Below are 56,015 nucleotides of genomic sequence, written 5' to 3'. Positions count from 1 at the left end.
GGCGTGCGGTTGGGGTCTCCCCTACCAATCCACGGCAGCTTCCGGGTGCTCTGCGCCCGCTCGGATCCGCGTGTCTCCAAAGCACACGGGCCCGCGCGTCGCATCGCCCCCTGACGCCGGCGGTCCCGCGCGGATCGCCAGACATTCGACATCGCGCCCCGCGTGAGGGCGCCTGCGAACCTGTGGTGGGGACGTCCATGACCGATCGCATCCGCGACTTCCTGCGCGCACGCCGCGACCTCGGCCGCGACGAGGGCCCCGTGATGGTCCTCGACCTCGACGTGGTGCGCGAGAACTACACCGCCTTCGCCCGGGCGCTGCCCGACACCCGCGTCTTCTACGCCGTCAAGGCGAACCCGGCGCCGGAGGTGCTGCGCGCGCTCGCCGAGATGGGCTCCTGCTTCGACACGGCCTCGGTGGCCGAGATCGAGATGGCGCTCGCCGCCGGCGCCACCGCCGACCGGATCTCCTTCGGCAACACGATCAAGAAGGAGCGCTGCATCGGCCGCGCTTTGAGGCTCGGCGTGCGCCTCTTCGCCGTCGACTGCGAGGCCGAGGTCGAGAAGATCTCTCGCGCGGCCGCGGCGTCGGACATCGAGGCCGGCGACGTGAAGGTGTTCTGCCGCATCCTCTGCGACGGGGCCGGCGCCGAGTGGCCGCTCTCGCGCAAGTTCGGCTGCGTGCCCGAGATGGCGGTCGACGTGCTGGAGCACGCCCACCGGCACGGGCTCGCCGCCTACGGCGTCTCGTTCCACGTCGGCTCGCAGCAGGCGAACACGGAAGCCTGGGACGGGGCGCTCGCCTCCGCCTCCATGATCTTCCGCGCGTGCGCCCTGCGCGGCATCGGCCTCTCGATGGTCAACCTCGGCGGCGGCTTCCCGACCAAGTACCTCAAGCAGGTGCCGGGCGTGGAATCCTACGGCGACGCGATCTTCCGGGCGCTGACCAAGCACTTCGGCAACCAGATCCCGGAGACAATCATCGAGCCGGGCCGCGGCATGGTCGGCAACGCCGGCATCATCGAGGCCGAGGTCGTGCTCGTCTCGAAGAAGTCGGACGCGGAGGACGAGGTGCGCTGGGTCTACCTCGACATCGGCAAGTTCGGCGGTCTCGCCGAGACGATGGACGAGTCGATCCGCTACGCGATCCGCACCGAGCACGACGAGGACCGCATGGCCCCCTGCGTGCTCGCCGGCCCGACCTGCGACTCGGCGGACGTCCTCTACGAGAAGGTGCACTACCCGCTGCCGGTCTCGCTCTCCATCGGCGAGAAGGTCCTCATCGAGGGCGCGGGCGCCTACACCACGACCTACGCGGCGGTGGCCTTCAACGGCTTCCCCCCGCTCGAGCAGATCGTGATCTGATCCTCGCCCGGGCGGGACCCCCGCCCGGCTCCGGCGCCCCACCGGCGCCCCTTCCGAACCTCACCGTCCCGGACGGCCGGCCTCGGGCACGAGGCGGGTGCGAGGGCTGTCGCTTCTCCCCAACCTGTCCGGGAGGCCACGGCCGTGATCGAGATCCGCGAAGAGCACCCCTCCGACGTCGCCGGCCGCGAGCGCCTGCTCGACGCCTGCTTCGGCCCGTCGCGATCCGCCAAGACCTCTGAGCGCCTGCGCGAGGGGCGGCTGCCCGCGCGCGGGCTCGCCCTCACGGCGACTCGCCGCGGCCGCCTCGTCGGCACCGTGCGGCTCTGGCACGTCGAGGCGGGCCCCGCCCGCCCGGCCCTGCTGCTCGGGCCGCTCGCGGTCGAGCCGGCGATCCACGGCCAGGGCCTCGGCAAGGTGATGATGCACGCCGCGCTCGGCCGGGCCGAGGCGCTCGGCCACGGCGCGGTGCTGCTCGTCGGCGACGCGCCCTACTACGCCCGCTTCGGCTTCGACCCGGACCTCGCCGCCGACCTCTGGCTGCCCGGCCCGTTCGAGCGCGAGCGCTTCCTCGGCCTCGAGCTGCGCGAGGGCGCTCTCGCGGGGGCCGAGGGCCTCGTGCGCCCGACCGGCATCCCCGCCCCGGCGGAGGCTGTCCCGGTCGTCGCGGCCGAGGCGCGACGACGCGCGGCCTGACGGCCTCCCGGGCTGAATGCCGACAGACCCCCGTCCCGCCCGGGACGGGGGCGCGCGCATGCCGATCGCGCCGGGACGCGATTTCAGCGGGCCGGCTCGATCGCCGGCAGCTCGTTCGGCGGCAGGGCCGGCCCTGCGCTCGCCTGGGCCTGCGGGCCCGCGATGCCGCGGGCGCGGTTGGCCAGCGCCACGGTGAGCTTCTCGGCGGCGTCCGGCTGCATCACGGCCAGCACCTCGGCCATCTTGCGCGGGTTCATGGCGAGCACGATCGGCACCAGCACGTCGTGGTTGAGCCGGTCGAAGACGCGGGCGGCGTCCTTCGGCTTCATCGTCTCGTACATGGTGACGATGTTCCTCAGGCCAGCCTTCTCCGCTTCGGCGCGCCTGGCGCCGCCGGCGTCGGCCTTCTCCTCCGCCTGCTTGAGGTCGCCGAGCCCGCTCTCGAGCTTGCGCTCGGCCTCGCCGAGCATCTGCTCGCGCAGGTCGAGGTCCTGGCTGCGCTGCTTCAGGGCGTCGCGGCGGGCGCCGAGCTTCTCCAGGAGGGCGCGCTCGGCCGGCGACATCGGCTCCTGCATCGGCGGCTGCGCCTGCGGCGGCGGCTCGGGCGGCTTCTCCTTCTCGGGCTCCTTGGCGCCGACAGAGCCCGTCGTCGTCGGGTCCGGCGGCTCGTAGCCGCTCCGCGCTTCCGCCAGCACCCGGGCGAAGCTCGGAAGCTCGGTGCCCGGCCGGTCGGCGTCGGTGGCGATGGAGGCGAGCTTGAGAACGAGGAGGCCGGCGGCTGCCAGCGTCACGGCGTCGATCAGGCGCAGGCGAAGCGGGCGCTGCGGGCGGCGGCGTGCCCGGCCGAGGGGCGTGCGGGCCTTGGCGGCCTTGGCGACCGGGCCCGGCTCCGGCAGGGCGACCGGGACTGGCACCTTCGCGACCGGCGCCGCTGGGCTCGGCGCGGGCGCCGGCATCTTGGCGGGCTTGCGGCTCACGCGGCGCGGCTCCGGACGCGGCTCAGCGCGCGCTCGGACATGGCGAGCGCGGCAGCCGCGGCGGCGCCGAGGCGCTCGCCGTTGGGGCTCTCCGGCAGGACGGGCGCGGCGGCCGGGACGGCCACGGCCGGCGGCGATAGCGGCTCGGGCCGGCCCCGAACAGGGGACTGGGCTTGGGACTGGGCTTCGGGCCGGGCCTGCGCACCGGGCCGGAACTCGGCCACGATCGCGCCGATGCGGGCGATCACGCCCTGGCCCGCCTCGACCTGCGCGGCGATGTCGGCGGCGTAGCGCTCGGCGGTGCCGAGGCGCTCGGCCAGCGTCCGGTCGCACTCGGCGAGCGCGCCGCGCAGGCCGACGATCGCCCGCTCGGCGTTGCTCGTGGCCACCATCAGGTCGCCGATGGTCTGGCGCAAAGCCGTCTCGTCGCCCTTGAGCTGCGCGATCCGGCGCGAGAGCCGGATCGAGGTCGCGATCGTCGCGACGAGCAGGACGGCGACGAGGACATCGGCGAGGAGCGTGACGAAGATACTCATGACGCTACCCGTCGTTTCGGTTGTTCATGGAGGCCTCGAAGGCCTGCAGCGTGGTGCGCGAGCGGCGCAGGGGCCGCGTCACCTGCACGGCGATGTTGTCGTCGACGCGCCCGATCCGGCCCTGCGTAAGGGCCCAGTCGCCGCAGCGCACCGTGATCAGGTCCGTGGGCTTGGCGTCGAACATCAGCGTGTCGCCGACCCGGAGGCCCATGACGCGCTTGAGCGGCAGCATCATCTCGTGGAGGACCGCCTCCATCGCCACGTCCGCCTGCCAGATCTCGGTGGCGAGGTGCCCCTCCCAGACGTGGTCGCGGCCGAGCTTCTCGCCCATGAAGCTCTGCATGAGCAGTTCACGGATCGGCTCGATCGTCGCGTAGGGGAACAGGATCTGCAGCAGGCCGCCGCGCCCGTCCATGTCGAGGCGCAGGCCGATCAGGATGGCGGCGTTGGCGGGCCGGGTGATCGTGGCGAAGCGCGGGTTGGTCTCGATCCGGTCGATCAGGAAGCGCACCGGCGAGAGCGGCTGGAACGAGAGTTCGAGGTCGCCCAGGATGATCTCCACGAGGCGCCGCACGAGCTGCATCTCGATCGTCGTGAAGGGCCGCCCGTCGAGCCGGCTCGACGTGCCGCCGCGCTTGCCGCCGAGCAGGAGGTCGAGGGTCGAGTAGGCGAGGTTCGACTCGACCGTGACGAGGCCGGAATTCTCCCAGGCATCCGCCCGGAACACGCCGAGCAGGGTCGGCAGCGGGATCGCGTTGAGGTAGTCGCCGAAGCGGACCGAGGTGATGTTGTCGAGGGTGACCTCGACGTTGTCCTGGAAGAAGTTGCGCAGGCTCGTCGACAGCAACCGGATCATCCGGTCGAAGACGATCTCCAGCATCGGCAGGCGTTCGTACTGGACGACGCCCGAATCCACGATGGCGCGAACGCCGCCCGCGCCCGAGGCCGACAGCTCGCGCAGCGAGAAGCCGAGGACCCCGTCAATCTCCTCCTGGTTGAGGATGCGGTCGTTGCCGGCGAGTTCGGGGAGATTGTCGGTCTCCCCGTCCTCGATCATCGTCGCCCACTCGGCGGCGACGTCGCTGGCGTTGCGGGTGGTGCCCTGCTCGGCGAGCGCCGCGCCCCATTCCTCGGCGAGCGAGGCGTCGCCGCCGCCCTCGCCATTCTGCTCCAGCAGGGCGGCGGACCAGTCGTCCTCCAGGTTCGGATCGTCGGGTTCCATCGTGCTCTCGACAACCGCTACTGGATGATCACGTCCTTGAAGAGCACCGCCTCGACCCGTGCCGGGTGGAGCGCGATGTTGACCCGCCGCAGCAATTCCTCGCGCAGGCGGTAGAGGCCGGCCGACCCGGCAAGGTCGGTGGCGCGCAGCTCGCGCATGTAGACCTGCAGCGTGTCCTCGACCCGCGGCATCAGCGGCTTCACCTCGGCCTCGACCTTGGCGTCGCGCAGTTCCAGCGCGATCCGGAGCTTGGCGAAGCGCGCCTTGTCCTGGCCGAGCTCGGGCGTGAGGTTGAGCACCATCTCGCGCACGTCGAGGAAGACGGCGGTCTTGCGGGTGTCGACGGGCTGCTGGGCCGCCTGCTCGGCTTCCGCGTGCGCGGCGGCGCGCTTCTTCATCACGAAGAACCCGCCGCCCCCGCCCGCCGCGAGGAGTGCCGCGGCCGCGATGACGACGAGCTTCTTCTTGCTTTTCGGGGCTTCGCCCTCGCCGCCCTCGCCTTCGGCGGGCGCCTTCTTCGGCTTCTTGGCCATGACCCGTCTTCCGAGCTCCGGCCCGCACACCGCGGGTTGTGCGGGATGCGGCCGGCTTCAGGTATTCGCCCGTACGGTTAACGGCCGGTTAAGCCGGCAATTTCTGCCGGGCGATGTTTGCCGGCAGGCGCACCGGGGACACACCGCCCGGCGCGGCGCCGGCGCCACAAGGCGCTGATTTCGCGAGAGAAACCGGGCCGTCTCCGTCTGGCACGGGGGATGCGGGTAACGTTAACGGCGCCCCCCGCGCCAGCCCGGGTTCAAGCGATGCAGAACGCTCTCTTCGTCGGTGTGTCGAGCCAGGTCGCGCTCCAGCGCGAGCTCGACGTGATCGCCAACAACATGGCGAACGTCTCGACCACCGGTTTCAAGGCCCGCAACGCCCGCTTCCAGGAATACCTGATGCCGGTGGCGAGCGCGGATTCCTTCAAGACCTCGGACCGGCGCCTCTCCTACGTGATCGACCAGGGCACCACCCTCGATCTCGGCCAGGGGCCGATCGAGCAGACGGGCAACCCGCTCCACGTGGCGGTGCGCGGCGAGGCGTTCCTGACGGTGCAGACCGCGCAGGGGGTGCGCTACACCCGCAACGGCGCCTTCGAGTTCGACCCGCAGGGCAATCTCGTCACGAGCGACGGCTACGCCGTGCAGGGCGAGGCCGGCCCGATCGCGATCGGCCCGCAGGAGACCGGCGTCCAGATCGGCCCGGACGGCACGGTCTCGACCAATCTCGGCGTGCGCGGCCGCATCCGCCTCGTCACCTTCGCGAATCCGCAGCGCCTCCAGAACGAGGGCGCCAACCTCTATTCCTCGCCCGACCAGCCGCAGCCCGCCGGCATCGCGGGCCGCCTCGAATCCGGGGCGCTCGAGCGCTCCAACGTCAAGCCGGTCATCGAGATGACCCGGCTGATGGACGTCAACCGCAGCTACGCGATGGTCTCCAGCGTGATCTCGCGTCTCGACGACCTGCGCGGCACGGCGATCCGCCGCCTCGCCGACGTTGCCTGAGGAGATCCGGCATGCGCGCCCTCTACGCCGCCGCCACGGGCATGGCGGCCCAGGAACTCAACGTCCAGGTCATCTCGAACAACATCGCGAACCTGCGCACCACCGGCTACAAGCGGCAGGCCCCGCACTTCCAGGACCTGCTCTACCAGAACCTGCGGCGCTCCGGCTCCTCCACCTCGGACCAGAACACCCAGCTCCCCGCGGGCCTCGCCCTCGGCTCCGGCGTGAAGACGGTCTCGACCGGACGCATCATGTCGCAGGGCACGCTGACCTCGACCGAGAAGGACTACGACGTCGCGATCCGCGGCGAGGGCTACTTCCGGGTCACCCTGCCGGACGGGCGCACCGCCTACAGCCGCGACGGCTCCTTCGACCTCTCGGCGCAAGGGCAGCTCGTGACCCGCGACGGCTACCTCGTCGATCCCGGCGTCACGGTGCCGAACAACGCGACCTCGGTGCAGATCAGCGCCACGGGCGCCGTGCAGGCGACCCTGCCGGGCCAGACGGCGCCGCAGGCGCTCGGCCAGTTCCAACTCGCCCGCTTCGTCAACAAGGTCGGCCTCGAGTCGATCGGCGACAACCTGTTCATCGAGACCGCGGCCTCGGGCCCGGCCATCAACGGCCTGCCGGGCTCGGAGGGGTTCGGCAACCTGCAGCAGGCCTATCTCGAGGAGGCGAACGTGAACGCCGTCACCGAGATCTCGTCGCTGATCGCGGCCCAGCGCGCCTACGAGATGAACTCGAAGGTCGTCACCGCCGCCGACCAGATGCTCTCCACCACCTCCCAGATGTTCCGCAGCTAACCGGAAGCGTGAGCGCGATGCCCGTCCTCGCCGACCCCTTCGACCCGGACCAGACCGTCGCGATGCCCCCGCTCGCGGACCGGCCGCACCGGCGCGTGGCGCCGCTCGGCGCCGCGGTGCTCGGCCGCCTCACCGCGACCCTGATCACGCTCGCCGCCATCGGCTACCTGACCCTGCCGGCCTTCGCGGGCGAGCCGCTCCGCCTGCGCGGGGACGTGACCGCCCGCGGCGACGTGCTCACCCTCGGCGACCTCGTGGAGGGCGCGGCCGCGGAGGCCGCGGCCAGGCCGCTGTTCCGGGCGCCCGCGCTCGGGGCCACGGGCACGATCCAGAGCCGGCGCATCCTCGAAGCGGTCGCCGGGCTCGGGCTCGGCCCCGTCGAGACCGGCGGCCGGGTCCAGATCGCCGTGCAGCGCGCCGCGCGCCGGGTCGGCGCCGCGGAGATCGAGGCCGCCCTCAAGCGGGCGCTGGAGAGCGGCCAGGGCCTCGACCCGCGCGTCCTCAGCATCCGCCTCGACGGCGAGGCGCCGGTGCTGCTGGCGCCGGTCGATCTGAACGGGGCGGCCGCCGCCCTCGACGTCGTCTACGAGCCGCGCTCCCGCCGGGTGACCGGCCTGATCAGCCTCGGCGAGCGGCAGGCCTCGCTCCGGGTCTCCGGCCTCGTGGTCGAGATGCGCGAGGTCGCCGTCCTCACCCGTGCCGTGAAGAGCGGCGAGCCGATCACCGCCGCCGACGTGGCGCTGGAGCGCCGCCCCCGCGAGGGCTCGCCCCCGGACGCGCAGGCGAACCTCGCGGCGCTCGCCGGCGAGGTCGCCCAGCGCGCGCTCGGCGCCGGGGCCGTGCTGCGCACGGGCGACACCGCCCCGCCCGAACTCGTCGCCCGCGGCGAGGCGGTGAGCATCGTCTACGAGACGCCGGGCGTCAGCCTGACCATGCGCGGGCAGGCGAACGAGGCCGGCCGGCTCGGCGCGACCGTGAGCGTCGTCAACGTCGCGTCCAAGAAGGTCCTCCAGGCGGTCGTCGTCGGCCCCGCCCGGGTCTCCGTCGGCCCCGCCGCCCCGCAGCGGCAGGCGAGCGCGGCGTTCGGCCCCGCGATCCGCTGAGCGCGAAACTGCAGACGAGTGATGCGTCCGATGAAAAACCTCTCCCGCCCCCTCGCCGCCGCCGCCCTGGCAGCCCTCGCCGCCGGCCTCGGCGCCTGCAACACCGTCGACCGGCTCTCCCAGGTCGGCGAGCGGCCGGCCCTGTCGGCGATCGAGGATCCGACCGCCCAGGCCGGATACAAGCCGGTTCGCCTGCCGATGCCGGAGGTGCAGCCCGTCTCCTACGCGCCGAACTCGCTCTGGCGCACGGGGTCGCGGGCCTTCTTCAAGGACCAGCGCGCCGCCCGGATCGGCGACCTCGTGACGGTGAAGGTCAACGTCACCGACAAGGCGAACCTGAACAACGAGACCAAGCGCTCGCGCTCGAACACCGAGGGCTTCGGCCTGCCGAACGCCTTCGGCCTGGAGACCGACGCCAAGACCGCGGGGATCGCCGCCGACAAGCTCATCAACGCCACCTCCCAGAGCGCCAGCGACGGCGCCGGCTCCGTGCAGCGGGCCGAGCAGGTGACCACGAACATCGCGGCGATCGTCACGCAGGTGCTGCCGAACGGCAACCTCGTGGTCGAGGGCAAGCAGGAGATCCGCGTCAACTTCGAGGTCCGCGAGCTCATCGTCGCGGGCGTGGTCCGGCCGGAGGACATCGAGTCGGACAACACGATCGACTCGGCCAAGATCGCACAGGCCCGCATCGCCTACGGCGGGCGCGGCCAGATCTCGGACGTGCAGCAGCCGCGCTACGGCCAGCAGATCGTCGACATCCTGCTGCCCTTCTGAGCGCGGCCGGCGACGGCGGGAGGCGCCGTCGCCGGGTTCTCAGTGCTCCGTGCCGGGCCGGTTCGGGCGGGGCGCGCCGCCGTGCTGCTCGGTGAAGGAGGAGCGGCGGGGATCTTTCTTGGCGTTCGCCACGCGGGCGCGCTGCCAGAGCGCGAAGCCGATGACGAGCGCGAGCGTCGCCACGGCGAGCACGATGATCAGAAGATTGTTGTCCATTTCGGCAACCCTCAGTCGAGGTTTCTGCGTCGAGAATGGACCGGCGTCGGCAAAGTTCCTGCGCTCTATTTATGCGACCTTGCCACGGCGAAGCTGATTTGCACTGCAACCGGGATCGGAACCCGGCTGTACTCGACCGTCGCGCCACGAAGCATGTTGCGGCGCGGTGGCCCGAGGCCGCCCGGAGGCGTCCGTACGCTACCGCTCAGTCGTCGCGGTAGACCCGCTCGCGCCGCTCGTGGCGCTCCTGCGCCTCCAGCGAGAGGGTCGCGATGGGCCGCGCGTCGAGGCGCTTGAGCGAGATGGGCTCGCCCGTCTCCTCGCAGTAGCCGTAGGAGCCGTCCTCCAGCCGGGCCAGCGCCGCGTCGATCTTGCCGGTGAGCTTGCGCTGCCGGTCGCGGGCGCGCAGCTCGATGGCGCGGTCGGTCTCCGAGGAGGCGCGGTCGGCGAGATCGGGGTGGTTCTCGTTCTCGCTCTGGAGCGCGACCAGGGTATCCTGCGCCTCGCGCAGGATGTCGTTCTTCCAGCCGAGCAGCTTGCGCCTGAAGTACTCGCGCTGCCGTTCGTTCATGAAGGGCTCGTCGTCGGTCGGAACGTAGCCGTCCTCGAGCGTCACCTTCGCCATCGTCGCCCTCACACTTCCCGTAAAGTCGGTCCGCAACGATATTTTTCGAGCCGTATAGTCGAGGTCTCCGGCCTCTACAACGCATGTCGCCCTTCCGGACCCGTGAAGGGCGTGGATGCCGCGCCGGATGCGGCAAACACGTCACGGTGGCAAGGCCCCTCGGGACCGCGTGATCAATCTTCGCCGGCTCCAGATCGTCCCTCACCTTGTCGAGAGGCCGCGAAACTCCGGTTCGGCGATCAACCGCCTCGCGATGCCTCCAGCTTGGCGAGCTCGACGGCCGCCCGCAGCTCGATCTCGGCCATCAGCCCGTCGAGGCGCGGGTCGCCGCTCGTGCCCGCCCGCTCGGACAGCCGCCGCGCCACGGCCTGCAATTCGTGCGCCGGCACGCGGCCGGTCAGGATCGCGGCCTTGAGCCGGTCGAGCCCGTCGAGGAGGTCGAAGCCGCGCCGCGCGGAGCGGCGGCGTCGCTCCCGGGGCGTCTCCTCGCCGTTCTGGAGCATCAGCACCGCGTCGAGCCCGGCGAGCGTCGCCGCGGCGGCCGGGGCGTGGGCCGCCGCGCCGGATTCGGTCGAGCCCAGCGAGAAGGCGCGGCCGCCCTCGGCCCGCCGGCCGGCGGACACGGAGGCCGTTCCCTGGGCGGCGAGGCGGGTGTCGACGCGCATGGTCGCTGGTGCATCCGGGTTCGGCGGGCGCCCCGCGGGCGCCCGAGAGGGGACAGTCCGGCGGGGATGGTTAACCGGCGGTAAACGGCCCGGCAGAACCTGCCGGGTCGGCAGGACGGGCCGGCCCCCGAACGGCCCCGCGGCGCGGCCCGCTTCCGGCGAAATCGAGCGATCCCAGTGACTTAGCGTTCAGCCTCCGCTGGCACGATCCTGGCAGATCCGAACCCGACCGTCTCCGCGATGCCGGCATGACCCTGGACCGATGACCCTCGCCATCCGCACGATCTGGCTCCTGGCGCTCGCCGCCCTCCTCGCCTGGACGGGGCCGGCGCTCGCCCTGTCGCGGGTCAAGGACCTCGCCTCGATCGAGGGGGTGCGGCAGAACCAGCTCGTCGGCTACGGCATCGTCGTCGGCCTCAACGGCACCGGCGACACCCTCAACAACATCCCGTTCACCAAGCAGTCCCTCCAGGCCATGCTGGAGCGCCTCGGCGTGAACACCCGCGGCGCCACGATGCGCACGCAGAACCTCGCGGCCGTGATGGTGACGGCGAGCCTGCCGCCCTTCGCCGCGCAGGGCACCCGCATCGACGTCACGGTGTCCTCCCTCGGCGACGCCAAGTCGCTGCAGGGCGGCACGCTCCTCGTGACGCCGCTCCTCGGCGCGGACGGCGAGGTCTATGCCCTGGCGCAGGGGTCGGTGGCGATCGCCGGCTTCGCGGCCGAGGGCGAGGCCGCCAAGATCACCCGCGGCGTGCCGACGAACGGCCGCATCGCGAACGGCGCCAACATCGAGCGCGAGATCGCCTTCCGGCTCACCGACGCGCGCTCGCTGCGCCTGTCGCTGCGCAACCCCGACTTCACCACCTCGAAGCGGATCGCGGCGGCGATCAACGACTTCATGGGCGCGGACACGGCCGAGCCCACCGACCCCGCCACCGTCACCATCCAGATCCCCCCGCGCTACCAGGGCAACATGATCCGCCTCGTCACAGAGGTGGAGCAGCTCAAGGTGGAGCCGGATCAGACCGCCAAGGTGATCGTCGACGAGCGCTCCGGCATCATCGTGATGGGCCGCGACGTGCGCGTCTCCACGGTCGCCATCGCGCAGGGCAACCTCACCGTCACGATCACCGAGCAGCCGCAGGTGAGCCAGCCGAACCCGCTCTCGAACGGCGAGACCGTGGTGGTGCCCCGCAGCGCCGTGAAGGTCGACACCGGCGACGGCAACAAGCTCGCCCTCGTGAAGGAGGGCGTGACCCTGCGCGAGCTCGTGGACGGCCTGAACGCGCTCGGCGTCGGCCCCCGCGACCTCATCTCGATCCTGCAGGCCATCAAGGCCGCGGGCGCCCTCCAGGCCGACATCGACCTGATGTGATGCGCAGTCCCTGCCCCCTGACCCCAGCGAGGTGAAACGATGCTCCCGCTCGCAACCTTCGCCGCCTCGGCGGCCATCGGCGTCGGCAAGGCCATCGCCGGCTCGGTCGCCGCCAACGCCGCCAAGCCGGACGCGGCCGCCCCCGTCTCCGAGGCCGCCAAGGCCAAGGCCCGCAAGACGGCCACCGAGTTCGAATCGATGTTCCTGGAGCAGTCCCTCGACCGGCTCACGCAGTCGGAGGGCACGGACGGGCCGCTCGGCGAGAACGGCACCGGCGGCGGCGTCTACCGCTCGATGCTGACCAAGGAGTACGCCACCCAGGTCGTGAAGTCCGGCGGCGTCGGCATCGCCGACCAGGTCTACCGGGAGATGATGCGCCTGCAGGAGGGCGGCCGTGGCGCCTGACCGTGCCTCCGCCCCCGTCCGCATCGCGGACCGCGCCGGGGCCGAGGCCCTCGTCGCCGAGGTGATGGGCCTCATGCAGGCCCTGGAGACGGTGCTCGGCGAGGAGAGCGCCCATGTCCGCGAGGGCCGGCTCCGCCAGGGGCTCGACCTCACGCAGCGCAAGACCGCGCTCGCGGCCTCCTACTTCCAGGGGCTGGAGACGGCCAAGCTCAACGCCGTGGCGCTCGCGCGCTTCGCGCCGCAGGGCGTCGAGACGCTGAAGGCCGGCCACCGCCGCTTCGCGCAGGCCGTCGAGGCCAACCAGACGGTGCTGGCCACCGCCAAGACGGTGTCGGAGGGGCTGATCAAGTCGCTCGCCGACGAGATCGGGCGCAGCCGCGCCCCGAGCGTCTACGGCGCCCCCTCGGTCGCGCCCTCCCCTTACGGGCGCGGCACCCGCAGCGGGCCGCTGGTGCTCTCGCGCAGCCTGTGAGGGCGCAGAGGGCCGGCGCGGCCGTCAGGGCCGGCGATCAGGGCCGGCCGTGACCCATGCGCACGAAGGCGCGGACCGGGCCGTAATCCGAGTCCGTGCGGGTGTCGATCGCGAAGCGGCCCGCGGCCGAGGGGGCCGAGCGGGTCCCGGAGCCGGCGCGCAGGTCGATGCCGGCGCCGACGCGGCCCGACAGGCGGAAGCAGGTGCGGGCGCCCCGGGCGCGCACGAAGCCCGGCCCCTGCTCCGGGCAGGGCGCCAGCGCGTCCGCCGCGGGCGCGCGGGCCGGCTCCCTGGCGAGGGCGGGCCCGGCGGCGAGGCCGGCCGCGAGGACCAGGGCTCCGAGACGACTCACCATGCTGCGCTGACCTCCGGCACGGTCCATGTCGCCCGGACGGGCATGGCGATTCAAGAGAGGCGGCGGGCGAGCTCGCGGTGAAGATCGTCGATGTGTCCCTCGACCGCGTCGAGGAAGGCGTCGAGCTCGGGGGCGCGCAGCCGCAGGCGGGCGAGATCGCGCAGCAGGATGTCGAGGGCGATGACCTTGTCGCCGACCTGGTGGAAGTCCGAGACGTAGGCGTCGACCACGGCCTCGGCCTCGAGGATCGCCCCGGCCCGCGCCTCGGCGGCGAAGTGGCGCAGAGCCCGAACCGGCTGAGCCAGCTGTTCCATCACGTCCTCCCGTTCCCATCTCGCGACGCCCTTTCCCACGCGCGAAATGTCTGCTGACGCCCTCAAGGCGGCGACAATATGGTCGCGGCACCCGCCTAGGGGTCTCGCCGCAAGATCGGCCGAAGTTCGCGGCCCGTCACGGCTCCGTGCGGCAGCGGACTGGATTGATCGGATCAGAGATAGTTCACGAGCGAGAGCTTGGAGAGCATCGACGTGACCTGGTAGCTCGCCTGCAGCCGGTTCTGCACGGCCAGAAGCTTGGCCGCCACGTCTTCGAGCGGCGCGGTCTCGATCCCGTCGAGGCTGTCCTGCAGCGTCGCCCGGGTCGTGCGGTTGTTGTCCTCGGCGCTGGAGAGCGCGGCCGAGGCGAGGCTGTAGTCGCTCGCGATCTCGGGCAGGCCCGGCGAGGTCTTGGCGTTGGTGAGGATCGAGGCGGTGCGGTCGGCGAGCGCCGCGAAGCGGTCGTTCGTGACGGCTCCGGCCGGGTCGGCCAGGATCTCGACGGCGATCGCCGCCATGCCGGCGAGTGCCTCCTGGAAGGCCGGCTCGTTGGCGCGGCCGCCCACGGCGAGGTCGCGGTCCGTGCCGATGCGGACCGTGGCGGTGTCGCGGGCCGCCGTGCCCGAATCCTCGCCCTGGTACCAGATCACGGTCTTGTTCTGCGGCACCTGCCCGAAGACGGGGTTGCCCGCCGCGTCGGTGGTGATCCGCCGCGGCTCGAACCCGGCCACGGGCGAGCCCGCGAAGAAGTCCTTCGAGGCCCGGGTGGTCGAGCTCGCCGAGAGCGGCCCGGCGGCGGCGTTCTGCAGGGCGGTCTTGAGGGAGTTCCCGAGGTTCTGCGCGGTCGCCGCCGTGTCGGCGCCGATCACGAACTCGCCCGCCCCGCCGGTGGCGGGAGGCGCCTTGGCGGTGAGCTTCACCGTCGTCGTGGTGCCGTCGTGCAGCTTCAGGCTGACGGTGAGCGTGTCGCCGGGGTTCGGCTGCGCGGTCACCCCGATGTTGAAGGCCGCGGGCTGGCCGCTGCTGAACGTCGCCGTGATGGCGGGGCTCGCCGCGCTCTGGAAGCTCGCGACCTCGCCGCCGAGCCCGTTGAGGCCGGCATTCGCCGAGGCGAGGTCCGGGTAGAGAGGGAAGCTGTCCGTGGAGCCCGGCGGGACGGGGTTGCGCACCGTCAGGTCGAGGGTCTTCTGGCTGCCGTCGGGGAGGTTCACGACGACGCGGAAGCTCTCGCCCACCTGCGGCACGCGGCTCAGGGCGGCGGTCGTGGCTTGAGCGGTCGAGGTCGCCGTCACCGTGATGCCGCTGCCCGTCGTCGCGGGCGCCTGGGCGAGGCGGAAGCCGAAATTGGCGCGGCTCTGGCCGGTCGTGTCGTTGGGGTCCTCGGAGAGGTTGAGCGTCGTGCCGGGCGCCGTGGCCGGCGTCAGGGCGAGGCGGCCGGTCTTGGCCGGCGCGCCGAGATCGGCGGCCTTCTGCTCCAGCACCAGGGTGGTGAGGCCGGCGAGCCCCTTGGAGGCATCGCCCTTCAGGATGGTGTCGCTCGAGAGGACGGGCGGCTGGTCGGTGATGCGGCCGCCGAACAGGTACTGCCCGGCCGATTGCTGGTTCAGCGTGTCGAGGGCCTCGTCGAGGGTGGTGCGGGCGAGCTGCGCGTTCGTGGTCGCGCTGGCGCTGCCCAGGATGTTGTTGCTCAGGCCGGTGCTGAGCGTCGTCGCAAGCTTGATGAACTGGCTGACGCTGGCGCTGGCCAGCGACACCCGCGTCTTCGCGCTGGCGATCGCCGCGTCGTAGCCCTCGAGGGCGGAGAGCGTGGCGTGCGCGCTGAGGCTGGTGACGCGCCCGGAGCCGAGGCCGCCGTAGGTCTCCGAGGCCCGGCCCGTCGAGAGCTGCGTCGAGAGCGTGTCGAGCTGGTCCTTCAGGGTGAGGATGTTCTGGGTGTTGCGGTGCGTGACGTAGCTGCCGGCCGCGAAGGAGGAGATCGTCGTCATGGCGCGCCTCAGATCCGCAGGAGGGTGTCGAGCATGTCGCGGGCGGCGGTCAGCACGCGGGCGTTGGCGGTGTAGGCCGTCTGCAGCTCGATCAGGCGCGACATCTCCTCGTCGATGTTGACGCCCGCGCTCGCCGAGTAGCGTCCCTGCGCGGTGGCGAGGGCCACGCCCTGCCCCTCGTTGAGGCTCTGGGCGTTGACCGAGGCCGCGCCCTGCGCCGCGACGATGTCCTGCGCGAAGCCGACGACGCTGGCGCTGTGGGGCGCGTCGATGCCGCCGATGCCGCTCGCCGCCGAGAAGGTCTGCCTGGTGCTCGTCAGCGCGTCGTAGAGGAAGAGCGGGCGCACCGTGTCGGGCGAGGTGCTGGTGGCGCTCGCCGCCACGAGGGTGGCGGTGTTGTTGGCGACCGCCGGATTCAGGGTGAGGCGCTGCGCGAGCCCCGTGAGCTGGGAGCCGTTGTCGACCGAGCCGGTGACGAGGGTGCCCGCCCCGTCCGTGAAGAGCGGGATGTAGGGAAAGCCCGACGCGACGTCGCTCGCCGAGGCCGGCATCGTGATCCCGGCGCTCGCCCCGGCGACGCTCCAGGTGCCGGGGCTGGAGAAGCGCACGGTGCTGCCGCTCACCGCCGAGGCGGTGATGTCGGGCACCGCGGTGCCGCCCTGCGCCGTCAGGCGCGTCTGGACCGCGGCCAGGGCCTCCTGGAGCTTCGCCCCGTAGGTCGCCGGGCCGCCCGAGATGTCGAAGGTCTGCGCGATGCCGGAGGAATCGACGGTGAGGCTCGGGTCGGCCTGCGCGGTCGCCTTGTTCGAGGCGATCAGGATGATGTTGCGGACCGTGCCGTCCGCCCCCTTCACCGGCACCGTGACCGCGTTCCCGGGCTTGATGTTGGACAGGTCGATGTCCGCCCGCGCTCCGCCCGCCCCCGTGGTGAGCGTGCCCGTCACCGGCTTGTCGGTGAGCGCGCGGGCGAGCCCGGCGGCGAGGTCGTCGAGCTGGCGCTGCGCCTGGGGCAGGATCGTGTCGCGCAGCTCGAACTCGGCCGCGATGGTCCCGGAGCGGAGCGTTCCGGGCTCGCCGAGGTCGATCACCGCGCCGCCCGGCGTCGTCGCCGTGATCGTGCCCACGCCGCGCTTGGCCGGGTCCGTCGAGTAGGCGGTGTTGGCGTTGAGCGTGCCGCGCCCGTCGAAGCTGAGGGTGGCGGAGAGCCCCCGGTCGACGAGGGTGACGCCGGAGCTCGTCATGACGCTGACGGTGCCGTCGCGCTGCGCCACGGTCTTCACGTCGAAGTAGCTGGCGAGCTGCGTGATCTGCTGGTCGCGCTGGTCGAGGAGGGCCGCGCGGGTGGCGTCGTCGGCGGTGCCGGTGACCTTGATGTTGAGGTCGGCGATCGAGGCGAGCAGGTTGCTCGCGTCCCGCGTCTCGGTGCCGAGCCGGCTCTCGACGCCGCTGCGCAGCTCCTGCACGCTGTCGGCGATGCTGCCGATCTGGGCGGCCAGCGCGGACGCGGTCTGCACCGCCGTGGTGCGCGCGGCCGTGGAGTTGGTGTTGGCCGCGAGCGTCTGCAGCGCCTTCGTGAAGGTGTTGAGGATGCCGTCGAGCGCCGTCGAGGAGCCCGGCGTCCCGTAGAGCTTGTCGATCTGCGAGATGACGTCCGCCCGCGTCCCCGTATAGGCGGCGCCCGCGGTCTCGAGGCGCAGCTGCCGGAGCGCCGCCTCGTCGAAGGTGCGCGTCACGGTGCCCACCGCGACGCCGTTGTTGGCAGCCCCCTGCGAGACCGGCGTGAGGGTGCGGCGGACGTAGCCCGCCGTGCCGGCATTGGCGACGTTCTGCGAGACGAGGCCGATGGCGGCCTGCATCGCCTGCAGGCCGGCCGTCGCGGTGCCGAGGGCGTTCACCGACATGTCACACCTCCCGGCCGGGCTCGTTCGGGATTCCGGGCCCGCCGCCGTCAGCGGATCACGTTCAGCAGATCGGACATCATCTGCTGCGCGGTCGACATGACGCGCGTGTTCGCAGAATAGGCCTGCTGGGTTACGATCATCTTAGAGAATTCGCCGGCAATGTCGGTGTTCGACTGCTCGACGTTGCCGCCGACCACGGTCGAGCCCTGGAGGCCCGTGAGCGGCACGCCGGAATCGATCGTCTGCTGGTAGTTGCCCTCGGATTCGGGCTTCAGCCCGTCCGGGTTCACGAAGCGCACGAGACCGACCGTGGCGATGGGCAGGGCCGAGCCGTTCGAGTAGTTGCCGACGATCTTGCCGTCCGCGGTCACCGCGACGCTGTTGAGGTCGCCCTTGGTGTAGCCGTTCTGCGAGAGGATGTTGGTGGTCGTCTTGCCGGTGGCGTCCGAGTACTCGGTGAGGCCGTTCTTGCCGATGTTGACGACGACGTTGCCGAGGCTGGTGCCGTCGACCGTCAGGTTGGCGATCGTCACCTTGGCGGGCATGGTCGGGACCGCCTGCCCCGCGAGGTCGAAGCCGAAGCCGGTGCCCGCGTTGGTCCAGGCGGTGCTGGAGCCGGTGCCGCTCGAGGTGTTCGCGTAGTACAGGTTCCAGACCGCGGGCTGGGCGGGGGTGGTGCCGGTGGCAGCGGTGGCGTCGCTGATCTTCGCCCATCGGGTGGTGAGCGAGAGCGGCGCGCCGCTCTCGGTGTAGACCGTGAGCGACGGGCCGGCGATGCTGTTCGAGATGAAGTCGGCCGCGTTCGCCGCCGGGATCTGGAGGCCGTCCGTGCGCGTGCCGTCCACCGCCGTGACCACCGGGGCCGGGGTGATCGCGGCGGGCGGCCTGTAGAGGGCCGAGCCCGTCGTCGGCGAGTTCGCGGTGATCGGGGTCTTCGGCAGGTTCGCCGTGTAGGTGATCTCGGTGGTGGCACGGGCCGGCAGCGTCGCGTTCGAGACCTTGACCGGGCCCGTCGTGGTGACCTGGCCGGTGACCGGATCGAGGTTCTCGCCCTGCAGGTAGCCGCCCGCGCCGTTGACGAGGTAGCCGTCCCTGTCGACCGTGAAGTCGCCGCGCCGCGTGTAGAGGTTGGCGCCCGAGAAGCTCGGCTGGCCGTTGGCGTCGCCGGTCTTCTTCTGCACCACGAAGAAGCCGTCGCCGTTGATCGCCATGTTGGTCGAGACGTTGGTGGCGGTGATGTTGCCCTGGAGCGTGTTGGTGAGCTGCGCCTGGGCGAGCACCGTGCCGGCCACCTCGTGCTTGGGCGTCTGCTCGGCGATGAGGTCCACGAAGCTCGTGTCGATGCGCTTGTAGCCCGTCGTCTGCGAGTTCGCGATGTTCCCCGAGATGTTGCCGATGGCGTAGGACTGCGCCTTCAGTCCGGTGACCGCCGTCTGCAGCGCGGTGAAGATATCCATGGCTCGATGACCCGCCCTGAACGCGATGGGCACCGCGACCCGACGGGTGCCCGCCCGATCAGGCTGGCAACGGGCATGCCAAGGCCAAGTCCTTGAAAACACGAGGGCCGACCGGCCCTCCCGGCAAGAATGGCGGGGCCGCGCAGGGTACGGCCGGCAGCTTTTGCCGGGCGGTCCGGGCCGCCTCCGCCCGTTTACGCACCGTTATCGCCGGACTGTCTAGAATGGTCCCGAAGATGGTGGACGAAACCAGTCATGCGCGCGAAACGGACGAGCCTCGTCCACCTGATCTACTTCTCACGCCTGAACCTGTCCTCGGACCCGCAGCTGCGCGCGAGCCAGCTCGGCGACATCACGCGTCAGGCGCAGAAGAAGAACGAGTTCGCCGTCATCACGAGCTTCCTGATCATCGAGCAGAACTTCGCCGCCCAGGTGATCGAGGGCGAGCGCGGCTCGATCCAGGAGGCGTTCAACCGGATCGCCGAGGATCAGCGCCACCGCGACGTGCAGATCTGCGAGTGGCGCGAGATCGCCAAGCGCGAGTTCGTGCACTCCTTCAAGACCGGCATGCGCAACGCCGCCTCCGAGAGCCTGTTCAACAAGGCCAACCTGCTGCCGATGCTCCAGCGCGGCACGCCGAAGGCCAGCGCCATCCACGCCCTCGCGGTCGGCCTGCAATCCGACGCGATGTCCAAGCAGGGCATCGATCATCTCTTCATCTGACCTGACGCCGTCCCGGACCCGAGCCAACACCTGCCGAGCCAGCACCTGCCATGAGCGACACGCCCCCGATCCTCGTCGTGGACGACCAGGAGAAGCTCCTGAAGCTCGTCGTCATGCTGATGAACCGGCTCGGCTTCCCCGAGGTCGAGGGCGTGACGAGCGGGCCCGACGCGCTGGCGCTGATGCGTGAGCGCCGCTTCGCGCTGGTGATCGCCGACCTCGACATGGAGCCGATGGACGGGATCGCGCTCTTGCGCGAGATCCGGGCGGACGATGCCCTGATGAACACGCCCTTCATCCTGACCGAGTCGTCGTTCGACTTCGAGGACATCAACCTCGCCCATCAGGCGGGGGCCGACGCCTTCATCCTGAAGCCGTTCGACATGTCGGTCCTGAAGGGCAAGCTGAAGCAGGTGCTCAACCGCAAGCCGCGCCGGCGCGAGGCCCCGCTCGCCACGGAATCGACGCTGAGCATCGACTTCCCGATGCTCGGAAAGTTCTGAGGGCGCGACCCTCCCCGCCAACGCCCCCGATCCGCGCTCCCGAACCGCGCTCGTGACCTCCGCGGCCGAGCCCCGAACGGCGGGCCCGTCCGCCCGCCGGCGGCCCGATCAGGGCCCGACGATGCGCGGGACGAGGGTCTCCACGAGCCTCCGGGCGTGAGCGGTCGCCACGGCCTCGGTGGCGGCGAGGACCCGGACGGTGAGGAGGTCCCCGTCCCGGATCACGGTCGCGGTCGCGCCGGCAGTCCCTCCGAGGCTGTAGCTCGTGAGCCATCCGACCGCCGGGGCGACGGACAATCCCGATAGCCGGCAGGTGGGATTGCGGGCGCGGCAGAGGGCTTCGAGCTTGTCGAAGGTCGTCTGCCCGGACCGGACACGGCCCTCGGTCCCGTCCGACTGCCGCCCGAGCTGAAGGTCGACGATGGGGTCGCCCTCGCATCCGGTGCAGATGAGACGGAGCCTCTCCCGCTCGGCCTTCGCCTGGAAGCCTCGGCCGAGCGCCGTCCGGGCCTCGGCGGCGGCGGCCGTGAGGTCGCGCAGGGCGAAGCCATCCGCCGCGGCTGCGGGCACGAGGCCGAGGAGGGCGAAGGGAACGAGACGGGCGTGGCGCATGGGATGCTTCCGGTCCGGGGCCCGCCGCGCCGGCCCGCCGAGGCAGGATACGCGCGGCCCGCGCCTGTGATACGGACACGGCACGCGGCGGCAAGGGATCGCGGGGGGGCGGACGATGACGGAGTCACCGTCGGGGCACCGGAGCTTCCTCGTCCGGGAGATCTGCGAGCCCGAGGAGAACAGCCTGCGGGTCGTGATCGTGGAGACGACGACGCTCCCGGATCCCGAGCCGATGCCCGATCTGCCGCTGCTCGCCCGTCCGGTCGTCATCCTGGACGAGACGCCGTCGCTGGAACTGCTCTGGCCGGACTGCGTCGCCTACGCCGTCGAGAACGAAAGCTACGCGGCGCTCTCAGCGAGCGCCGGTCCGGTCTCGCCGTCGCTCCCGATGCTCCGGCGGTGCACGGCCTCGGCCTACCTGGATTACCTCGCCCGTGCCACCTTCGCGTCGGAGGCGTATCCGGGCCCGCTCACCCACTGGATCGTGATCACGCTCCGCCACGTCGTCAACGTCGTCTCGGTGGACGCTCCGCGCCCGCGGTGGCTCACCGAGCCGCGCGCCTACCCGATCTGTTGACCGAGGCCCCGGGAACCCGGCCGCTTGCCCGGGGTCAGCCCGCCCGCTTCTGGTAGTCCTTCACGTCCGTGAAGCGGATCTTCTCCCAGCGCTCCTCCTCGTAGCGCAGCGAGAAGGCGGTCGTGGCCATGAAGACCGGGGCGCCGTCGAGGTCGCTCGCCATCGATGAGCCGTGCGCGCCGACGAAGCGGTCGAGCTCGACCTCCGAATCCGCCGCGATCCAGCGGCAGACCGTGAAGCGGGTGGCGTCGTAGTCGACGGGCAGGCCGTACTCGGCCTGGAGGCGCTCCTTCAGCACGTCGAGCTGCAGGGCGCCGACCACGCCGACGATCGCCTGCGAGCCGTCATGCGGCAGGAAGACCTGCACGACGCCCTCCTCGCCCATCTGCTGGAGCGCCTCGCGCAGCTTCTTGGCCTTCATGGCGTCGGTGAGCTTCACGCGGCGCAGGATCTCGGGCGCGAAGCTCGGGACGCCGCGGAAGAGCAGGTCCTCGCCCTCGGTCAGCGTGTCGCCGATGCGCAGGGTGCCGTGGTTCGGGATGCCGACCACGTCGCCGGCGTAGGCCTCGTCGGCGATGGCGCGGTCCTGCGCGAAGAAGAATTGCGGCGCGGAGAGCGAGATCGGCTTGCCGGTGCGCACGAGGCGGGCCTTCATGCCCCGGTTCAGCCTGCCCGAGCAGACCCGCATGAAGGCGATGCGGTCCCGGTGGTTCGGGTCCATGTTCGCCTGGATCTTGAAGACGAAGCCGGTCATGCGCGGCTCGGTCGGCTCCACGAGCCGCTTGTCGGCGTCCTGGCCGCGGGGCGGCGGCGCGAAGCGAGCGAGCCCGTCGATGAGGTCGCGCACCCCGAAATTGCGCAGGGCCGAGCCGAAGAAGACGGGCGTCAGGTGGCCCTCGCGGAACGCGTCGAGATCGAACGCCTTGAGGCCGCCCTCGGCGAGCTCCGCCTCCTCGCGCCAGCCATCCGCCTCGCCGGCCTCGGTGAGCAGCGCGTCGAAGAGCGGGTCCTCGAACCCGGAGACCGGCACGACGCCGGCATCGTCCGCCGCGTCGAGCCGGCGCACCCGGTTCGCGCCGAGCTCGTAGGTGCCGGCGAAGCTGCGGCCGCGGCCGATCGGCCAGGTCACCGGCGCCACGTCGAGGGCGAGCGTCTTCTCGATCTCGTCGAGGAGGTCGAACGGGTCGCGCGCCTCGCGGTCGAGCTTGTTCACGAAGGTGACGATCGGGATGTCGCGCAGGCGGCAGACCTCGAACAGCTTGCGGGTGCGCGCCTCGATGCCCTTGGCCGCGTCGATCACCATCACGGCCGAGTCGACGGCCGTCAGCGTCCGGTAGGTGTCCTCCGAGAAGTCCTCGTGGCCCGGCGTGTCGAGCAGGTTGAAGACGCAGTCGCCGTACTCGAAGGTCATCACCGAGGTGACGACCGAGATGCCGCGCTCCTTCTCGATGCCCATCCAGTCGGAGCGGGTCGAGACCCGGTTGCGCTTGGCCTTGACCTCGCCGGCGAGCTGGATGGCGCCGCCGAACAAGAGGAGCTTTTCGGTCAGCGTGGTCTTGCCGGCGTCGGGGTGCGAGATGATCGCGAAGGTGCGGCGCCGGGAGACCGGGTCCGAGGGGGCTCGCGCCGCCTTGGCGTCGCTGGAATCGTGCGTCTGCATCAGCATGGCGGACAACGGCTCTCGCGCCCCGCGCGGGGCGTTCGTCGTCGCGGCCGGGGGTTCGCCCTTGGGCCGCGGGGTGTCGAGGGGGCGTGCGCCCGGCCGGGACCGGGCGACGGCAGCCGCTATGTATGGGCAACGGGCCGGATTGGCAAAGGCGGCCCTCCCCTCAGCCCCGGCCGATATAGGGCATCTTGGTCGCCACCACGGTCATGAACTGGACGTTGGCCGAGAGCGGCAGCCCCGCCATGTAGACGACGGCGTCGGCGACGTGGGCGGCGTCCATCACGGGCTCCGGCCGCATCGAGCCGTCCGCCTGCCGGGCGCCGTCAGCGAAGGCGCGCGTCATGTCGGTCTCGGCATTGCCGACGTCGATCTGCCCGCAGGCGATGTCGTGGGCCCGCCCGTCGAGGGAGGTGGCGCGGGTGAGCCCGGTGATGGCGTGCTTGGTGGCAGCGTAGGGCGCCGAGTTCGGCCGCGGCACCTGCGCGGCGATGGAGCCGTTGTTGATGATGCGCCCGCCGCGCGGATCCTGCGCCTTCATCTGGCGGAAGGCGGCGCGGGTGCAGAGGAAGGCGCCCGTGAGGTTGGTGTCGACGCTCGCGCGCCAATCCTCCAGGCTCACCGCGTCGACGGGCACGGCCGGCGTGAACACGCCCGCGTTGTTGAAGAGCACGTCCACCCGCCCGAATGCCCCGACCGTCTCGGCGAACAGCCGGTCGACGGAATCCGGGTCGGTGACGTCGGTGGCGATCGCCCGCGCCTCCGGGCCGATCTCGGCGCGGAGGGCCTCCAGCGGCCCGGCACGCCGCCCGGCCAGCGCCACCGCGTAGCCCGCCCGCCCGAGCCCGAGCGCCACGGCCCGGCCGATCCCGGACCCCGCCCCCGTCACGATCGCCACCGGCTTGCCCATCTGGCCTCTCTCCTCACGCGCCCGCAATCCTGTTGCCTCCGGACGCGCCGCCGTCTAGACAGCGCGGGCCTCGGTGGGGCGTCGCCAAGTGGTAAGGCAGCGGTTTTTGGTACCGCCATTCCCAGGTTCGAATCCTGGCGCCCCAGCCAACACCCGACAGATCGTTGTCTGTCAGACACTTAGCCGAAAATCGGGAACGCGAGAAGGGCCTCCGCCGTAACACCCTGCCGGGTGCCACGTCCGGTAGGGACCAACCGCGAACAGTCACGTTTTCTGGTCACGTCCGCTCCCGGCTCCGCCTGTCGCTCTAGGCCGATCACCGCGAGCCGACGGCCTCACGTCCGCCGACGCCGCCGACCGACAGGAATGCGGCATCTGCGGGAGCGACGTGAACACGACGGCTCCGGACGCGGCGCTGCTCGGCCCTTTCGCGCTCGTCGCTTAACACACAAGACCGTCGATCGCATTCGCAGGCGATGTTCGGCGCCCCATGATTTCGAATATTTTTGAAATTGAAGCCATGATTTTCGCTCCTACTATAAAATCCTTCGGCGGTTGCGTATTGCGAAAACTCACTTGAATAATATTTTTACTTATGTAATTGCGGTTGTATATAAATTAAATATGCCGATTATATAACTAGCAACTGTATTTGCTTAACAAATAATTTACGTAAGATCCACACGTATAGGCGCCTACTATGATAATAAACCATATTATAAATATAACATTTCTATTCTCACTTGCAAGAAATTCTAGCTACCTGCTGTATCTCATCAATAATAAATATAAAATGAAAACAAACGGTATGGCATTCGCAGCGGCCATGATAGCGAAAAAATTACTAAGATTTTTATTTGAACGTCCAAAATAAATGATGGAGATCAAGCTTTCAATTAACACGAATATGGATATAAATATAAATAAAGCCGAATTCTTTGAAATCTTATGTGTCATTTTTGACATCACCTCATGGGACTACGTGATTGATCAGAGGAAGCATTACATTTCATCGCTCATGCCCCGACTCCATGATGCGCCTGGACGTATGACCGCTCGCCCACGTGCTTGCGCGCCACACGGTACAGCCAGCGCTCGTGGTTGCCCGGGATGGTCAGGTAGGCCTCGCTGAGCTGCAGCACCCGCCGGTCCTCCACCGCCGTCCGGAACCACTCGCTCAGCCTCACGTCCACGCTCCCGCGCCGTTCTGCGAAAATCGCTTCCTCAATCAGCGCAAAGGTCCGCTCCGCGCCGAATCCCCCGTCGGGCCGGATGTTCGTCGTGTAGCGCGTGCCCTGCAGACGCTCCAGGCTCGCTCGCATCAGATCGTACTCGCGCCCGCTCCCGGTTAGTCCACGCGCCTTCAGTAGACGGCGCGGGTTCAGGCTGACCACCTCGGGCACCGCGCTGCCCTGCGGTTGCTCGTGGATGAGCTTGCTGGCGATTAGATGTTATGCGCTCGACGTTTGTCCTCTTTGGCCAAGTCAAACGAACGAAGAAGGTCTAGAGTGGGAGGTCTCCATTAGTTCTGAACGTACGGAGGCGGAGATGATGAGTTCATGGACACGCAGCAGCGTGTTGACTATCGCCCTTCTTCTCGGGACGTTCGGAGGAGAAGCGCAGGCGGGTCCGAGCGTCCGCGTTGCTCAGGGCACGGTCACGATCCCCACCGAAGCGCAAATCAACCGCATGGAGCAGGATTCGATCACGGCGCCCCCGCTTGATGTGAGCGACGGCGTCCTGCGAGGCAGCGAAGGGTTGCAGATCCGGCAGCTGGATCGGCGTGATCACCGCATCGATCAGAGGCTTCTGAAGCACGACGGCGTCTGCGACGACTGCTGATCAAGGTCAGGCGCCGGGGACGTCTGCACGGAACCGGACGCGCCTCGCGGGAACGCTCTGACCTGTACCGGTAACTTCCCCGAGCACGACAAGGCCGAAATGACGAGAGGGGCGTAATGATGTCGGACGTAACGCCCATCGATCCCAGTCCTGAGACGACGGGCCAGGAGCGGCCCGCCGTTCGCGTGCCGCGCCGTCGACGCTGGGGCCGCCTCCTCGCTGTTATCGGGGGGCTGCTCCTCGTCGCCGCAGGGTTCGGGTTGGCTCACGTCTGGTCGCCGCACGCCAACCTGCGCATCACCACGGGTCCGCCCGGTAGTACGGCGCAGCGCTTCATCTCCGCCTTCGCGACGGTCGCGAAGACGCAGCACCCCCGCATCAACCTAGACCTAGTGCAGGTCGACGACCTTGCGGCGAGCGCCAAAGCGCTGGAAGAGGGCCGCACCGACCTTGCCATCGTGCGAAGCGACGTGGCACCGCCTGCCAATGGCCAGACCATCGTCATCCTGCGCCGGGACGTCGTCGGCTTTATCCTGCCGCCCAAGAGTCATGTCAGCTCCATCGCGAACTTGGCAGGCAAAACGGTCGGCATTCCGGCCGGGCGATTGCAGGCTTACAATACCCAGATCCTCGACACGGTGCTGAGCTTCTTCGACGTGCCGGCGAAGGACGTCAGCAGGGTCTTCCTGTCACTCGACGAACTGGGTGAGGCCGTCCGGGCGAAGAAGGTGGCGGCCGTCCTCGCCGTTGGTCCTTTAGCACCGGGCGAGGCCGTCGACGCCGTCGCGGCGATCGCCCGCGCGACGAAGGGCACACCGGGACTCCTCTCGCTCGACGAAGCGGAGACCATCGGCAAACGCTTTCCCGGCTTCGAGTCGATCGACGTGCCTGCTGGTGCGCTTCGGGCAAGGCCGGCCACACCAAGCGACACCGTGACGACGCTCGCTGTCACCTATCGGTTCGCCGCACCGGAGCTGATGCCGAATGTGGTCGCAGCGGCCATTGCCCGCTCGATTCTGACGACGAAGGCCAAGTTCATGGCGCTGACGCCGCTCGCCAACCAGATCGAGGCGCCCGACCCGGACGCCAAGGGGTCGCTCCTGCCGGTGCACCCCGGTGTTGCGGATTACCTGAACAACGGGGATCAGAGCTTCTTCGACCAGTTCCAGCAATATTTCTACGTCGGTGGCGTCGCCGTCAGCCTCGCCGGCTCGCTGTTTGCCGCCGCGACGACCTACTGGAGCCGGCGCCGGTCGGAGGCGGATTGGCGGCCGATCAAGCGGCTGGTCGAGATTGCGGATGCGGCGCCTTGCGCGGACGCCTCTGGGCTGGCCGCGTTGGACGAGGAATTCCACCAGCTCGTCTCGGCTGTTCTGGGCATCTCGCCCGGGGGCGGCGACACGGATCGGATGTCAGCCTTCTCGACGGCCCTGGCGCATGCGCGGCACACCCTGGATCAGCGACGGGCAAGCCTCGCACGGGAGCCGGGGCTTCGGCCCGCCACAACGCTCATCGCGGCGCAGTGAGCGTTCACGGCCTCGGCTGACTTGGTGCTTCTGTCCCTATCCTGAAGCGAGCCGCGGCGCGATCGCAACCGGACTGGTCGAGCGAAACGGCAACCGTCTTCAAGGGGCGGCGAACGGAGACCGGGTCGGAACCTGCGACTCAACGCCATCTGAGACTACGCTGCCGGGCTTCAGCAGGATCGTCCGCAACCTCGTGTGGCCGAGCACCCGACCGAGTTCGCGGTAAGCGAAATAGGGCGTCAGTGCCACCAGCAAGATCCAGGCAAGCGAGACGAGGCCCGCCGGGCCTCCGGCAACCTCGGGGAGGACCTGTCCTACCGTCTTGCCGTGCCACGCCCCCTCCAGCACTGCTTCCACCATGTACGCCGCGACCAGCACGACGGTGAATGCCGACACGCGGTAAAGGATCACCGTGACAAGGCGTCCCGCCTCCAAGCGTCGCCCGATGAGTAGGGAGCCGACGCCTACCGCCTCGGCCAGCAGCATGATCTTGGCAAACACCAGCGCGTTGATCAGGCCAAGCACGTAAAAGTGATGACTCGAGTAGTGCGGAACATCGTGGTCGATGCGGACGTAGATGTTGAGACTGAACAGGATCAATGTTCCTAAGACCACGATGAGGTAGAGAGCAAACCAGAGATAGCGCTCGGCCTCATTGATGGCGCGCCGGGTCCATGAATGCTCGGGGATCTTCGCAGCGGGGCCACCGAGGCCTGTTGCCGGTGCAGTCTGAGCTTCCGTTCGATTCGCTTTGAGCTTCACGGATCACCTCCTGCGTTCTGACAGGAGCGAGCGCAGCGCGGCTGCCGGTGCTATCGTGGCTCGCTTCAGCTTCGGCGTCTCCGCCTGACGGCTATTCCGCCCCGGCCTGCTTCTTGAGACCTCCTGTCCGGCTTCGGCTCTCACTCGGCTGGACAGCGCTGATAGCTCTGGAGGCTTTTGAAGTCCGACCCCAGCGAGACCATGCCGTTCTCCCCTGAAACGAGGATCAGGTTCGCAATCGACGGCTGCGGCTGTTCGCCGGTCGAGCAGCGCATGTGAGCGGAGTAGATCGCACCGGCTCGTCCAGCGGTTTCACCAACCCAGTCGATCGTGCATCGCGTGTCGGCGCGGGTATATGTCGACGCGGTGATTGAGAGGGGTGGCTGATCGTTCTTGATGCAGGATTGACCAGCCGCAATCCACTCGCCCCAGAACACTTCCGGGACCGCCTTGTGGCGCTTGATGTCCGCAGTCGCAGCATGGGAAGTAATAAGGAAAAGGAAGAGGGAGACCGCGGCCATGCAGGTGAAGCGCATGCAGGCCTCCTGTTTCTTGGGTGCGTTCGACCATCAGCGCGTGTCCCGGACCGGGTGTTCTGGAGCGCGTGAGCATGTGTCGAGAGCGGCATCAGATCGCAGCGCGATGCAGCATACGAACCCCGAGAAAAGCAGCTTGACCAAATGAGACATCGGCTCACTTTCGGATCGGAAGCGCGCTGGATGCCTGACGTTCCAACAGGGCTTGGCGAGAACAGAGGTGGGCGGAAGTGGGGCGTCTGCTTAGCCCGGCAGTTCGCCCGAAAGCTGCCCTTCCGCTGACGGCCAATTCCGGCCGTCGAGATGCGTGAGATCAGACTGTCCGAAAACCGGCTTCTCGAAGACCCGCTCTCGTGAAGCGCTGCGTTTTGTGAGGCGCCTATATCAGTGATGAACGTGCGCCGCAGCACCCACCTGCGAGAAGCTAAACCGCAGCGGGCATGAGGAGACACAATTTCGATACGTCGGAAAAGCCATCTGAAGATCGCTCAAGGCCCGACCCGTCTCACCATCAGTGGCTCGGATCGCCCTTGGAGCAGCACTTCCTGCAGTGACGGCGCCTCAATCTTCGCCGCCGCGTAGACCGCCTCCGACACGAGCGCGATGCAGCCGAGCGACTTGGTCATGCTCTCCAGGCGGGACGCCACATTGACGGTGTCGCCGAGCGCCGTGAACCGGGCATCCGTGTGATCCCCCATCTCACCGACGATCGCCGCACCGGCATGCAGGCCGAAGCCGTAGCGCAGGGTCTGACCGAGATCGGCGGCGAGCAGCCGGTTCAGGCCGGCGACGTGCTTCGTGATCAGGTCCACGCCCCGCAGGGCCTGCTGTGCCCCCATCTCGGGGTCGGTCTGCAGGCCGAACAGCGCGAGCATCCCGTCCCCCAGCAACTGGTTGACCGATCCGCCCGCCTCGCGCACCGCGTCGCCGACCGCCCCGAGGAAGCGGTTGATGATGAACACGGTGTCGTAGGGAAGGCGCTCCTCCGCCAGCCGCGTCGAGTCCCGCAGATCGACGAACATGGCGACGATGAACCGCACTTCGCCGGCCTGCGCCGGCTCGGCCCTGCGCGCCGGCAGCTGGCGCGGCGGGAACAGCGGCGTGATGGCGAGATCGTGGGTCGGGTTCAACTGGCACGCCAGCCGGACTCCGGGCGTCGCCCCGATGCGGTCGAGCACGGCCTGCTCGGCCTTGGACGGAATGGGCAGGCTGCGCCCGTCGTCTCCGTCGAACACCCGGACACGGCAGGTCGAGCAGCGCCCGCGCCCACCGCAGACGCTGGCATGCGGGATGTTGTGACGCCGGCTCGCTTCGAGAACGTTCGTGCCGCGCGGCACCCTGACCGCGCGCCCGTCGGGGTAGCTGATGCGGATCGTTCCGTGCCGCACCTCCAGGAGGGTCCGCAGGCCGCGCGCGGCGATGACGAGGGCGATCGCCGAGCCGTAGCTCGTCAGCAGGGCGTCGCGGATCGCCCTGAGGCGCGCGATCTTGTCTGCCTGACCCACGTGGATCGGCGCGAGGGCCTCCGCTTTCCAGGCCGGATCCTGTGCCAGCAGCGCGATGCTGCGGCCGCCCTGGACGAAGCCGAGCAGCGCGAGGATCGAGACGAGCACGGCTCCCGCGAGCAGCCAGGGGCTCACCGTCGAGAAGCCCGGCTTCAGCCGGAGCCAGAAGAACAACCCGAGGCATCCATGCACCCAGGCGAGGATCAGGAGTGTGGATTGCATCACCCCGTTCGCGGGCGAGGCGACCCAGAAGACGTAGAGTTCCTGCGCGTAGCCCTTCTCGAGCCCTTCCGTGCTGAAGGCGATCCGGGTCCCGACGACGTGGGTGGCGAGCAGGAGCGGGACCGCCAGCCCCAGAACCAGCTGAAGCAGCTCGGAGACGCGCCATTGGAAGAAGCGGCGCTCGTAGAGCGCGTAGAGGCCGAGCAGGAGGTGGGCGGTCAGGGCCGCGTAGAGCAGGACAAGCCCGAGCGGGTTCAGCCAGATCGCCGACGCGACATCCAGACCGGCGTCCATCGCCGACAGCGAGACGTTGCCCAGCGCGTGGTTGAGGAGGTGCGTGAGCACGTAGCCGAACACGACGAGCCCGCTGCCGAGCCGGACTCGGCGGAGCGTCAGGCGTCGGAAGGCTGTGAATGGGGTCAACCACATGACGCTGATGGCCGCTGCGGCGGGCCCCGGGCGGGCAGCCGCATGCGTGCGCGGATTTGCGAAGGTCACGCTATAGCACAGCTCACGGGCGCGACGCCTCGACGGGCCGAGACCGGAGGTGGGCATCGCGGCCCGGGTTCGGGCCGGGCGCGGATCTCAGTGCGGCGCGCGTTCGGCGAAATCGTCCTGGAATTCCTTGAGTTCGACCGCGTTGAGATCGGATACGGCCCAGAACGCGAGCCCGGCCTGCTGCCAACCGAGGATGTTGTAGCCCTCTCTGGCAAGGGCGTTCGGCCGCGAGCCTTCGGAGGGCCACATGAACAGATTGATGACGTGCTGGCGACGCTTGTAGATGAGTGCGGCCACGACCCGGTTCTCGATGTAGTCGAGGCGCCCCCCGACGAGCGTGAAGCCCCGGTCGTCGAGATCCACGACCGGGGGCGAGAAATCGGTCTTCCCGGAGAACCATGGCTTCACCGTGTGCTGGTCGGAGGTCGGGACGTCCGTCAGATGGTTCGCCAGAAGCGAGCGGACATGCCCGGACACAAGCTGACCCGGCAGGTCCGGCCTCTCGTCGAGCCGGCTGATCAGGACGGCGAGCGCGAGGCTTGCGGCGAGGGCGAGGCCCGCGGGCACGGCACGCCATCGGCCCACCGCGTCGCGCAGGCGCGCGGCCCAACGGTTGGGTTCTCGCGTCCGCGCCGGAGCGGCCCGGACACCGGGGGCCTCTCTCGCGACCTCTTCCGCGAGGGCGGCGAGGATTCTGGCGCGCAACGCGGGCGGCGCGCGCCAGGCGACCCCCTCGCGTGCGAGACGGTGACGCAACGCGCGCAGGCGATCGAGTTCGGCGGCGCAGGCGGGACACCGGGCGACATGGGCCTCGCACCGCAGGCTGTTGACCGCGTCGAGCTCCCCGTCGAGGAGCGCGTTCAGCGAGGCCGGATCCTCGCCGCAGGGCCGATCGTGCCCTCCCGTCATGGCCGATCCTCGCCGCACTGGCGCCGCCACGCGGTGCCCAGCATCTGCCGCGCCCTTGCGAGGCGCGACATCACCGTGCCGATGGGCGTCGCGGTGATGTCGGCGATCTGCCGATAGGACAGGTCGTCGAACTCGCGCAGGACAAGCACCTCGCGGAAGGCTTCCGGCAGCGCCTCGATCAGGCTTCGGATCAGACCGGCCTCGCTGGCGCGAAGCAGAGCGGTCTCCGGCGTGCCATGATCGGTATCGGCGAGTTCGAGCGCTTCCGCGTCTGCTCCCTCCTGCGCCTGCGGTGTCGCGAGCGGCTCCGTGATCTCCCGAATCCGGGCCCGCTCGCTGGCCCAGCTCCGCACGCAGTTGCGCACGATCGCGAGGAGCCAGGCCCGCGGGTCGCCGCCCCGGAATCCGCCATAGGCCCGGAAGGCGCGCAGAAAGGCGTCCTGCACGATGTCGTCGGCGGCGTCCGCGTCCCGGGTCAGGAAGCGGGCGAGGTTGTAGGCCGCGTCGAGGTGGGGCAGCACGATCTCGTGGAACGCGGTGCCGGAGCCCGGCAAGGGCGCCGAGGCGGCAGGCTCGTCGCGACCGCCTCGGCGCCCGGTCGGTGCCGCGGGGTGCAGGCGTTCGGACGGAGCCGGGACCGCCCGCGAGAGCAGCGCGCCCAGAGCCGCGAGATTGACGAGGATCGACGCGATCCAGGCGCCGACGGGGGCGGCGGGAAGCGCCGCCAAACCCGTTCCGGCCACACTGAGCCTGCCCGTCATGAGGCACCTCCTGCGGTCGCCGTTGCCGCTCTCGCTACCGGGCCGGGTCAGTCCGTCGAGGCCTTCACCACGACCGTGCCGGTCATGTGCGGGTGCAGGGAGCAGAAATACGCGTACTCGCCCGGCGCTTGAAAGGTGAAGGTGAAGCGGTCGTCCGTATCGAGCGTCTTCGAACGGAAGAGCTTGTTCTGCGCCACGACCGTGTGGGGGATGTCGTCGCCGTTGACCCAGGTCACGCGCGTTCCCGGCGCGACGGTCAGCGCCTGCGGGGCGAAGGTGAAGTTGTCGATGCGGATGATTACCGGATCGGTGAGGGTGCGGTCCGCCGCTGCTGTGGCCGGTGTGAAGGCGAGGATCTGCAGGATGATCGCGGCGATGCCGCATCCGGCCAGACGGCGCGGCAAGCGTTGAGCTGAAGGCATGAGACGCTCCTGGTCGACGAGGGTTACGGCCGGCTCACCCGGCGAGCGGCGTATCGATGATGGCCAGGGGCTCGCTGCCGCGAACGAATCGGACGCTCGTGATCCCGAGCACCCTGCGCAACTCGCCGGCCGGCACCTTCATCGGCCCCGGCGAAGGCGCGGTCCCGGGCGCCGGCTGCGGGAAGGCCGTCGAGCGGGCGGTGTGGAAGGCGACGTTGCCCTCCACCTTCTGGATGATCTGGTGGATGTGCCCGTTGAGGACCGTGACCGAGCCGAAGCGCTTGAGGCAGCCGAGGACCCGCGCTCCGTCCTGCGTGCCCCACCCCCACTCGGGATAGACGGTCCAGAGGGGAATATGGGCGAAGACGACGATGGGCATGCTCGAGGCGAGCCCCGCCACGTCGCGCTCCAGCCAGTCGAGCTGGTCGGCCCCGAGGTTGCCGAGGCCGCCGGCTTTCAGGTCGACGACGTTGACGAGGCCGATGAAGTGGACGCCCTGCTGCTCGAAGCTGTACCAGCCGGCCCCGCGCGTCCCCTTGCCGTAGCGGTCGAGGTACGAGCGGCCCTGCCCGTCATCGAGCAGGTCGTGCTCGCCGGGCACGAAGAACAGGGGCAGCCCGATCTCGCGAAGGATCTGGTCGGCATCATCGAACTCCTGATCCTTCGAGAGATGGCTGATGTCGCCGGTGTGGATGATGAAGGCGGGCTTGTCCGGCAGCCGCCGGATCTGGGCCACCGCCTCGCGCAGCGTGCCCAGGGCGTCGGGATTGGCCGGCTTGTTGAAGCCGACATGGCTGTCGCTGATCTGCAGGAAGGTGAAGGGTGCCGGCGGCGCCTCCGCGGCCAGAGCGCGATCCAGGCCCATCGCGCTCGGCACCCCACCTCCGAGCGACCAGAGGAGCCCGGTTCCCGCCCAGGTCATGCATTCGAGGACTCCGCGCCGGCTCATCGTTCCCCGCGCGCTCGGATTGTCAGGATGCTGCATTGTTCCGGCTCCGCTGACGTGGGACCCCGGTCCCTGCCGATCCTGATCCTCGGCGGGCGTCGATTATTCCCGACGCGGTGAGATCGATCGCAACCGGTCGCGCCGCAAGCGCCGGGGGCGTCCCGGCATCGGTCCGAAGTTCGGCGGCGCAGTCGGGAATAAAGGGGCCGGCGGAGAGGTCTGGCCAATCGGAGAGGCCGTGAGCCTCTCGATCCGTGCCAGCGCCACCGCGTCGAGATGCGCTCCAGGCGGCCGGCCGGCGGCCCCGCATGCCTGGGCCCGCCAGCCGGGCCGCCGGCCGCTGGCCGTGCGTCAGGAGAACGCCATGTCCATGAATCGATCCACGCGTCCTGGGGAAATGCTGCTTCGGATGACAGCCGCCCTGCTCATCCTCCCCGTCGCCGCAGCGCCTGCCGTTGCCGCTCCACGATCCTCGGCGCGTCCTGGTCTCTTCACGAGCTACAGCGAGGCCGGTTCAGTCGGTCCGAGATGGACGGGCAGCCTGCAGGCGACGGGCGTGGCAGCCCCATTCCATCCGTCCCGACGGAGCAGCACGTCGGGCAACGCAGAGTTCCCGGAGCGTGACCCGATCGCACAGAACCTGGGCGGCACGGCGGGCGGTGGGATCAACTGAGCGGCCGCAGTTTCAATCAGGGTCTCGCAGAGACCCTGCAATCTTCGCTTAGCCACGGACCGCGCGGTATCACGCCCGTGCGGCCCTCGCTCGAGCACCCGCCTACCCAGCCTGGACACCCGAAAACCGCCGATCCGCCTTCGGCCATCTCGAAACGGCAGCCTTGCGCCCATTTCGGCCTTTCAGGCGTCCCCAGGCGCTCCTCCGAAGCGGAAGTTCGTGGGCCGGATGTTTTGGAGCGTCTGCCAGCGAGGGCGTCAGCCCCCAGTGGCGCGGAACTGCTGTCCTATTTGATCAAGTAGCAGTTTGCGCGTTGTTCCATCTGAGAGCGGGAGATTGCCCATGCTCTCGCCTAACCGATTACGCATCAACCGCTTTCCAGATGGGACTGTCACGAACGGAGATCTCGACGTGGCCACTCAGCCATCCTCGCTGACGGATGAGCTTCGCCAGGATGTCCAGAACGCGGTCACTCAGCAGCGCTGCAAGGCGGAGCGCGTGGCGTGCCTGAAAATGATCACCCACCGCACCCCGGGCCGCCGCCTGAGGGCCGAAGGTACGAGCTACAAGCAGCTCGTCAACGAGGCCCAGTTCGGGATTGCGAAGCGGCTTCTGGCTGACACCACCATGACGATGGGGCAGATCTCGGTCGCTCTGGCCTTCTCCGAGCCCGCCGCCTTCACGCACGCCTTCCGCCGATGGTCGGGCGTGACGCCCAGCGAGTGGCGGCAGATCAACCGGGTGGGGATGCCGCGCGAGGAACACCACGAAGATCCTCGCCCGTTGCCGGTACTCCAATAAGGCTCGCTCTTACGGAGCGTTCCACGCGCCGACGAACCTTGCTCCACACACGTCGTCCGGCATTCTTGGAACGGCGGACGCGCTGACGTATCAGACCCCGTTGGAATGCCGCTCGTCCTAGCCTCCATTTCGCACCCGGCCAAAGCCTACCAGCCACGTCGCGTCCGTTGGCGCCGTACAGATGTCTCAGACTGCGTCCCGGAGGCGGACCCTACGATAGCGTAGCCTTGAGTCTGGATCGCGCCATGAGCTGATCTTCAACCTCGCGCGCTCAAAGGTCAGCTTTCGGCGCCGCACCAGACGTATCGGTGAAGCCGCGTTCCGGCAGCCTGATGGACGCTGATCGTTCGTGAGCTAAGCTACTTGGATCTATCGCCTCACGAACCCAATGTCGGCGGCCACCGCCTTGAGCCGCTCGGGCTCGCGCTCCTTGCGCTCCGAGTAGCGGTCGACAAGGTAGGCGGCCCGCCCGCGGGTGAGCAGGGTGAACTTCATCAGTTCCTCACAGACGTCCACAACCCGGTCGTAGAGCGGCCCCGGCTTCATGCGGCCGGCGTCGTCGAACTCCCTGTAGGCCATCGGGACCGAGGACTGGTTCGGGATGGTGATCATCCGCATCCAGCGCCCGAGCACCCGCAGGCTGTTCACCGCGTTGAAGCTCTGCGAGCCGCCCGAGACCTGCATCACCGCGAGCGTGCGCCCCTGCGTCGGGCGCACCGAGCCCTCGCTCAGAGGGAGCCAGTCGATCTGGCTCTTCATCACCCCGGTCAGGTTGCCGTGCCGCTCGGGGCTGACCCAGACCTGCCCCTCCGACCAGATCGAGAGCTGCCGCAGCTCCTGCACCTTCGGGTGGTCGGCGGTGGCGTCGTCCGGCAGCGGCAGGCCGTCGGCGTGGAAGATGCGGACCTCGCCTCCCATCACCTCCAGGAGCCGTGCCGCCTCGTAGGCCAGGAACCGGCTGTACGAGCGCTCCCGAAGCGAGCCGTACAGGATCAGGAAGCGCGGCGCATAGGCGAACGGCGTCGACGCCTCGACCCGCTCCGTGTTCGGCAATTCGAAGTGCGCCTCGGAGAGGTTCGGCAACCCGTCGGCGAACGGCTGGCGGGGCTTGTTCACGCGGCAGTCTTTCCATACGCTTCAACGAACGTTGGATTGATGGATCAATCATGGACGAACGGCAAGCCCTCGCCGCCTTCGCCGCGCTCGGCCAGGAGCACCGCCTCCGGGTCGTGCGCGCCCTTGTCACCGCCGGGCCGGACGGCCTCTCCGCGGGCGTGCTCGCCGAGACGGTGGGGATCGCGAACACCAACCTGTCCTTCCATCTGAAGGAGCTCTCCCATGCCGGGCTGATCAGGTCCCGGCGTGAGGGCAAATCGGTCATCTACAGCGCCGCCTACGTCGGCCTGTCCGACCTGATCGCCTTCCTGATGCGTGATTGCTGCCAGGGCCGGCCCGAGGTCTGCGCGCCAGCCGTCGCCGCCCTGTCCGCCTGCGATTGCCCCACCGGAGACACCGCCCATGCCTGAGGCGTTCGACGTCGTCATCTACCACAACCCCGCCTGCGGTACGTCCCGGAACACCCTGGCGATGATCCGCAACGCGGGCATCGAGCCGCACGTGGTCGAGTACCTCAAGACGCCCCCGAGCCGGGCGCTCATCCGCCAGCTTCTGGCCCGCGCCGGCCTCTCGGTGCGGGACGTCCTGCGCGAGAAGAACACGCCGTACGCCGAGCTCGGCCTGGCTGACCCAGCCCTCACGGACGAGCAGCTCCTCGACGCCGTCGACGCCCATCCGGTGCTGCTCAACCGCCCGCTGGTGGTGAGCCCGAGGGGCGTGCGCCTGTGCCGGCCGTCCGAGGCGGTGCTGGACCTGCTGCCCGCCCAGCAGGGCGAATTCGTGAAGGAGGACGGTGAGCGCGTCGTCGACGAGCACGGTCGCCGCGTCGCCACCGCCTGAGGAAGCCCGATGTCCCTGTTCGAACGCTACCTCACCCTCTGGGTGGCGCTGTGCATCGCGGCCGGCATCGCGCTCGGCCACGTCATGCCCGGCTTCTTCCACGCCGTCGGCGCCGCCGAGGTCGCCAAGGTGAACCTGCCGGTGGCGGCCCTGATCTGGCTCATGGTCATTCCCATGCTGCTCAAGATCGACTTCGCATCGCTGCGCCAGGTCGGGCGGCACTGGCGCGGCATCGGCGTGACGCTGTTCATCAACTGGGCGGTGAAGCCCTTCTCGATGGCACTGCTCGGCTGGCTCTTCGTGGGCTACCTGTTCCGGCCCTATCTGCCGGCGGACCGGATCGACGGCTACATTGCCGGGCTGATCATCCTGGCGGCGGCGCCCTGCACAGCGATGGTGTTCGTCTGGTCGAACCTGACCCGGGGCGAGCCGCACTTCACGCTGAGCCAGGTGGCACTCAACGACACCATCATGGTGGTGGCCTTCGCGCCCATCGTCGGCCTGCTGCTCGGGCTCTCGGCCATCACGGTGCCCTGGGGCACGCTGGTCCTCTCAGTGGTGCTCTACATCGTCATCCCGGTGGTGATCGCTCAGGTAGTCCGCCGGAGCCTGCTGGCCTCCGGCGGGCAGGCCGCCCTCGACCGGCTCCTCGCCAGGCTCGGGCCCGCCTCGCTCGTCGCGCTGCTCGCCACCCTGGTGCTGCTGTTCGGCTTCCAGGGCGAGCAGATCCTGGCGCAGCCGGCCGTCATCGGCCTGCTCGCGGTGCCCATTCTCATTCAGGTCTACTTCAACTCGGGGCTGGCCTACCTCCTGAACCGGGCCGCGGGCGAGCAGCACTGCGTCGCCGGCCCGTCGGCGCTGATCGGCGCCTCGAACTTCTTCGAGCTCGCGGTGGCCGCGGCCATCAGCCTGTTCGGCTTCAACTCCGGCGCGGCGCTCGCCACGGTGGTCGGCGTCCTCATCGAGGTGCCGGTGATGCTCTCGGTCGTCTGGATCGTGAACTGGAGCCAGGGGTGGTACGAGCGCGGCGCGGCAGGCAAGGGAGCGGCTCTGGTGCACGCATCCCGCGAGACCTGACGTCCCGGCTGCCGGCCGTGACGGCCGCGAGCGATGTCGTGGGGGCGCTCGACGAGGCGAAGGGGAGCGCATGAACGTCGAGGTCAGGGAGGCGCCCGAACCGGGGGCGGTGCGACGCCGGCGCTTCCGCTGGGGCCTGAAGGAGGTGTCGGGCGCGCTCGGCGACCTCGGGACCTTCCTGCCCCACATCATCGGCGCATAACGGTGGTCGGCATGGCTCCCGCCGGCACCCTCGTCACCTTCGGGCTCTTCTACGCCCTGGGAGGCGCCTTCTACGGGTTGCCCATCGCGGTCCAGCCGATGAAGGCGGCCTCGGCGGTGGTGCTGATCGAGCCGATGGAGCCCGGCGCCATCGCGGCAGCGGGTCTCGTCCTCGGTGCCTTCTTTCTCCTCGCCGGCGTGACCGGCCTCGTCGAGCGGCTCGCCCGCCTCGTCCCCAAAACGGTCTCCGCCGGCCTCCAGCGCTCACTCACGGCGGCGCGGACGCGGCCTACGGCCTCTTGGTCGCCCTCGCGCTGGTGAACCTCGGCTTGGCATGAGCCTTGTGGGGCACGCGACCGAACGATGTCGCGGGAGGCGGCGTTCGCTGAACGGAAGCTGCGCGCGGGCTTCAGAACGGGTTCAACGCGATCGGCGCAACCTGGGTACATCACGACCCTGGAGAGTCCTTCCATGAAGCTTCGCATCGCCGGTTTGATGGCCGCCGCCCTCGTCCTGATCCCCGGCGCGGCTTCCGCGCAGTGGTACGAACGCGGCCCGCGACACGGGCATCACCATCACTGGGACCACCATCATCACCATGGCTACGGCCACCGCCACGGCTACGAGCGGCACCACCACCACGGCTACGATCGCCCCGTCCACTTCGACCGCGGCCACCATCATCACCATCACGGGTACTGACGGCCGCGGCGGACCGTACGGGGCCCTCCGATCCGGTCCCGGCGGCCGCTGCCCTTGACCTTCCCACCGTGGGAGGGTGCAGCCTGACGTCCATCGACCTTCCGCACGACCCGGAAAACTGGCATCGTCGATTCATGACGCCCTGGCTCGCCCTCCGGCGGCTGCTCCCGCTCCTTGCGGTTCTCAGCCTCGCCCTGACGCCGGTGACCGCTTCCGCGGCCGCCGCGGGCATGCACGCCTCCATGACGGCGCAGGCCCACGGCTCGCACGATGCGATGCCCGCCATGAACCACGCCGGGTTGGACATGGCCGGGATGGACATGGACGACATGCCCTGCTGCCCGCCCGAAAGGGCGGCGAAGCCGGACTGCGTCAAGGCGGGCTGCCCCTTGATGGCGCTCTGCCTCGCCAGCGTCGCCTCGCTCCTACCGGTCGCGGTGCCGGTCCCGGCGCCCGACGCGACGCGGACAAACAGGGCTTGGCCCTCCGCAGCATCCTTTGCCAGCCTGCACGGGCCCCCGCTGCCCGAGCCCCCCCCGAGCCTGAACCGGATGTCGCCGGCGCTCGCGCCGGCACGGTGACGCGCGCCCGCGCGTGGCCAACCATCGCGTTCAGGAGACAACATCCGTGACCAAGAACCCCTTCGCGCGCGCCGTGCCGGCCGCGCTGCTCGGCGCCGCCCTGTCGGCCCCGGCACTGCCGGCGCTTGCCGACATCAAGGACTACCGCTTCGAGCTCGTGCAGGAGGAGGCGAAGGTCGGCGAGGCCGTCATCGCCGTCCGGCTCGTCGACAAGCGCAGCGGCAAGCCGGTGCCAGACGCCGTCGTCTTCGCCAAGCGCCTCGACATGGCCCCCGACGCCATGGAGGAGATGGCCACCAAGGTCGAGCAGGTCCCCTCGACCGAGCCCGGCGTCTACCGCTTCAAGGCCAAGCTCTCGATGCAGGGGCGCTGGCGCCTGTCGCTGGCCGCGAAGGTCCAGGGCGAGACGGGCACGGTCGAGGACAAGCTGGTCCTTCAGGCCGCGAAATGACCCGCCCGGCATGGTTCGCCGGGACCCTCGCCGCGCTCGCGGCGGGGGGCCTCGGCTATTGGGCGGGACAGCAGGGCGGTCCCGTTCCGGCGCTCGTCGAGCGGGCCCGGCTCGGGGTCGCCCGCCTGCTACCCGAAGCGCCGCCACCGGCCCCTTCCAGGCCCGCCTCCGGCCCGGTGGTCTACTATCGGGACCCGGACGGGAAACCCGTCTACTCGGCGACTCCGATGGTGACCGAGAACGGTCGCGAATTCCGGGCCGTCCACGCCAGCGAGGACGTGCGCTTCGACGGGGACGAGGCGACCGATGCAGTGGCCGGCGGCGTGCCGATGGATGCGCCCGCCGCGGCGTTCGGGGACCGCCGGGTGCTGTACTACCGCAACCCAATGGGCTTGGCCGACACCTCGCCGGTGCCCAGGAAGGACTCGATGGGGATGGACTACATCCCCGTCTACGCGGGCGAGGACGAGGCCGGCGTCGTGAAGGTGTCGCCGGGCAAGGTCCAGCGCACTGGCGTGCGGACCGAGACCGTGGAGCGCCGGGTCCTGTCGGTCCCGGTGCGGGCGCCCGGCAGCGTCGAGGAGGACGAGCGCCGCATCTCCGTCATCGCCATGCGCACGGATGCCTACATCGAGAAGGTCGAGCCGGTCACCACGGGCGACCACGTCCACAAGGGCCAGCCGCTGCTGCGCCTGTTCGCGCCCGAGATCAACGCGGTCGCGGCCCAGTACCTGACCTCCATCGGCTACGAGGGCGGCCGCCGGCGATTGGAGAACCTCGCCATCCCTCCAGAGGTCATCGACGAGATCGAACGCACCCGGAAGGTGCCGCCCTCTATCGTCTGGTCCTCACCGCGGGACGGCGTCGTGGTCGAGCGCAACGTCTCGGACGGGATGAAGGCCAAGTCCGGCGATGTCCTGTTCCGCATCGTCGACCATACCCGCGTCTGGGTCCTGGCAGACGTGACCGAGCGTGACCTCGCCGGGGTGGCGGAGGGGCAGAAGGCGACAGTCCGGGTCCGGGCCTTCCCCGACCGAACCTTCGCCGGGACCGTGACGCGGATCTACCCGCACCTCAACATGGAGACCCGAACCGCGCGGCTGCGCATCGAGCTTCCCAATCCGGACGGCGCGCTGCGCCCGTCGATGTACGCCGACGTCGAGATCGCCACGGGCGCGGACAAGCCGGTTGTGGCAGTGCCCGACGACGCCGTCATCGACACCGGGGAGCGCCAAGTCGTGCTGATCGACCGCGGTGAGGGACGCTTCGAGCCGAAGGCGGTGAAGCTCGGCCTGCGCGGCCGTGGCTACGTCGAAGTCCACGACGGCGTCTCTGCCGGCGACCGGGTGGTCACGGCGGCGAACTTCCTGATCGACGCCGAGAGCAACCTGAAGGCGGCGCTGCAGTCCATGAGCGCCCCGAAGGACGACCGGCAGGCGGCGAGCGCGGGAGGCACGCCGTGATCGCTCGCCTCATCGGCTGGTCGGCCCGCAACCTCGTCCTGGTGCTGATCGGCACCGTGTTCGCGGTCGCCACCGGCATCCTAGCGCTCAGGACCCTGCCGCTCGACGCCATCCCCGACCTCTCTGACGTACAGGCCATCGTCTACACCGAGTATCCGGGTCAGGCGCCGCAGGTGGTCGAAGACCAAGTCACCTACCCGCTGACCACCGCCATGCTGACGGTGCCCAAGGCGAAGGTGGTGCGCGGCTTTTCGTTCTTCGGCGTCAGCTTCGTCTACGTGATCTTCGAGGACGGCACCGACCCGTATTGGGGCCGCTCGCGCGTGCTGGAGTACCTCAGCGGCGCGGCGAGCCGCCTGCCGACGGGCGCGACGCCGACGCTGGGGCCCGACGCCACGGGGGTGGGCTGGGTCTACCAGTACGTCGTCGTCGCGAAGGAGCGGACGCTGGCCGAGCTCCGGTCGCTGCAGGACTGGGTGATCCGCTTCGGCGCCTCGCGGGCCGAGGGCGTGGCCGAGGTCGCGGGCGTCGGCGGCTTCGTCAAGCAGTACAACGTGGTCGTCGACCCGAACCGCCTGCGCGCCCAGGGCATCGGCCTCAACAAGCTCCGGGACGCCATCCGGTCGAGCAACGCCGACGTCGGCGGCCGCACGGTCGAGCTCTCCGAATTCGAGTTCATGGTGCGCGGCCGCGGCTATATCCGGAGCGTCGCCGACATCGAGAACATCGTCCTGAAGACCTCGGGCGGAACGCCGCTGCGGGTCAGGGACGTCGCCCGGGTCGAGCTCGGGCCGGACGAGCGGCGCGGCATCACCGAGATGAACGGCGAGGGCGAGGTCGCCGGCGGCATCGTCCTGCAGCGCTTCGGCGCGAACGCCCTGAACGTCATCGAAGGGGTGAAGGCGAAGCTCGCCGAGGTGGCCAAGACCCTGCCCCAGGGCACCGAGATCCTGCCGGTCTACGACCGCTCGCAGCTGATCGACGCGGCCATCTACACCTTGAGGCACACGCTGGTCGAGGAGAGCGTCGTCGTCTCGCTCGTCTGCATCGTGTTCCTGCTGCACGTCCGCAGTGCGCTGGTGGCCATCCTGATGCTGCCGGTCGGCATCCTGACGGCCTTCGCCGGCATGAGGGCGCTCGGAATCGGCGCCAACATCATGAGCCTGGGCGGCATCGCCATCGCGGTCGGCGCCATGGTCGACGCCGCCATCGTGATGATCGAGAACGCCCACAAGCACCTGGAGCGAGCGCCCCCGGGCAAGCCCCGGGTCGAGATCCTGGTCGAGGCCGCGTCCGAGGTCGGCCCCTCCCTGTTCTTCTCGCTCCTTGTCATCACGGTCAGCTTCCTGCCGATCTTCACCCTTGAGAGCCAGGAGGGGCGGCTGTTCGGGCCGCTCGCCTACACCAAGACCTTCGCGATGGCGGCGGCGGCGCTCCTGTCGGTCACCTTAGTGCCGGCGCTCATGGTGCTGTTCGTGCGCGGGCGGATCGTGCCCGAGCACCGCAACCCGCTGAACCGCCTCCTCGTCTGGCTGTACCGGCCGCTCATCGCCGGCGTGCTGCAGGCCCGGCTGCTCACCGTCCTGGTCGCCGTGGGCGTCCTGATCGCGACCGTGTGGCCCGCCCGGCAGCTCGGCTCCGAGTTCATGCCGGAGCTCGACGAGGGCACCCTGCTCTACATGCCGACGACCCTGCCGGGGATCTCGGTGACCAAGGCCGGCGAACTCCTCGCGACCCAGGACCGCATCGTCAAGTCGTTCCCCGAGGTCGCATCGGTCTACGGCAAGGCTGGACGCGCCAACACCGCGACCGACCCCGCGCCGATGGAGATGTTCGAGACGGTCATCGCCCTGAAGCCGAAGTCGGAGTGGCGTCCTGGGGTGACCCTCGCCACCCTCAAGGCCGAGATGGACGCGGCGCTGCAGTTCCCCGGCGTGTCGAATGCCTGGACGCAGCCGATCCGCGCCCGCATCGACATGCTCTCGACCGGCATCCGTACGCCGGTGGGCGTGAAGGTGCTGGGTGCCGACCTGACGGTCATGGAAGGGGTCGCCCGCCAGGTCGAGACGGTCGCCCGCAACGTGCCGGGCACGTCGAGCGCCTACGCCGAGCGGGTCATCGGCGGCTACTTCCTCGACATCACGCCGGACCGCGAGGTGCTCGGGCGCTACGGCCTGTCGGTCGGGGACGTGCAGGACGTGGTCGCGACCGCCCTCGGAGGCCAAGCGGTGACGAACACCGTCGAGGGCCGCGAGCGCTACACCGTGAACGTACGCTACCCGCGAGCCTTCCGCTCGGACCCGAGGGCCATTGCCGACGAGGTGCAGGTGCCGCTCCCGGCCGGGGGAACGGTGCCGTTGCGCGAGGTCGCCAAGGTCGAGCTGGTACGGGGGCCCACCTCGATCCGCACCGAGAACGGTCAGCTCGCGGTCTACGTGTTCATCGACATTGTGGGCCGCGACCTCGGCGGCTACGTGGCCGAGGTGCGCAAGGCGGTCTCCGACGAGGTCAGACTGCCCCGGGGCACGACCCTGCAGTGGAGCGGGCAGTACGAATACCTGGAGCGGGCCGAGGCGCGCCTCGCGGTCGTGGTGCCCCTGACGCTGCTGATCGTGTTCCTGCTCCTCTACCTGAACTTCCGGCGCCTGACCGAGACGCTCATCGTCATGCTGTCGCTGCCCTTCGCGCTTGTCGGCGGGGTCTGGCTGCTCTGGTGGGTGGGCTTCAACATGTCGGTCGCGGTGGCGGTCGGTTTCATCGCGCTCGCCGGCGTCGCCGCTGAGACCGGCGTGATCATGCTGGTCTACCTCGACCGCGCGCTCGACGAGGTCCAAGCCGGCTGCGAACAAGAGGGTCGCCCGCTCACGCGCGGGGACCTGCGGCGGGCCATCATGGTCGGCGCGGTCGAGCGGGTCCGCCCGAAGATGATGACGGTCGTCGCCATCATGGCAGGGCTCGTCCCCATCCTCTGGAGCACGGGCGCGGGTTCCGAGGTGATGCAGCGGATTGCGGTGCCCATGATCGGCGGCATGATCTCCTCGACGGTGCTGACCCTGGTCGTGATCCCGGCGGTCTATGCCCTGGTGAAGGGGCGCGGGTTGCCGCGAACGGGCGAGGCCGGGGAGCCCGTTCGGCTCCCTCTGGCCGCCGAATGAGGAACCGAAGGAGCGAACGATGAAGGTCGAGATGACGCTCACCCGGCGGTCGGTGCTGGCGGGTCTGGCAGCGGGAACGGCCGCCGGGCGGCAGGCTTGGGCCGCGACGCTGCCCGAGTGATCGGCCCCCACGCGGTGATCCGGTCTGAAAGTTAGTGCAGGGTTGGCGTGGAGCTGCCCCGATCCGCGGGCACGCGATCCCGTCCGCGCGTCGCGCGGCATGGGCGGAGCTTCGGGCCGAGGGGCAGGTTGCGCCTGAGCCGCGTCGGGCGGGGCAGCTCGCCTCCGGGACCGAGGGCGGGCGTCGGCCGCCCGCCCTCCTGCCTCAGCGCGCGCGGCTCGTCGGGTCGGGCGAGCGGCCCGCGAGGAAGAGGATGTCGTCCTCCTCCGCCGTCTGGGGCACGAAGCTGCCCTTCGCCTCGTCGAACAGCCACGTCCTGTAGCGGGGCTGCACTGCCGCGGCCTGGTCCGGCTTCACCCGCAGGACGATGTCGCCGCCCTTGATCGAGCGGATGACCTCGTCGGCGACCACGGGCCGGTGCGCGACCGCCTGGATCATCGAGGCGCGGCCCGCGCCGGCCTGCGCCGCCAGCGTGTCGGCCGTGGCCGCGCCGAGCGCGGGCAGGGTCACCCCGGCGTCGAAGGTCCAGTACTGGGTCCGCTTGTGGATCCCGGTCCAGGTGTAGCCGCCGCCGGAAACCTCGTCCCCGCCGGAATTCGGCAGGCCCGCCCAGCCCGGCGCGCCCCAGGTGCCCGCCCAGCCGGTGCGTGCCGCCAGGGCCTGCGACCAGCCGAGCGCCGCGGGCGAGCCCCAGCCGGACGCTCCCCAGCCGTAGGTGCCCCAGCCGTTCGCGCCCCAGCCATTCACGCCCCAGCCATTCACGCCCCACGCGGGCCAGCCCCAGGCCGCGCCGACGCCCGGCGAGACCGGCCAGGACGGGTAGACGTAGGCCCCGTTCATCCAGCCGGCGTTCCAGCCGTAGGCCGCCGGGGCGCCGTAGGCGAAGCCCTCCGTCCAGGGATAGCCGAAGCCGTTCCAGGACAGGCCGATCTCCATCGCGGCGAGGTAGTTCGCCCCGTAGGCGAGGAGCGCGGGTCCGCCCCAGCGCCCGGCGAACGGCATGCCGTAACCGAAGTTGAGGATGTAGTCCGGCGCGCCCGCCGTGGTGAGCGTGCCGATGCTGGCCGCGTACTGGCCGGGGCTGAACACGCCCTGCGCCAGCCCGATATCGCCGGGCAGGAGCGCCGTCAGCGCGTGCGGGCCGACCGTCCGCCCGGCCGCGTCGAGGGCCGGCACCAGCGTGGCGTGCGAGGCGAAGATGCGGTTGTCGCCCTCGCCGCCCGCGATGACGTCGCGGCCGACCGTCGCCGTGCCGAAGCCGAAGCCCCACTCGCCGAGGCCCCAGCCGCCGAAGCCCCAGCCCGCGCCGTAGGCCCAGCCGGCCCCGGCCCAGGCATCGAGGCCCCAGCCGTAGGTGCCGGTGCCCCAGCCGTAGCCGTAGCCGGCCCAGCCGTAGGCGCCCGCACCCCAGCCGTAGGCGCCGAGGCCCCAGCCGGAGCCGTTCCAGCCCCAGCCGTAGGCGCCGTAATCCCAGCCCGCGGCTCCGCCGAGCGTCCGGGCGATGGCCTGGGCGCGGTCCGTGGCGAGCGAGGCCGGCGTCGCGGCGCCGGTGGGCGGCACCTGGATGACGGCGGTGTCGCCGACGAGCGTGTCGTTTCCGCCGCCGCCGGTGATCCGGTCGTTGCCCCGGTCGAGGCTGTAGGACGGCGCCTGCGAGGCCACGATCGCAGCAAGGGCCGCGGTGAGCGGGTCCGTGCCGTGGTCGCGCGCCGCGTGGTCGGCCCGCCGCGCGTTCTGCTCCATCCACTGGCGGCTGAGCTCGGCCTCGACGGCGTAGGCGGTGCCGGCCGTCGCGGGGTCGAAGCTCGCGAGCGTGCGGCCCGCGCCCGACTGCACCAGGACGAGGCTGTCGCCGAGGATCACGTCGCCGCCCTCGCCGCCGTCGATGACGTCGTTGCCGACCGAGACGTGGTGGCTCACCCGGAAGCGCTCCGGCAGGTTGCCCGCGAGGCTCCAGGCCGGCTGGCCGGTCATCGCCTCGAGAGTCGCCGCGACCTGCGCCTGCGCGAGCCGGCCGGTCATGGCGAGGTCGCCGAGCACGGTCTGCATGTCGTCGAGGAAGCCGTTGAGGGCCGTCGCCGACGCCGCCGAGAGGTCCCGCAGGGGCCCGGCACCCCGGACGATCACGCGCCCGGCATCGCCGACGATGAGGTCGTCGCCGCCGCCGCCCGTGATGGTGTCGTTGCCGAAGGCGATCTCGGCCGGCGAGCGCCGTCCGAGGCCGGCGTTCATCAGGTCGGCGCCGCGGCTCAGGCCCTCGAACACGTTGAGGAGGTCCTGCATCGCGCCCGAGACCGCGTCGATGCGGCCGTTGAGGGTAGCGTAGGCGGTCACGTCGAGGGCGTAGGTCTCGCCGCTGTCGCCGTAGATCGTGTCGTTGCCGGCGCCGCCGTCGATCGTGTCGCTGCCCGCCAGCACGCCGCGCGTGTTGAGGAGGCTCGGCACGATCGAGGCGTAGACCGTGAAGCCGTGGCCGTCCGTGCGCCGGATCGGGCCCGAGCCGGCGATGTCGGCCGCGGCGCCGGCGAGCGCCGGGTAGACCTCGATGCGGGGCGAGCCCGCCGCGAGGACCGAGGGCACGAGGTTGGCGGCCGGTACGACGACCTCGCCGCCGAGGGGCAGCACGAGGTCTGTGCCCGCGGCGGCGCCGATCAGCCGCACGGCGTTCACGATCGCCGGCTGGTCGGAGACGGTCTCCGCGAGGTTCGAGGCGCGGTCTCCGTAGATCACGTCGTCGCCCGCACCGCCCCGCAGAGTGTCGTCGCCGCGCTGTCCGAACAGCAGGTCGTTCCCGTCGCCGCCGTCGATCACGTCGTCGTCCGCGGCCGCCAGGGAGACCGCGAGCACGCCCGTGTTCCAGGCCCCGTTGTCCCCGTGCAGCACCCGGGCGCCGGAGGCGTCCTGGCCCGCGACCGCGAGAAGAAGGTCGGCGGCCGTGAGGATGTCGGAGAGGCCGGCCACCTCGGTGCGGTGGCGCGCGTCGGTGGCGATGTTGGCCGTCACCGTGCCGATCTCCTCCAGCACCACGTCGCGGTGCCAGGTGCCGTCGGTGTTGAGGATCGCCGACCCGTCCTTGGCGTAGGCGCGCACGATCCGGCCCTCGTCGCCGAGGAGGATGTCGAGACCGGCGCCGCCGTCGATCGTGTCGCGGCCGAGGCCGCCCACGATCTCGTCGGAGCCGTCGCCGCCGAGGATGCGGTCGTCGCCGGTCTGGCCGAACAGGCGGTCGTCGCCCGCTCCGCCGTCGATCGTGTCGTTGCCGGCCACGAAGTCGATCAGGTCGAAGCGCAGCACGTCGCGCAGCACCGTGTCGGCGAAGGTGCCGGGGTTGCGCTGCCAGGTGACCGCCTTCACGTCGTCGACCAGCACGGTGCGGGTGATGACGCCGTTGTCGCCGAGGACGACGTCCGCACCAGTGCCGCCGAGGATGGTGTCGTCCCCGTCCGCCCCGCCGACCACGTTGTGGCCGCCCGTCAGGTCGTCGTCGCCGCCCTCGCCGAGCAGGGTGTCGCTGCCCTGCTGGCCGTACAGGAAGTCGTCGCCGTCGCCGCCCTCGATCCGGTCGTCCCCGCCGCCGTCCGCGGCCGCGGTGAAGATCGAGACGGCGCGCTGGTTCACCGGCAGGGCGCGGTCGTACAGCATGTGGTCGCCGAACAGGACGTCGTGGCCGCCGCCGCCGAGGACGACGTCGGCGCCGGTGCCGCCGGCCGCGTAGTCGTTGCCGCCGCCCGCGTCGATCGTGTCGGCGCCGCCGAGGAGCAGGTCGGTGGTGCGCGCGCGGCGCAGGACGGAGCGGTTGCCCGCCGGGTCGAGGTCCGCGCGGCCGTTGTCGCCGAGGATCATGTCGGCGCCCGCGCCCGCGACGATGCGGTCCGCGCCGACGCCGCCGAAGGCGAGGTTGTCGCCGTCGCCGGCCATGATGACGTCGTCGCCGCCCGCGCCCGCGTCGATCGTCTCGAGGACGACGAGCACGCCGCCCGTGAAGAGCGCGCGGCCGTGGTCGCCGAGGATCGCGTCGGCGCCGGCGCCGGTCGTGATCCGGTCGCCGCCGAGGCCGCCCATGACGAGGTTGTCGCCGTCGCCCGCGGAGATGACGTCGCCCGCGCCGGAGGTCGCGTCGAGGGTGACCGCCGAGGCGATCACGCCGCCGACGAACAGGATCTCGCCGCTGTCGCCGAGGACGAGGTCGGTGCCGGCGCCCGTCGAGACGGTGTCCGACCCCGCGCCGCCGAGGACGAGGTTGTCGCCCTGGCCGGCGTCGATCACGTCGTCGCCGCCGATCGCGGTGTCGGTGGAGAGCACCTGTGCGAGGCGGCCTTGCGCGTCGTAGCGGACGAGGCCGCTGTCGCCGAGGACCACGTCGCGACCGGCGCCGAGCGTGACCGTGTCGGCGTCCGCGCCGCCGAGAACGACGTTGTCCCCGTCGCCCGCTCGGATCGTGTCCTTGCCGCCGATGGCCGCGTCGAGGCTGCGCAGGACGACGAGACGCCCGTCCGCGAAGGTGGCCTCGCCGCTGTCGCCGAGGATGCGGTCCGCGCCCGAGCCGGTGGTGATCGTGTCGGAGCCGGCTCCGCCGAAGACGAGGTTGTCCCCGTCGCCGGCCTCGATCACGTCGTCGCCGCCGACGGCCGAGTCGGTCGTGTTGACCCGGCTGTAGCGCCCCTGCGCGTCGAAGCGCAGCTCGCCGCTGTCGCCGAGCACCGCGTCGCGGCCCGAGCCCGTGACGATCCGGTCGGCGTCCGCGCCGCCGAGCACCACGTTGTCGCCCGCGCCCGCCCGGATCTCGTCCGCGCCGCCGATCGCCGGCGAGGTCGTGCGCACGTAGACCGGAACCAGCGCCGAGAGCGTCACCGCGCCGTTGTCGCCGAGAACGATGTCCGAGCCCGCGCCCGTCGTGATCGCGTCCGCGCCGAATCCGCCCAGCACCACGCTGCCGCCGTCGCCCACCACGATCACGTCGCGGCCGCCGACATCCGGGGCCGTCGCGGTGATCTCGGTGGGGCGCACCTGCCCGTCGAGGTCGACCGTTCCGTTGTCGCCCAGCACCACCGAGCGGCCGTGGCCGAGCGTGATCGTGTCGGCGCCCGAGCCGCCCAGGACGACGCCGTTGCCGTCGCCGAGCGTGACCGTGTCGTTGCCCGCCACCTCGACGTCGCTGGTCTCGGCATGGACCGGGTTGCCGTTCGCGAAGCGCACGAGGCCGGCATCGCCGAGCACGACGCTGTCGCCGCGGCCGCCCTCGACCGTGTCGGAGCCGGCCCCGCCCAGCACCAGCCTGCGGCCGCTGCCGAGCTTGATCACGTCGGCGTCGCCGACGCGCGGGTCGAGGGTCTGGGCGAGCGCGATCACGCCGGCCGCGAAGTCGATCTGGCCGCTGTCGCCCAGCACGAGCTTGGCGCCGTCGCCCGCGGTGACGCTGTCGGCGCCGAAGCCGGCGACCACCACGTCGGTGCCGTCGCCGGCCCGGATCGTGTCGTTGCCGCCCACCGACGTGTCCGTCGAGAGAACCTGCGCGATGAGGGTTGCGGCGTCGTAGGAGACCCGACCGTGATCGCCGAGGATCACGTCCGCGCCGGAGCCGGTGGTGACCTGGTCGTCGTCCGCGCCGGCGATCGCGACGTTGTCGCCGTCGCCGAGGTCGATCGTGTCGGCGTCGCCCGTCTCCACGTCCGTCGAGCGGACGAGGATGCGCTTGCCGTCCGTGCGAAAGGTGGCGAGGCCGCTGTCGCCGAGCGCCACGTCGGCGCCCGAGCCCGCGCGGATCTCGTCCCGGCCGGTGCCGCCCAGGATGGTGTTGTCGCCGTCGCCCGCCAGGATCGTGTCGTCGTCGCCGCGGGTCGGGTCGAGGGAGGCGATGCGCGTGAGGCGCCCGCCCGTGAAGCTCGCCTCGCCGTGGTCGCCGAGGATCACGTCCGCGCCGGAGCCGGTCGTGATCGCGTCGCGGCCTGCGCCGCCGAGCACGATGTTGGCCCCGTCCCCGGCCTTGATCACGTCGCCCGAGCCGATGCGCACGTCGGTCGTGTAGACCTCATGGACGAGGCCGGCCTCGAAGGCGATGAAGCCGTTGTCGCCGAGCACGATGTCCGCGCCGGAGCCCAAGGTCAGCGTGTCCGCGCCGAAGCCGCCGATGACGATGTTGTCGCCGTCGCCCGCGTCGACCGTGTCGTTGCCGCCGTCGGTCGGATCGGTCGAGGCGAAGCTCACGCGCACCCCGGCCTCGAACACGGCGTAGCCGTCATCGCCCAGGATCACGTCGCTGCCGCCGAGAGCCGTGACGCTGTCGGCACCGGTGCCCGCGATGACGAGGTTGTCGCCGCCGCCGACCTCGATCACGTCGTCTCCGCCGAAGCCCGGGTCGAGGCCCTCGGCCCGCTTGACACGCCCTTGGGCGTCGAACGTGACCTGGCCGTCGTCGCCGAACACCACGTCCGCGTCCGTGTCCGCCTTGCCCGCGTCGATCGTGTCGGAGCCGAGGCCGCCGAGCACCACGTCGGCACCCGCGCCCGAGGCGATGCGGTCCCGCGCGCCGCCGTTGCGGTCGCTGGTGACCCGGGCCCGCACGCCGAGCTCGAACAGAGCGATGCCGTTGTCGCCGAGCACCACGTCGGCGCCCGCGCCGGTGGTGAGGGTGTCGCTGCCCGAGCCGCCGATGACGAGGTTGTCACCGTCGCCCGCGTCGACCGTGTCGTTGCCGCCGTCGGCCGTGTCGGTCGAGGCGAACTCGACGCGCACGCCCGCGGAGAAGACCGCGTAGCCGGCATCACCGATCACGACGTCGCTGCCGCCGAGGGCCGTGACGCTGTCCGCGCCGGTGCCCGCGATGACGACGTTGTCGCCGCCGCCGACCTCGATGACGTCGTCGCCGCCGAAGCCCGGATCGAGGCTCTCGGCCCGCTTCACGCGGCCCAGCGCGTCGAAGGTGACGTGGCCGTCGTCGCCGAACACGATGTCGGCGTGCGCGTCCGCCTTGCCCGCATCGATCGTGTCGGCGCCGAGGCCGCCGATCACGAGGTCGGCGCCCGCACCGGTCTCGATCGTGTCGCCCGCGCCGCCGTTGCGGTCGCTGATCGCCTCCAGGCGGATTCCGCCCGCGAAGGTCACGCTGCCGTTGTCGCCGAACACCACGTCGGCGCCCGCGCCCGAGACGATGCGGTCGGAGCCCGCGCCGCCGAGAACGATGTTGGCGCCGCCGCCGACCTCGATCTGGTCGTCGCCGCCGAGGGTCGGGTCGACCGTCCCGGCCAGGGTGACGCGGCCGAGCGCGTCGAAGACGATGTGGGCGTCGTCGCCGAACACCACGTCGTCGTCCGTGTCGGTCTTGCCGGCGTCGATCGTGTCGGCGCCGAGGCCGCCGACAACGAGGTCCGCGCCCGCGCCGGTCTCGATCGTGTCGCGACCGCCGCCGCCGGCGCGCTCGCTCAGGGCCTCAGCCCGGATGCCGCCGACGAAGTCCATCGCGCCGTTGTCGCCGAACACCACGTCGGCGCCCGCGCCGGTGGTGATGCGGTCGCTGCCCGAGCCGCCGAGCACCACGTTGGCGCCGGCGCCGGCGCGGATCACGTCGTCGCCCGCCACGCCCTCGTTCTTGGTGGTGATGCGGGTGAGGACGCCGAGCGTGAAGCTCGCCTGGCCGTCGTCGCCCACGATCACGTCCGCGCCGGAGCCCGTCGTGACGTCGTCGCCGCCGACGCCGCCGAGCACCACGTTGGCGCCCTCGCCCGCGTCGATCACGTCGGCGGAGCCGAGGCTCGAATCGAGCGTCTCGATGAAGGTCAGCAGGCCGTTGAGGAAGACGGCGTTGCCGTTGTCGCCGACGACGACGTCCGCACCGGAGCCGGTGCGGATCTCGTCCGCGCCGACGCCGCCGATCACGGTGCTGCCGCCGTCGCCGAGGGTGATCAGGTCGCGACCGCCCGAGGTCGGGGCGGTGGTCACCGCCTGAGACACGCGGCCCGCGGCGTCGAAATCGGCCCGGCCGTTGTCGCCGAGCACCACGCCGCGGCCGTTGCCGGCCTTGATCGTGTCGAGGCCGGAGCCGCCGAGCACGACGCTGTCGCCGTTGCCGAGGGTGATGGTGTCGTCGCCCCCGACGTTGTCGTAGGTGGTCTCGACGAGGATCGGCAGGCCCGCCGCGGTCAGCTTGGCGTGGCCGGCATCGCCGATCACCACGTCCGCACCGTCGCCCGCGGTGATCAGATCGCCGCCCGCGCCGCCGACGACGACGTTGCGGCCGCGACCGAGCGCGATCGTGTCCCTGTCGCCGATCTCCGGGCTGATGCTCGCGATCTCGACGACGATGCCGGCCTCGAAGTCGGCCTGGCCGGAATCGCCCATCACGACGTTGCTGCCGTCGCCGATGGTGATGGCGTCGAAGCCGGTGCCGCCGAGCACGACGTTGTCGCCGTTGCCGATGGTGATGGTGTCGTCGCCGCCGATCGCGGTGTCGGTGGAGACGGCGCGACGGATCTTGCCGCCCGCGTCGAACGTGACGGCGCCGTTGTCGCCGAGCACCACGGCGCCCTGGTCCGCGCCGGTGATGGTGTCGCCGGCCGCGCCGCCGAGCACCACGTTGGTGCCCGAGCCGAAGCTGATCCGGTCCGCCCCGCCGATGCTCGGCGCGGTGGTGGCGATGCGCGCGAGCAGGCTCGTCGTGGTGGCGCCCGCCACGGTGACGGTGAAGTCGGCCTCGCCGCTGTCGCCGAGGATGACGTGGTTGCCGGCGCCCGTGGTGATCTGGTCGGCGCCCGCGCCGCCGATGATGGTGTCGTCGCCGTCCTTGCCCTCGATGACGTCGTCGCCGCCGATCTCCGGGGTGATCGACTCGATCCGCTGGGTGCGCCCGCCGCGGAAGGTCGCTTTGCCGGAATCACCGAGGATGACGTGGTTGCCCGCGCCCACGACGATGCTGTCGGAGCCGGCGCCGCCCAGGATGGTGACGTCGCCGTCCTTGGCCGTGATCGTGTCGTTGCCGCCGATGTCGGTGGCGACCGAGGTGATGCTCGCGATCACGCCGGCCGTGAACTCGGCCTTGCCGCTGTCGCCGAGCACCACCTGGGTGCCCTTGCCGAGCGTGATCGTGTCGCCGCCCGCGCCGCCGATGGCGGTGACGTTGCCGTCCGCGGCGGTGATCGCGTCGGACCCGCCGATGCCGGGGTCGATGGTCTCGATGCTCGTGAGCACGCCCGAAGCGAAGAGCGCCTGCCCGCTGTCGCCGAGGATGACGTGTTTGCCCGCGCCCACCGTCACCTGGTCGGCACCCGCGCCGCCGATGATGGTGGTGTCGCCGTCCTTGGCCTCGATGACGTCGTTGCCGCCGATGCCGGTCGCCACCGAGACGATGCTGTCGATCAGGCCGTTCGTGAACGCGGCGCTGCCGCTGTCGCCGAGCACCACCTGGGTGCCCTTGCCGAGCGTGATCGTGTCGGCGCCCGCGCCGCCGATGGCGGTCACGTTGCCGTCCGCGGCCGTGATCGTGTCGTTGCCGCCGATGGCGGGATCGATGCTCTCGATGGTGGCGAGACGGCCCGCCGCGAAGACGGCCTTGCCGTTGTCGCCGAGGATGACGTGGTTGCCCGCGCCCACCGTGACTTGGTCGGCCCCGAAGCCGCCGATGATGGTGGTGTCGCCGTCCTTGGCCTCGATGACGTCGTCGCCGCCGGTATCTGTCGCCACCGAGGTGACGGTGGCGATCGCGCCGTTCGCGAAGGTGGCCGAGCCCGAGTCGCCGAGCACCACCTGGGTGCCCTTCCCGAGCTTGATCGTGTCGGCGCCCGCGCCCCCTATCACCGTGACGTTGCCGTCCGCGGCCGTGATGGAATCGTCGCCGCCGATCGCCGCCTCGCCGTCCGCCGTCTTGATGGCGGTGAGGACCGGCACCGCGACGGTGACGCCGCCGATGACGCGCGTGCCCGTGACGAAGGTCGCCTCGCCGGTATCCCCGAGGATCACCTGCGTGCCCGCGCCGACGCCGATGACGTCCTTGCCGGCGCCGCCGATGACGGTGGTGCTGCCGTCCGCGGCCGTGATGGAATCGTCGCCGCCGGTGGCGCCGGCGATGCTCTTCAGGCTCGTCAGGACGCCGCCCGTGAACAGCGCCTCGCCGTTGTCGCCGAGGATGACGTGGTTGCCCGCGCCCGCCGTGATACGGTCGCCCCCGAAGCCGCCGACGATGATGTTGTCGCCGTCGGTGGCCGAGATCACGTCGTCGCCGCCGACGCCCGTGTGGGTCGAGACGACGCGGCTGACGATGTGGTTGCCCTCCAGCCGGATCTGTGCGGTGGCCGAGCCGTCCTGATAGATCTGGCCGTGGTCGCCCAGGATGATGTTCGCGCCGGCCTTGGCGTCGATCGTGTCGGTGCCGGCCGCGCGGGCCTCGCCGATGTTGGGGTCGGCGATCGTGACGATGCGCGTCACGTCGTCGAGGTTGAAGCTTCCGTCGCCGACGATGATGTCGGCCGCGGGACCGCCCGTGATCGCGTCGTTGCCTGTGCCGCCCGCGATGATGTTGCGGCCCTTGCCCCCGATCAGCGTGTCGTTGCCGGCGCCGCCGTCGATGATGACGAGCCCGGTCGCGCCCGAGGCGTCGATGCGGTCGTTGAGGCTGACGGGCCTGCCGTCCCGCCCCGTCTGGCCCTCGTCGAGGAAGCCGAAGGCGCGGCCGGTCGGGTTCGCCGGGCTCGAATCGTAGCGGCTGCGGTCGGCGGTGGTGTCGCCGAACAGGGCCAGCGTGCCCTGGGAGCCGGTCACCGTGATGGTATCCGCCCCGCCGCCGCCGTGGATCGCCGTGATCGTGTCCGTGGCCGTGCCCGTCACCGTGACGGTGTCCGCGCCCTCGCCGAGGAGAACCTCGACCGAGCGCATGCCGCGATAGGTGATGCCGCCCTCGAAGGCGCGGGCCGGGTTGGTGCCGCTCGTCGCGACGTTGATGTCGTTCAGCGACATCCCGAACCCGTCGATGTGGTCGGCGCTCACGGTGCCGGAGACGCCGACGAGCGTGGTGTCGTTGTAGAGCGTGACCTTGTCGAAGTCGGGCAGGCCGTCGTCGACGATCTCGCGCTTGACGACCGGGCTGAGCTCGCCCGGCAGGACCACCGCCGGGGTGAGCGACCGGCTCGCGGGGCCGACG

The 56,015-nt window shown here is 70.6% G+C and carries 50 protein-coding genes and 1 tRNA gene (1 of these 51 only partly in view); 26 read left to right on the top strand and 25 right to left on the bottom strand.

Annotation, left to right across the window (positions count from 1 at the left end; translation table 11 throughout):
* Positions 1 to 197: 197 nt before the first annotated feature.
* Complete coding sequence (locus MOX02_RS07370; protein ID WP_147025159.1) at positions 198 to 1,364, top strand: type III PLP-dependent enzyme; 1,167 nt, start codon at positions 198 to 200, stop codon at positions 1,362 to 1,364.
* Positions 1,365 to 1,508: 144 nt separating this feature from the next.
* Entirely contained in the window at positions 1,509 to 2,060 is a 552-nt protein-coding gene (locus MOX02_RS07365; RefSeq protein ID WP_147025158.1) for a GNAT family N-acetyltransferase, read from the top strand.
* Positions 2,061 to 2,143: 83 nt separating this feature from the next.
* On the opposite strand, the gene MOX02_RS31740 is transcribed toward MOX02_RS07365, so the two are convergent.
* Genes MOX02_RS31740 through fliL form a run of 4 tightly spaced genes read right to left on the bottom strand, consistent with a single transcriptional unit; the run spans position 2,144 to position 5,328 of the window.
* Entirely contained in the window at positions 2,144 to 3,037 is an 894-nt protein-coding gene (locus tag MOX02_RS31740) for a MotE family protein (protein WP_238178778.1), read from the bottom strand.
* Complete coding sequence (locus MOX02_RS07355; RefSeq protein WP_147025157.1) at positions 3,034 to 3,573, bottom strand: DUF6468 domain-containing protein; 540 nt, start codon at positions 3,571 to 3,573, stop codon at positions 3,034 to 3,036. The genes MOX02_RS31740 and MOX02_RS07355 overlap by 4 nt, the downstream gene beginning before the upstream one ends.
* Before the next feature lie 4 nt (positions 3,574 to 3,577).
* Positions 3,578 to 4,795, bottom strand: a complete 1,218-nt coding sequence (fliM, locus tag MOX02_RS07350) for a flagellar motor switch protein FliM (RefSeq protein ID WP_147025156.1) — start codon at positions 4,793 to 4,795, stop codon at positions 3,578 to 3,580.
* Between the two features lie 17 nt (positions 4,796 to 4,812).
* Positions 4,813 to 5,328 (bottom strand): flagellar basal body-associated protein FliL, encoded by a 516-nt coding sequence (fliL, locus tag MOX02_RS07345; protein ID WP_147025155.1) that lies wholly within the window; start codon positions 5,326 to 5,328, stop codon positions 4,813 to 4,815.
* 267 nt (positions 5,329 to 5,595) lie between these two features.
* Here fliL and flgF point away from each other — a divergent pair, with 267 nt between their 5' ends.
* The 4 genes from flgF to flgH all read left to right on the top strand — a co-directional run bounded on the left by flgF (position 5,596) and on the right by flgH (position 9,019).
* Entirely contained in the window at positions 5,596 to 6,336 is a 741-nt protein-coding gene (flgF, locus tag MOX02_RS07340) for a flagellar basal-body rod protein FlgF (RefSeq protein ID WP_147025154.1), read from the top strand.
* A gap of 11 nt (positions 6,337 to 6,347) precedes the next feature.
* Positions 6,348 to 7,139: a flagellar basal-body rod protein FlgG gene (gene flgG / locus MOX02_RS07335; RefSeq protein ID WP_147025153.1), complete on the top strand. Its 792-nt coding sequence runs from the start codon at positions 6,348 to 6,350 to the stop codon at positions 7,137 to 7,139.
* Between the two features lie 62 nt (positions 7,140 to 7,201).
* Entirely contained in the window at positions 7,202 to 8,242 is a 1,041-nt protein-coding gene (flgA, locus tag MOX02_RS07330; RefSeq protein ID WP_147025166.1) for a flagellar basal body P-ring formation chaperone FlgA, read from the top strand.
* Between the two features lie 30 nt (positions 8,243 to 8,272).
* On the top strand, positions 8,273 to 9,019 hold the full coding sequence (flgH, locus tag MOX02_RS07325; protein ID WP_147025152.1) for a flagellar basal body L-ring protein FlgH: 747 nt from the start codon (positions 8,273 to 8,275) through the stop codon (positions 9,017 to 9,019).
* 39 nt (positions 9,020 to 9,058) lie between these two features.
* Here flgH and MOX02_RS31060 read toward each other — a convergent pair whose 3' ends face one another.
* The 3 genes from MOX02_RS31060 to MOX02_RS07315 all read right to left on the bottom strand — a co-directional run bounded on the left by MOX02_RS31060 (position 9,059) and on the right by MOX02_RS07315 (position 10,525).
* On the bottom strand, positions 9,059 to 9,235 hold the full coding sequence (locus MOX02_RS31060) for a hypothetical protein (RefSeq protein WP_170267715.1): 177 nt from the start codon (positions 9,233 to 9,235) through the stop codon (positions 9,059 to 9,061).
* Between the two features lie 205 nt (positions 9,236 to 9,440).
* On the bottom strand, positions 9,441 to 9,860 hold the full coding sequence (gene dksA, locus MOX02_RS07320) for an RNA polymerase-binding protein DksA (protein ID WP_132255038.1): 420 nt from the start codon (positions 9,858 to 9,860) through the stop codon (positions 9,441 to 9,443).
* 239 nt (positions 9,861 to 10,099) lie between these two features.
* On the bottom strand, positions 10,100 to 10,525 hold the full coding sequence (locus tag MOX02_RS07315) for a flagellar assembly protein FliX (protein ID WP_147025151.1): 426 nt from the start codon (positions 10,523 to 10,525) through the stop codon (positions 10,100 to 10,102).
* A 262-nt stretch (positions 10,526 to 10,787) separates the two neighbouring features.
* Between MOX02_RS07315 and MOX02_RS07310 the strand changes: the two genes are divergently transcribed.
* From MOX02_RS07310 to MOX02_RS07300, 3 genes are read left to right on the top strand one after another with little or no spacing between them, the layout of a single operon-like run.
* Positions 10,788 to 11,903, top strand: a complete 1,116-nt coding sequence (locus MOX02_RS07310) for a flagellar basal body P-ring protein FlgI (RefSeq protein WP_147025150.1) — start codon at positions 10,788 to 10,790, stop codon at positions 11,901 to 11,903.
* 39 nt (positions 11,904 to 11,942) lie between these two features.
* A complete protein-coding gene (locus tag MOX02_RS07305) occupies positions 11,943 to 12,308 on the top strand; it encodes a rod-binding protein (protein WP_147025149.1) in 366 nt (121 codons plus the stop codon).
* Positions 12,298 to 12,780, top strand: a complete 483-nt coding sequence (locus tag MOX02_RS07300; protein ID WP_147025148.1) for a hypothetical protein — start codon at positions 12,298 to 12,300, stop codon at positions 12,778 to 12,780. Before MOX02_RS07305 ends, MOX02_RS07300 begins: the two co-directional genes overlap by 11 nt.
* Before the next feature lie 37 nt (positions 12,781 to 12,817).
* Here MOX02_RS07300 and MOX02_RS07295 read toward each other — a convergent pair whose 3' ends face one another.
* The 5 genes from MOX02_RS07295 to MOX02_RS07275 all read right to left on the bottom strand — a co-directional run bounded on the left by MOX02_RS07295 (position 12,818) and on the right by MOX02_RS07275 (position 18,792).
* Positions 12,818 to 13,135 carry a hypothetical protein gene (locus tag MOX02_RS07295; protein WP_170267712.1) on the bottom strand — a complete coding sequence of 106 codons (318 nt, stop codon included), beginning with the start codon at positions 13,133 to 13,135 and terminating at the stop codon, positions 12,818 to 12,820.
* A gap of 50 nt (positions 13,136 to 13,185) precedes the next feature.
* The gene (locus tag MOX02_RS07290; RefSeq protein ID WP_147025146.1) at positions 13,186 to 13,449 is read right to left on the bottom strand and encodes a hypothetical protein; all 264 of its coding nucleotides are present in this window, start codon (positions 13,447 to 13,449) and stop codon (positions 13,186 to 13,188) included.
* Between the two features lie 173 nt (positions 13,450 to 13,622).
* Positions 13,623 to 15,434 (bottom strand): flagellin family protein, encoded by a 1,812-nt coding sequence (locus MOX02_RS07285; protein ID WP_147025145.1) that lies wholly within the window; start codon positions 15,432 to 15,434, stop codon positions 13,623 to 13,625.
* A gap of 8 nt (positions 15,435 to 15,442) precedes the next feature.
* Complete coding sequence (gene flgK, locus MOX02_RS07280) at positions 15,443 to 17,335, bottom strand: flagellar hook-associated protein FlgK (protein ID WP_147025144.1); 1,893 nt, start codon at positions 17,333 to 17,335, stop codon at positions 15,443 to 15,445.
* Between the two features lie 47 nt (positions 17,336 to 17,382).
* Positions 17,383 to 18,792: a flagellar hook protein FlgE gene (locus tag MOX02_RS07275; RefSeq protein ID WP_147025143.1), complete on the bottom strand. Its 1,410-nt coding sequence runs from the start codon at positions 18,790 to 18,792 to the stop codon at positions 17,383 to 17,385.
* A 255-nt stretch (positions 18,793 to 19,047) separates the two neighbouring features.
* Here MOX02_RS07275 and MOX02_RS07270 point away from each other — a divergent pair, with 255 nt between their 5' ends.
* Both MOX02_RS07270 and MOX02_RS07265 read left to right on the top strand, forming a co-directional pair.
* The gene (locus tag MOX02_RS07270) at positions 19,048 to 19,515 is read left to right on the top strand and encodes a BLUF domain-containing protein (RefSeq protein WP_147025142.1); all 468 of its coding nucleotides are present in this window, start codon (positions 19,048 to 19,050) and stop codon (positions 19,513 to 19,515) included.
* Positions 19,516 to 19,565: 50 nt separating this feature from the next.
* Positions 19,566 to 20,018 (top strand): response regulator, encoded by a 453-nt coding sequence (locus MOX02_RS07265; RefSeq protein ID WP_147025141.1) that lies wholly within the window; start codon positions 19,566 to 19,568, stop codon positions 20,016 to 20,018.
* Positions 20,019 to 20,126: 108 nt separating this feature from the next.
* On the opposite strand, the gene MOX02_RS07260 is transcribed toward MOX02_RS07265, so the two are convergent.
* Positions 20,127 to 20,630: a hypothetical protein gene (locus tag MOX02_RS07260; RefSeq protein ID WP_147025140.1), complete on the bottom strand. Its 504-nt coding sequence runs from the start codon at positions 20,628 to 20,630 to the stop codon at positions 20,127 to 20,129.
* Between the two features lie 115 nt (positions 20,631 to 20,745).
* Between MOX02_RS07260 and MOX02_RS07255 the strand changes: the two genes are divergently transcribed.
* Positions 20,746 to 21,207, top strand: a complete 462-nt coding sequence (locus tag MOX02_RS07255) for a hypothetical protein (protein WP_147025139.1) — start codon at positions 20,746 to 20,748, stop codon at positions 21,205 to 21,207.
* 34 nt (positions 21,208 to 21,241) lie between these two features.
* On the opposite strand, the gene MOX02_RS07250 is transcribed toward MOX02_RS07255, so the two are convergent.
* Both MOX02_RS07250 and MOX02_RS07245 read right to left on the bottom strand, forming a co-directional pair.
* Complete coding sequence (locus tag MOX02_RS07250; RefSeq protein ID WP_147025138.1) at positions 21,242 to 22,873, bottom strand: peptide chain release factor 3; 1,632 nt, start codon at positions 22,871 to 22,873, stop codon at positions 21,242 to 21,244.
* A 163-nt stretch (positions 22,874 to 23,036) separates the two neighbouring features.
* Positions 23,037 to 23,780: an SDR family oxidoreductase gene (locus MOX02_RS07245; RefSeq protein ID WP_147025137.1), complete on the bottom strand. Its 744-nt coding sequence runs from the start codon at positions 23,778 to 23,780 to the stop codon at positions 23,037 to 23,039.
* A gap of 74 nt (positions 23,781 to 23,854) precedes the next feature.
* On the opposite strand from MOX02_RS07245, the gene MOX02_RS07240 reads away from it, so the two are divergent.
* Positions 23,855 to 23,929 (top strand) — tRNA-Gln (locus MOX02_RS07240).
* 867 nt (positions 23,930 to 24,796) lie between these two features.
* Here MOX02_RS07240 and MOX02_RS07235 read toward each other — a convergent pair.
* Positions 24,797 to 25,225 (bottom strand): replication initiator protein A, encoded by a 429-nt coding sequence (locus MOX02_RS07235; RefSeq protein ID WP_147025136.1) that lies wholly within the window; start codon positions 25,223 to 25,225, stop codon positions 24,797 to 24,799.
* Between the two features lie 103 nt (positions 25,226 to 25,328).
* Here MOX02_RS07235 and MOX02_RS07230 point away from each other — a divergent pair, with 103 nt between their 5' ends.
* Complete coding sequence (locus MOX02_RS07230) at positions 25,329 to 25,622, top strand: hypothetical protein (RefSeq protein ID WP_147025135.1); 294 nt, start codon at positions 25,329 to 25,331, stop codon at positions 25,620 to 25,622.
* Between the two features lie 116 nt (positions 25,623 to 25,738).
* On the top strand, positions 25,739 to 27,148 hold the full coding sequence (locus MOX02_RS07225) for a TAXI family TRAP transporter solute-binding subunit (protein WP_238178774.1): 1,410 nt from the start codon (positions 25,739 to 25,741) through the stop codon (positions 27,146 to 27,148).
* A 99-nt stretch (positions 27,149 to 27,247) separates the two neighbouring features.
* Here the strand turns inward: MOX02_RS07225 and MOX02_RS07220 are convergent, their stop codons facing one another.
* From MOX02_RS07220 to MOX02_RS07190, 7 genes are all read right to left on the bottom strand, one after another.
* Entirely contained in the window at positions 27,248 to 27,910 is a 663-nt protein-coding gene (locus tag MOX02_RS07220; protein WP_147025134.1) for a hypothetical protein, read from the bottom strand.
* Between the two features lie 140 nt (positions 27,911 to 28,050).
* Positions 28,051 to 28,446, bottom strand: a complete 396-nt coding sequence (locus MOX02_RS07215) for a hypothetical protein (protein ID WP_147025133.1) — start codon at positions 28,444 to 28,446, stop codon at positions 28,051 to 28,053.
* Between the two features lie 488 nt (positions 28,447 to 28,934).
* Positions 28,935 to 30,602: an adenylate/guanylate cyclase domain-containing protein gene (locus MOX02_RS07210; RefSeq protein WP_147025132.1), complete on the bottom strand. Its 1,668-nt coding sequence runs from the start codon at positions 30,600 to 30,602 to the stop codon at positions 28,935 to 28,937.
* Between the two features lie 156 nt (positions 30,603 to 30,758).
* Positions 30,759 to 31,580, bottom strand: a complete 822-nt coding sequence (locus tag MOX02_RS07205) for an anti-sigma factor family protein (RefSeq protein ID WP_147025131.1) — start codon at positions 31,578 to 31,580, stop codon at positions 30,759 to 30,761.
* Positions 31,577 to 32,134 (bottom strand): sigma-70 family RNA polymerase sigma factor, encoded by a 558-nt coding sequence (locus MOX02_RS07200; RefSeq protein ID WP_373866720.1) that lies wholly within the window; start codon positions 32,132 to 32,134, stop codon positions 31,577 to 31,579. Before MOX02_RS07200 ends, MOX02_RS07205 begins: the two co-directional genes overlap by 4 nt.
* A 254-nt stretch (positions 32,135 to 32,388) precedes the next feature.
* Positions 32,389 to 32,763 (bottom strand): cupredoxin domain-containing protein, encoded by a 375-nt coding sequence (locus tag MOX02_RS07195; protein ID WP_147025129.1) that lies wholly within the window; start codon positions 32,761 to 32,763, stop codon positions 32,389 to 32,391.
* Positions 32,764 to 32,797: 34 nt separating this feature from the next.
* Positions 32,798 to 33,748, bottom strand: a complete 951-nt coding sequence (locus MOX02_RS07190; RefSeq protein ID WP_147025128.1) for a metallophosphoesterase family protein — start codon at positions 33,746 to 33,748, stop codon at positions 32,798 to 32,800.
* A 976-nt stretch (positions 33,749 to 34,724) separates the two neighbouring features.
* On the opposite strand from MOX02_RS07190, the gene MOX02_RS07180 reads away from it, so the two are divergent.
* Entirely contained in the window at positions 34,725 to 35,183 is a 459-nt protein-coding gene (locus tag MOX02_RS07180; protein ID WP_147025126.1) for a helix-turn-helix domain-containing protein, read from the top strand.
* 369 nt (positions 35,184 to 35,552) lie between these two features.
* Here MOX02_RS07180 and arsH read toward each other — a convergent pair whose 3' ends face one another.
* Positions 35,553 to 36,299, bottom strand: coding sequence for an arsenical resistance protein ArsH (gene arsH, locus MOX02_RS07175; protein ID WP_147025125.1), 747 nt, complete (start codon positions 36,297 to 36,299; stop codon positions 35,553 to 35,555).
* Between the two features lie 50 nt (positions 36,300 to 36,349).
* Between arsH and MOX02_RS07170 the strand changes: the two genes are divergently transcribed.
* The 10 genes from MOX02_RS07170 to MOX02_RS07130 all read left to right on the top strand — a co-directional run bounded on the left by MOX02_RS07170 (position 36,350) and on the right by MOX02_RS07130 (position 44,769).
* Positions 36,350 to 36,709, top strand: a complete 360-nt coding sequence (locus tag MOX02_RS07170; protein ID WP_147025124.1) for an ArsR/SmtB family transcription factor — start codon at positions 36,350 to 36,352, stop codon at positions 36,707 to 36,709.
* Positions 36,702 to 37,139, top strand: a complete 438-nt coding sequence (gene arsC / locus MOX02_RS07165; RefSeq protein ID WP_147025123.1) for an arsenate reductase (glutaredoxin) — start codon at positions 36,702 to 36,704, stop codon at positions 37,137 to 37,139. Before MOX02_RS07170 ends, arsC begins: the two co-directional genes overlap by 8 nt.
* Positions 37,140 to 37,148: 9 nt before the next feature.
* Entirely contained in the window at positions 37,149 to 38,216 is a 1,068-nt protein-coding gene (arsB, locus tag MOX02_RS07160; RefSeq protein WP_147025122.1) for an ACR3 family arsenite efflux transporter, read from the top strand.
* A gap of 70 nt (positions 38,217 to 38,286) precedes the next feature.
* Positions 38,287 to 38,418, top strand: a complete 132-nt coding sequence (locus tag MOX02_RS32645) for a hypothetical protein (protein ID WP_280525310.1) — start codon at positions 38,287 to 38,289, stop codon at positions 38,416 to 38,418.
* Between the two features lie 11 nt (positions 38,419 to 38,429).
* The gene (locus MOX02_RS31055) at positions 38,430 to 38,738 is read left to right on the top strand and encodes a putative sulfate/molybdate transporter (RefSeq protein WP_170267710.1); all 309 of its coding nucleotides are present in this window, start codon (positions 38,430 to 38,432) and stop codon (positions 38,736 to 38,738) included.
* A 150-nt stretch (positions 38,739 to 38,888) separates the two neighbouring features.
* Positions 38,889 to 39,119, top strand: coding sequence for a hypothetical protein (locus MOX02_RS07150; RefSeq protein ID WP_147025120.1), 231 nt, complete (start codon positions 38,889 to 38,891; stop codon positions 39,117 to 39,119).
* A gap of 134 nt (positions 39,120 to 39,253) precedes the next feature.
* Positions 39,254 to 39,700, top strand: coding sequence for a hypothetical protein (locus MOX02_RS07145; protein WP_147025119.1), 447 nt, complete (start codon positions 39,254 to 39,256; stop codon positions 39,698 to 39,700).
* Positions 39,701 to 39,746: 46 nt separating this feature from the next.
* Positions 39,747 to 40,151, top strand: a complete 405-nt coding sequence (locus MOX02_RS07140) for a FixH family protein (protein WP_147025118.1) — start codon at positions 39,747 to 39,749, stop codon at positions 40,149 to 40,151.
* On the top strand, positions 40,148 to 41,614 hold the full coding sequence (locus MOX02_RS07135) for an efflux RND transporter periplasmic adaptor subunit (protein ID WP_147025117.1): 1,467 nt from the start codon (positions 40,148 to 40,150) through the stop codon (positions 41,612 to 41,614). The genes MOX02_RS07140 and MOX02_RS07135 overlap by 4 nt, the downstream gene beginning before the upstream one ends.
* A complete protein-coding gene (locus tag MOX02_RS07130; protein WP_147025116.1) occupies positions 41,611 to 44,769 on the top strand; it encodes an efflux RND transporter permease subunit in 3,159 nt (1,052 codons plus the stop codon). The genes MOX02_RS07135 and MOX02_RS07130 overlap by 4 nt, the downstream gene beginning before the upstream one ends.
* Before the next feature lie 325 nt (positions 44,770 to 45,094).
* On the opposite strand, the gene MOX02_RS07125 is transcribed toward MOX02_RS07130, so the two are convergent.
* Positions 45,095 to 56,015, bottom strand: partial view of an LEPR-XLL domain-containing protein gene (locus MOX02_RS07125; protein WP_210250372.1) — the 3' end only. It continues 31,616 nt past the right edge of the window; only the last 10,921 of its 42,537 coding nucleotides appear in the window; its start codon lies beyond the right edge, outside the window — the gene reads right to left on this strand; its stop codon occupies positions 45,095 to 45,097.

Source organism: Methylobacterium oxalidis (assembly GCF_007992195.1).
Classification (GTDB): domain Bacteria; phylum Pseudomonadota; class Alphaproteobacteria; order Rhizobiales; family Beijerinckiaceae; genus Methylobacterium; species Methylobacterium oxalidis.
This window is presented reverse-complemented; position numbering and strand designations above follow the sequence as displayed.

Coding starts and splice junctions, on each gene's coding strand:
- MOX02_RS07370 (WP_147025159.1), top strand. CDS start 198: ATGACCGATCGCATCCGCGACTTCCTGCGCGCACGCCGCGACCTCGGC.
- MOX02_RS07355 (WP_147025157.1), bottom strand. CDS start 3,573: ATGAGTATCTTCGTCACGCTCCTCGCCGATGTCCTCGTCGCCGTCCTG.
- fliM (WP_147025156.1), bottom strand. CDS start 4,795: ATGGAACCCGACGATCCGAACCTGGAGGACGACTGGTCCGCCGCCCTG.
- fliL (WP_147025155.1), bottom strand. CDS start 5,328: ATGGCCAAGAAGCCGAAGAAGGCGCCCGCCGAAGGCGAGGGCGGCGAG.
- flgF (WP_147025154.1), top strand. CDS start 5,596: ATGCAGAACGCTCTCTTCGTCGGTGTGTCGAGCCAGGTCGCGCTCCAG.
- flgG (WP_147025153.1), top strand. CDS start 6,348: ATGCGCGCCCTCTACGCCGCCGCCACGGGCATGGCGGCCCAGGAACTC.
- flgA (WP_147025166.1), top strand. CDS start 7,202: ATGCCCCCGCTCGCGGACCGGCCGCACCGGCGCGTGGCGCCGCTCGGC.
- flgH (WP_147025152.1), top strand. CDS start 8,273: ATGAAAAACCTCTCCCGCCCCCTCGCCGCCGCCGCCCTGGCAGCCCTC.
- MOX02_RS31060 (WP_170267715.1), bottom strand. CDS start 9,235: ATGGACAACAATCTTCTGATCATCGTGCTCGCCGTGGCGACGCTCGCG.
- dksA (WP_132255038.1), bottom strand. CDS start 9,860: ATGGCGAAGGTGACGCTCGAGGACGGCTACGTTCCGACCGACGACGAG.
- MOX02_RS07315 (WP_147025151.1), bottom strand. CDS start 10,525: ATGCGCGTCGACACCCGCCTCGCCGCCCAGGGAACGGCCTCCGTGTCC.
- MOX02_RS07310 (WP_147025150.1), top strand. CDS start 10,788: ATGACCCTCGCCATCCGCACGATCTGGCTCCTGGCGCTCGCCGCCCTC.
- MOX02_RS07305 (WP_147025149.1), top strand. CDS start 11,943: ATGCTCCCGCTCGCAACCTTCGCCGCCTCGGCGGCCATCGGCGTCGGC.
- MOX02_RS07295 (WP_170267712.1), bottom strand. CDS start 13,135: ATGGTGAGTCGTCTCGGAGCCCTGGTCCTCGCGGCCGGCCTCGCCGCC.
- MOX02_RS07290 (WP_147025146.1), bottom strand. CDS start 13,449: ATGGAACAGCTGGCTCAGCCGGTTCGGGCTCTGCGCCACTTCGCCGCC.
- MOX02_RS07285 (WP_147025145.1), bottom strand. CDS start 15,434: ATGACGACGATCTCCTCCTTCGCGGCCGGCAGCTACGTCACGCACCGC.
- flgK (WP_147025144.1), bottom strand. CDS start 17,335: ATGTCGGTGAACGCCCTCGGCACCGCGACGGCCGGCCTGCAGGCGATG.
- MOX02_RS07275 (WP_147025143.1), bottom strand. CDS start 18,792: ATGGATATCTTCACCGCGCTGCAGACGGCGGTCACCGGACTGAAGGCG.
- MOX02_RS07270 (WP_147025142.1), top strand. CDS start 19,048: ATGCGCGCGAAACGGACGAGCCTCGTCCACCTGATCTACTTCTCACGC.
- MOX02_RS07265 (WP_147025141.1), top strand. CDS start 19,566: ATGAGCGACACGCCCCCGATCCTCGTCGTGGACGACCAGGAGAAGCTC.
- MOX02_RS07260 (WP_147025140.1), bottom strand. CDS start 20,630: ATGCGCCACGCCCGTCTCGTTCCCTTCGCCCTCCTCGGCCTCGTGCCC.
- MOX02_RS07255 (WP_147025139.1), top strand. CDS start 20,746: ATGACGGAGTCACCGTCGGGGCACCGGAGCTTCCTCGTCCGGGAGATC.
- MOX02_RS07250 (WP_147025138.1), bottom strand. CDS start 22,873: ATGCTGATGCAGACGCACGATTCCAGCGACGCCAAGGCGGCGCGAGCC.
- MOX02_RS07245 (WP_147025137.1), bottom strand. CDS start 23,780: ATGGGCAAGCCGGTGGCGATCGTGACGGGGGCGGGGTCCGGGATCGGC.
- MOX02_RS07230 (WP_147025135.1), top strand. CDS start 25,329: ATGATGAGTTCATGGACACGCAGCAGCGTGTTGACTATCGCCCTTCTT.
- MOX02_RS07225 (WP_238178774.1), top strand. CDS start 25,739: ATGATGTCGGACGTAACGCCCATCGATCCCAGTCCTGAGACGACGGGC.
- MOX02_RS07215 (WP_147025133.1), bottom strand. CDS start 28,446: ATGCGCTTCACCTGCATGGCCGCGGTCTCCCTCTTCCTTTTCCTTATT.
- MOX02_RS07210 (WP_147025132.1), bottom strand. CDS start 30,602: ATGTGGTTGACCCCATTCACAGCCTTCCGACGCCTGACGCTCCGCCGA.
- MOX02_RS07205 (WP_147025131.1), bottom strand. CDS start 31,580: ATGACGGGAGGGCACGATCGGCCCTGCGGCGAGGATCCGGCCTCGCTG.
- MOX02_RS07195 (WP_147025129.1), bottom strand. CDS start 32,763: ATGCCTTCAGCTCAACGCTTGCCGCGCCGTCTGGCCGGATGCGGCATC.
- MOX02_RS07190 (WP_147025128.1), bottom strand. CDS start 33,748: ATGCAGCATCCTGACAATCCGAGCGCGCGGGGAACGATGAGCCGGCGC.
- MOX02_RS07180 (WP_147025126.1), top strand. CDS start 34,725: ATGCTCTCGCCTAACCGATTACGCATCAACCGCTTTCCAGATGGGACT.
- MOX02_RS07170 (WP_147025124.1), top strand. CDS start 36,350: ATGGACGAACGGCAAGCCCTCGCCGCCTTCGCCGCGCTCGGCCAGGAG.
- arsC (WP_147025123.1), top strand. CDS start 36,702: ATGCCTGAGGCGTTCGACGTCGTCATCTACCACAACCCCGCCTGCGGT.
- arsB (WP_147025122.1), top strand. CDS start 37,149: ATGTCCCTGTTCGAACGCTACCTCACCCTCTGGGTGGCGCTGTGCATC.
- MOX02_RS32645 (WP_280525310.1), top strand. CDS start 38,287: ATGAACGTCGAGGTCAGGGAGGCGCCCGAACCGGGGGCGGTGCGACGC.
- MOX02_RS31055 (WP_170267710.1), top strand. CDS start 38,430: ATGGCTCCCGCCGGCACCCTCGTCACCTTCGGGCTCTTCTACGCCCTG.
- MOX02_RS07150 (WP_147025120.1), top strand. CDS start 38,889: ATGAAGCTTCGCATCGCCGGTTTGATGGCCGCCGCCCTCGTCCTGATC.
- MOX02_RS07145 (WP_147025119.1), top strand. CDS start 39,254: ATGACGCCCTGGCTCGCCCTCCGGCGGCTGCTCCCGCTCCTTGCGGTT.
- MOX02_RS07135 (WP_147025117.1), top strand. CDS start 40,148: ATGACCCGCCCGGCATGGTTCGCCGGGACCCTCGCCGCGCTCGCGGCG.